The sequence below is a fragment of the Kribbella sandramycini genome (assembly GCF_013131805.1).
Lineage (GTDB): Bacteria > Actinomycetota > Actinomycetes > Propionibacteriales > Kribbellaceae > Kribbella > Kribbella sandramycini.
The window spans coordinates 1-57,671 of record NZ_JABJRC010000005.1 but is presented as its reverse complement, the minus strand read 5'-3'; the positions used below and the strand labels follow the sequence as shown (position 1 = coordinate 57,671).

Genomic DNA, 57,671 nt, shown 5'->3' with positions numbered 1-57,671 from the left:
GCGCCTGGACGCCGTACACCACCCCCGTCGAGGTCGCCACCAACGGCGCCCACGCGGTCACCTACCGAGCCACCGACAACGCCAACAACACCTCCACCCCCGGCACCGCCACCTTCACCGTCGTCCCCGCCGGCAACGACACCACGCCGCCAACCCTCACCGGCTGGCTCACCGGCAACCAGAACGCCCGCTGGGAGTTCATCGACCGAGCAACCCTCACCGCCACCGCCACCGACACCGGCGGCATCCGCTCCATCGAATACACCCTCGACAACGGCCCCTGGACCCCCTACACCGCCCCCGTCCCCTTCACCACCCCCGGCACCCACACCCTCAAACTCCGAGCCACCGACAACGCCGGCAACGTAGCCCCCACCCTCACCGGCACCTTCACCATCACCAAAACCCCCACCAAACGCCCCACCCCCGGAACCCAACCCCTGCACTAACAGCCCGCTGGTTCCAGGTCACTCAGAACTTGATTGACCTGGAACTCGGGTGTGCCGGCTTGTGGAACGATGCCGGCATGGACCAGGAGAGCAGACGCGCGGCCGTCATCGCGTTGGTGCGGCTTGCAGCCAGCGACGACTACCTGGATCGGATTGACGCAGGTCGAGCGCTGGCGACGTTCACCGACCTGCCCGAATCGCGGGCAACACTGCTCCGCCTGCTCCTCGATCGGCACGACACGGCCGTGACACTCGAGACTGCCGAGGCGATGCTCCGGCGGCTCGACCTGGCGGCGTTCTCCGTTGTCGCCGAGGCATTGACGTCCGCGGACTTCGAGCAGCTCACCTACATCCACGAAGCCGTCAGGCGTGTCTTCACGCCGTTCGCCTCCGAGCGCGACGAGGCGATCGGGCTGTGCGACGCGCTCCTCCTCGACGGGAACACGGCAGTAGGCCCAGGCGCCGTACAGCTGCGCGAGCTGCTGGCTGAGATCAGCCCTCTGCTCTTCCCGCGGCCGCCGGTCTGACCTGCCGGCTGTCACAACGGGGGTGGGTGATTGGTCAGTGCTGCAGGTGGCGCTGGGTGGCGCCTGGAGTGGGAGGTTGGTTGTGCGGGTTGTGGTGGTTGGTGGGACTTGGGGAGTTGGGCTGGGGGTTGCGCAGCGGATCAGGGCGGCGGGGCACGAGGCGGTTTCGGCGTCGCCGAACAATGGGGCGAATCCGCTCACGGGGGAGGGGCTGGAGCGGGTGCTGGCGGGGGCCTCGGTGGTGGTGGATCTGACGAACAACCCTTCGGTGGAGGACAACGACGTCGCGGAGCTGGTGCGGGCCTCGACGGACAACCTGCTGCGGGCTGAGCGGGCGGCAGGTGTCGGGCATCATGTCGGCTGGTCGGTGCTCGGTATCGAGCGGTCGCCGCAGGTGCCTTATTTCCAAGCCAAATTGGTCCAGGACGCGCTGATCAAGGGCTCGGGGATCCCGTACTCGTTCGTCTACTCCACGCAGATGTTCGAGTTCCTGCAGTCGGCCGAGAACACCTTCGATGTCGGCAGCGAGCTGCGGGTTCCGCCGATCGACTTCCAGCCGGTCGCCGCGCAGGAGGTGGTCGGCCAACTCGCCGCGACCGCCCTCGGCGAGCCGCTGAACGGCGGCGTCCAGATCGCGGGCCCGGAGCGGTACCGGATGGACGAGTTCTTCCGCGAGGTGCTCGCCGGGCGCGGCGATCCGCGGCCGGTCGTGGTCGACCCGAACTCCCGGTGCTACGGCGGGGTGACCGCGAAGGACGCGCTGGTTCCGACGGACGCCGCCGTACTCGGCACGATCCGGTTCGCCGACTGGGCGAAGAAGTAGTCGGCGACTACGCCGCGAGACAGGAGGAATGGTTATGAAGATTGTCGTGCTCGGCGGTGGCTGGCTGCTCGGCTCCATGGTCCTACGACGCCTGACGGACGCCGGACATCAGGCCGTCGGGGCATCGTCCAACACCGGGGTGAATCCACTGACCGGTGAAGGTCTGGATCGGGTGTTGGAGGGCGCGTCCGTGGTGGTCGACCTGACCAACTCGCCGTCGTTCGAGGACACCCCGCAGGTGGAGCTGTTCCGAACCGCGATCACCAACACGTTGCGCGCCGAGCAGGCGGCCGGCGTCAGCCACCACGTCGCCTTCGCGGTCGTCGGCACCGAGCGCTCACCGCAGGTCCCCCACTTCCGTGCCAAACTTGCCGAGACGGAGCTGATCAAGTCCTCAGGCATCCCGTACTCCCTCGTCCACGCCACCCAGATGTACGAACTCCTCACCCCGGTGGCTGCCTCCTTCGACCTGGACGGCGTCCTCCGGGTCCAACCCGTCGACTTCCAGCCGGTCGCCGCCGACGAGGTCGCCGACCACCTCGCCGAAGTCGCCCTCGGCCACCCCCTGAACGACCGCGTCGACATCGCAGGCCCGGATCGGAGCCGCATGGACGAGTTCTTCCGCACGGCCCTCGCCCTCCGCGGCGACCCACGCGAGGTCGTCGCTGATCCCAACGCCCGCTGCTACGGCACCGTCCTCACCCAAGACGCCCTGGTACCAGCCGGCCCCGCCGTCCTCGGCAAGATCCGCTACGCCAACTGGTCGAACAACTGAAGCTGTTCCGACAACCACCGGCTTGTCCCGGCGGCGGTCGTCAGGACAGGAGGTCGATGAGGGCGTCGCCGCGGGGGGTGCGCCAGACGCGGACCTGGCGGCCGGCTTGGGTGCGGGCGACGAGGCCGGCGTTGACGAGTTGTTTGCAGTGGTAGGTCGCTGTGCTCGGGTCCAGACGGAGCCGATCGGCCAGTACGCCCATGGTGAACGGGTGGGTGAGCACTTGGAGGAGGCGTGCCTTGATCGGGCCTAGAAGTAGCTTCAGTGAGCTGTGTGACGGCGGTGTGGCGTCGCTGTCGTGAAGGTGCTCGACGCCGGGCGCGGGGTAGGCGAACCAGACGAGGTCCGGTTCGTCGAGGCTGAACACCGACATCGAGCTGCCGGACACCTCGGGGACGAGGACGAGCCGTCGGGGGCCCAGCCGGACCTGGTAGGGGTTGGCGTCGGGAAAGTGCAGCGCCCGATCAGCGACGTCGCTCGGCGGATTGACGGACGCCAGCAGCGCGTCGAAGGCGCCGCTCACCACCGCGACGCCGACCCGCTCGGTCTCCCGGATCCGGACGGCTTTCGTTTCCCGCCAGGCGGGTGCGAGTGCCTGCCACGCCACTGCCATCGCGGTCGCGAAGGCCGCCAGCCAACGACGCGGATCGTGCAGCGCCCGTTGCCAGTACTCCGGCAGCGGCTCGTCGTCTCGATACAACCGGAGGACGTCGTGCACCAGATGATCCGGCGAGGTGGCGGCCAGGCTGTCGAGCTGCGTTCGTACGGAGTGGTTCGTACCTGGGCTGCAGACGCAGTTGGGTAATCGCAGCCACGGCCGATCGACGACACCTCTCAACGTCTGCGCGGCGTCCGCCGGAATCATACGTCGGACCCGGTCGACCAACCTGTTCGGGCTGCGACGCCCGGACCTGCCCAGCGCGGCGCACACGAGCGATACGAGGGTCGGCGCCGGCGACACGTCGATGGCGACCCGCAGGTCCTCGAAGGCTCCCAACTGTAGTTCGGTGTACCCGGATTCCAACTCCCCAGCAGCGTTTCCGTGGACACGCACCGGTCTTCCCCCGATCGCGGATGGCGGTGGATCACCTGCTAGGCAAACAGCGCGTACTTTCAGTCCGCTTTCAGCCGACCGGCCGCCCGAAATCGCTGACAGAAATCTCGAAACGTGTGGTCGAGGCAACTATCGGCGGCCGAAGCTGAAGCGCAGATGGCCGCCGGGCCGGCAACATCTCCGGCCGGCGGCGCCGGCAACGACGAAAGGGAATTCGATGCGTACACGATTCTTCGGGCTGAAGAGCGTCGCAGTCATGGCACTGGCCGCGGGCGCGATGGTGAGCGCCGTCCCGGCAGCCAACGCGGCGCCGGTGGACGACGCCGCCCCGGCAGCCAGCTTCTGGCTGTGCAACCTGCGGGTCTGGGACACGGAGGACGTCACCGGCCCGGACGAGGTCTACCTCAAGCGCCCCGGCGTCTTCTGGGGCCCCAAGACCATGAACAACGGCGATCTCCGGGCCGTGAACGTCTCAGTGCCCAGCGGCACCGTCATCTCGGCCTGGGACCAGGACACCGGCTCCGCGGTCGACAAGGACGACTGGATCGGTAGCAACACCATCACCCGCACCGGCATCTACACCTTCCAGGCCGACGACGCCAAGTACGACCTCTCGGTCCGCACCTCCTGCTGATCCACCACCCGCCTGACCCCAACCGACCGAGCCCCCGGCCACCGGCGAACAACCTTCGCCGGTGGCCGCGGTATCGAGTGGACGATCGTTTTGACCAGGTTGATATGGCTGGTTCGCCCGCCGGCGCGGTGCTCTACTGCGGTCTATGCGTATAGATCCGAGGGTGACCGGCGGGTTCGAGCTCGACCGCCGAGGACTGCTGAAGCTTGCTGCCGCGGCGGGTGTACTGCCGTTCGTGCCTGCGCTCGCCACACCTGCACAAGCTGCTGCTGCGGCCGGCTGTACTGCGATGCCGCTGGTGTCCGGGCCGGAGCTTCCGATCGTGGCGTTCTGGCCGCCGTCGATGCAGCCGAGGTTCAACACCTTGGCCCGGTTCCAGGAGATGAAGGACGCCGGGTTCACCGCGACGCTCGTCGGGGAGACGGACGATGACGACATGGCGTACGTCCACAGCACGCTGTCGTTCACCGATCAGACCGGGCTGAAGGCGCTGGTGGTCAATCGGGGCCCTCGGGCGCTGGAGACGTACCAGGAGTACTCCCGGCATCCGTCGGTGGTCGGCTACCGCTTGTACGACGAACCGGGTCAGGACGCATTTCAGCAGGTCGCCAACGATTCTGCCCCGCTGCGCGCCGCGGCGCCGGGCCTGCTGCCGTACGTCAATCTCTTGCCGGATATGGGCGGCGCACCGTGGATGCCGAGCGGCTGGCGCGCCTATCTCCAGGACTTCGTCCGGATCTTCCGCCCACCGCTGCTGTCGTACGACCGCTACCCGTTGTTCCTCGACCGCGACCACCCCGCCTACTTCGCCGAGTGGCAGGAGATGCGCGCGGCCGGCCTGGGCGCCGGGCTGCCGACCTGGATCCACATCCTCTCGGTCAAGCACTTCCACTATCGGATGCCGACGGCCGCGGAGCTTGCCTGGCAGGTGAACGTCAGTCTGGCCTACGGCTGCAAGGGCATCCAGTACTTCTGCTACTGGTCGCCCGGCCAACGCCCGGACGGCCTGTACGAGCAAGCGTTGTTCGACTACGACGGCAACCGGACCCACCTGTACGACGCCGCGAAGACGCTGCACGCCAACTGGCTAGCTCCGGCCGGCGCAGAGCTCAAGCCGCTGGTGTCGGAGTCCGTGACCCACGCGAACGGCTCCCGCCCGTCCGGAACGATTCCCTTCGGCCCGGACAAGTACCTGACCGGTACCTCCGGTAGCCCGGTCATCCTCAGCCGCTTCCGCAGCAAAGACCGCAAGCCACTGACCCGCTGGCTGCTGGTGGCCAACCCAAGCCATTCCGCCGCCACCCAGGCGACCCTCAACGTCGACACCACAAGGGTTACCGCCGTCTCCCGGTTCGACCCAGCGACCAGGACCTACCAGAGCCAGCCGAGCCCGGCGTCCATCACCGTGGCCCTCGCCCCCGGCGCGGCCGCGCTCTACCGGCTCGACGCCCCCGGCGCTGCGCTCGACCCCCAGGTGCAACTCGTTCTGGTCGCGGGCGGTACGACGTACCACGCGATCCAGCAAGCCGACGGAAGCTGGAACGGCCCGAACCTACTCGGCGATCCGGCCCGCCTGGTGGCGGCGTCCGAGTTCAACGGCGCGCTGAACCTGATGGAGATCGACGGCGACGTGATCCACCACCAGCTCCGATCCGTCGACGGCAGCTGGGCCGGCCGCAACCTGTACGGCGGACTCGGCGCCGTCTCGTCGATCACCTCGGCGGTGGTCGTCGGCTGCCTGCAGGTCGCCTTCGCCGCAGGCGGCGTCGTCTACCACACCATGGGCTTCCCCGACGGCCGCTGGGACGGCCCGAACCGAATCGGCAACAACGCGCGCCTGGTAGCCGCCGCCGAACGCAACAGCAGCTTCGAAATGCTTCAGGTCGACGGCTCACACATCTACCACCGCGTCCGCCTCCCCGACGGCAACTGGACCCCACGAAACCTCTTCGCCACCCTGGACGGCATCACGTCGCTAGCCGTTGCCACCGTCAACGAAGACCTGATGGTCGTGATCGCCGCAGCCGGCCAGCTCTACTACGCGATCGGCCGGTCCAACGGCACCTGGCAGTTCCCGACTCCCACCAACGACCCAGCCGACCAAGTCGCCGCATCCGCCGTCAACGGCGAACTCCTGATCACCGCAATCACCGCCGGCCAGCCCTACACCCGCCGCCGCCGATCCGACGGCACCCTCACCCCCCGCAGCAATCTACCGACAACTCTCACCGACATCACCGCCCTGACCACCACCGGCCGCTCCCCAGAACTCTGCCCCTGAGCCGTGTGACGCAGACCCGGTGCGGGCCGGGTCTGCCTCACGCGAGGTGCTACTTCAGGCGGTAGGCCCGGTACGTCGTCTGCACAATTTGGTTGCCTTTAGCATCTGATGCGGCCGATCGCAGAGACACCATGCCTTCGGCCGGGTGCCGGATTGTCGCGGTCCAGCCGGTGGCGCTGTTTCGGAGTACGGCTGGAGTCCAGGTCGCTCCGTCGTCGTAGGAGACTTCGACCTTGCGCGGCTGCCCGCCGGAGACCGTCACCGGGATGGTGACCGATCGGCCGGCCGGGGCATTCCCGAGCAGGTCGACCGGTGGGTTCAGGCGGACGCCGAGCAGCGGCAGCTCGGTCGGCTTGCTGGTTCTGGACGAGGTGAAGGTCCAGTCCGCAGTGACTCGGGTGGCCAAGGGCCAGGACGGGTCGGTACGGCGGACCTCAGCGGTCAGGCGGTATCGGCCAGTGGCTGCCGGAACTGTGAACACGCCGGAGTCCGGGGAGCCGGTCTTCCCGATCAACTTGCCGGCCGCGTCGTAGAGCGCGGTCTGGCCCTTGTCGGTGAAGCCGAGCTCGTCGGGGTCGGCGAGAGCGGTGTGACCGGCGGCGTCCGTCAGCAACGGCACGAGAACGTCAAGCTTGTCTCCGTCGCGATACGCCTGGAGCGGGCGCTCCTCGCCCCGGTCCCGCAACCTGCCGAACCCTGGACCGTGCACGGGCTTGTTCCAGTTGACCGTCAGCTGCTCACCGGGCCGATAAGTGCGGTCCACGCCCCGGAACGACTGCTCGGGCGCCTTCCCGGCGCCCTGCTTGATCCGCACCATCGGGGACCAGACGACGGGCCCTGGCGAGTAGTACTCGGTCCGCTGATAGGGCGCAGGGAGAGCGCCCGACCAGATACCACTCTCCAGATAGAAGTCGCCGACCGTGGTGTCGAAGTCGGTGTAGGCCGTACCGCCCGGCAGCGCCGAGTGGTACGCGGCGTTCACCTTGGCCAGTTGGTGATCGCGCAGCCGGTAGAACGGATTCGCCGGGATCTTCCCGAGCTCCGGGATCGCCAGCTCGTAGCGGTACGGGCTGGTGCCCTTGCCCTCGAACGTCAGCCGCTGCCCGGCGAGCCCAACCGCGGCCGGATAGTCGACGGACATCAACGGAATCTCCGTTTCGTCGACGGACAACGGGAGCGGTTCACTCCAGTAGAACAAGGCGGCCGCGGCCCCGGCGGCCCGCAGCCGCGCGACCGTCTCGTTGATCACGTTGCCGTCCGCGGCCGTCAGGGTGAACAAGGCCAGTTTGCCGGTCAGATCCCGGCCTTCGAGATCCTCCGCGCGACCCCGCCCGGCGTCCGCGGCCTCGAACGTCTGCTTGCCGACGAACTCGGCCGTGTCCGGCGCCCATGCGAGCGCCAGCTCCGGCTTCCCGACCAGACTGATCCCGGTGTGTTCCAGCTGAGCCCTTGTGTAGTAGGCGAAGTCCGCATGGGTTGTGGTCGGGATGGCGTACTGGTCCGGGCCGAGGCCGAGCATCGCTCCGGCAAGGCGTCCTTCCGAACTGACCATCATGCCGAAGGTGCCGCCGGCTCTGGCATCCCCGCGGTCGACCTGGACTCCGGCGGGCCGGCCGTCCCGGGCGTCGACGCGGACCACTTTGTCGGCCCGGACGTCGAGCTCGCCGATCGCGGCCATGGTGACAGCCGGCCGGACCTTGCCGGGAACCGGTGTGTCAACCGCGCCGAACACGGCGTACTTGCCGGCTGGGAGGCGCAGCTTCTCACCCGCCAGGACGAGCTCCATGCGTCGATCCCAGTCGTCGAGGCTCTGCACCACGGCGGTGCCGCCCGAGCTGCCGGTCGGCAGGGTCTTGCCGTTGCGGTCGATCGCCGTGAACGCGAGGTCGTAGCTCTCCGGCTCGATGAAGATGCCCAGCGTGGTCTGGACCACGATCGCCTGGTCAGCGGTCGAGGCGGTGATCCGGCCGCTGTAGGTCCCGGTGGCCAGCCCGTCCGGCGCCGCCGTCACCGTCACGTCGGCCGATCCCTTGGCGGGAACAGTGACCTTGTCCGTAGCCAGTTTCGCGCCTGCGCCGGCTTGGCCGTCCTGGTTGCGGAAGTCGAGGCGAAGTCCCAAGGTGACCGGCTGGTCGCTGTCGTTGCGATAGGTGACCTTCTTGTGCTGCTCCGGCGGATTCGCGCTCGGCCAGCGCACGGCCTGGAAGCTCACGCTCGCCGGTACGACCGACACCGGTTGCGCCACAGCGCGGGCGGCGTCGACCCGGCCGGTGCCCTGGGCGAACACGCCGGCCTGAATCGGCTTGGCGCTGGACATCAAGCTCGCCTTGAGCTGCGCCGCCGTCCAGGTCGGGTACTTGCCGGCCAGGATCGCGGCCGCGCCGGCGACATGTGGAGACGCCATCGAGGTCCCCGACAACTGCGCATGCTGCTCGTCGACCGCGACGTCGTCCAGTGTGCCTGCCGCCCGAGCGGCGACGATGTCCGAGCCAGGCGCGGCCAGATCCGGTTTCAGCGCGTGGTCACCGAGCCGCGGCCCGACCGAGGAGAACTCGCTCAGCTCGTCCTGTTTGGTCACCGAGGCCACCGTCAGCGCCGCATCCGCGCTGGCCGGGCTCGAGACCAGCCCGCGCGGGCCGCTGTTGCCGGCAGCAACGACAAACAGGGTTCCGGTGGACTCGGTCAGCCGGTTCAGCTCGGCCGACAACGGATCCGTACCGTCGGTCTCCGAGCCGCCGAGACTCAGGTTGACCACCTTCGCGCCGCTGGCGGCCGCCCACTGCATCCCGGCGATGATCGCGTCGAACGGACACTCGACGGTGTTGCAGACCTTGCCGATCAGCAGGTCCGCGCCCTTGGCCACCCCGGTGTACTTCCCCTGGGACGCCGTCCCCCGGCCGGCCAGGATCGATGCGACGTGGGTCCCGTGCCCGACCGTGTCCTTGATGCCGTCGCCGATGAAATCCTTGCTGTCCTTGACCGCGCCGACCAGGTCGGGATGGCTCGGGTCGTAACCGCTGTCGAGGACGGCGACCTTCACACCGGCGCCGGTGTGCCCGCCCTGCCAGGCCGTCGGCGCACCGATCTGGGGCACGCTGACGTCCAGCAAAGGCTTCGCTCGCCCGTTCAGCCAGACCTTCGTACCAGCCGGCAGCTTGCCGAGCTCGAGCGGCGCACCAGCTTTCCGTACTACGACCGCATCCAGCCCGCCGGACGGCAACGACCGGGTGACCTTCCCGAACCCGAGCGCCTTCCGCGCCTTGCTTCTGACCAGCAACGGGATCTCGGCGGTGTGCGCGTCGTCCAGCCGCTGCCGGACCAACCCGGTCACGTCGAACAACGAACGATCGAGCACTCCAGACTTGACCAGCGGCAAGGCCTCGATCGGTATCACCGTCACCTTGTCCTTCGTCACCTGCCGGAAGAACCCGCCCGCCGGGCCTCCGACCGGCCGGACCGGATCGATCTTCACCTCCCACGAATCTCCCGCCGGCCTGACGGTCACCTTGTCACCGGTCACCAGCGTGACCGTCGCCGTCCGCCTACCTTCATCTCCGGGCCGCACCGGCGGCCCACTGCTCGGCGGCGCAGCCGCGCTGCCGTACGGAACCGCCAGCGCGGTCGCCAGCACCGCCATCGCGGTGACCAGGATCCGACCATGTCGCCTCATCAAACGTGCCTCCTCGATCTAGCCAACGCGGTTAGTCACACGCGTCAGCCGAACGAGGTTGCAGACGTCCGAAGCTTTCGACCGACGTCGAACCGTCGATCAGCATCGCGCTACGAGGCGGCGATCACGGCATTCGGCAGCTCGCCGGCGATCTTGAACGTCCAGCGATCATGCAGCCGGTCGTACGACGGGTACTCGGCCAGCGTCGCCGTCCGGTAAACGCTCTTCGTGTGATCCGCGTTGTCGTACACCGCCGCGAAACTGACATTCGGCTCGCCGTTCTTGATCAACTCGAGCCCGACCCCGATCCCGTACACGAACACCTTGGTAATGGTCTGCCGCCCGAACGTCAGCACATTCACCCCAGTGACCCGGTTCGCCACCGAGTACTGCGTCATGTAATACGTCGTCCGCCCAGCCGGACTGACCTCGGGCTCCCCGGCCGGAGCAGCCGACGCGCTCAACGGCGCAAGCACCGACATCGAAACGGCCAACAGCAACAACGCAACGCACTTCTTCATACCGAACGACTCCGCACAGACGAAAGCACTGACGTCCTCGAGCCTCGCCGACCGCGCGACCCGAATCCCAGGTCATTCGAGGGCCGGATTCCGTTCACTTCACGCGCGGATTGGGGACCGGTCCCGGAGGTCTGGTTGTACAAATCTTGGGACGCTCATCTCCCGGGGGGACGACGACCATGACCTTCACGACGCTGGCCAGGCGGGCCGGTTCGGAGCAGACGCCTGCGGCGGGCGGGGTTGGCGCCTTGCTGGCTGGAGCGGGTGCGGAGGTGATCGCGATCAGCAGTTTGGCGCCGACGGGGGCGACGTTCGGGCCGAGTGACGTTCGGTCCGGGGTGCGGTACCGCGCGCTCTTTCCCGACAGTGTGCGGACCACGCCGGCTTGGTCGCGTCACATTCGTGCGTTGGCGGAGTACGGGGTTTCGGTTCGTACGACGCCGGTCGTGATGGTGAACGCACTCGTCATCGACGGCAGGACCGTTGTGCTACCTGCCGACGGAGTTGACAGAGGTGTTGCTGTGCTCCGGCTGAACAGCGTGCTTGCGGCAACGATCGGGTACTTCGAACGGGCCTGGTCCGAAGCTGTGCCGGTCGTCGGCGCCGATGTCGTCGTCGCGGCCGAGCTGTCCTGGCGGGAGCAAGAGGTCCTGCGGTTGATGGCGCTCGGGTGCACCGACGGGCATATAGCCGCTCAGGTCGGGGTCTCCGTGCGAACCGTCCGCCGGATGATCGCTCAGTTGATGAGCCGCCTCGGTGCCCGCAGCCGATTTCAGGCCGGGGTGAAAGCCGCCGACCGAGGCTGGTTGCTGGATCGCTGAGGCAGATCAGGACGGCGGCAGCTGGTCGCCGGACAGCTCCAGCCACTCCAGATCCATGGGCACGATCGTGGTGGACTGCACGAGCTCCCAGATCAGATTGACCGTCAAGGTCAGGCCGACCGGTTCGCCGACCTCCTCACGGCGCAGCCCGGCGACGCCGGCGTCGGAGAGCCGTTGCCGCAGGCGCGAAACGATGTGTTCGACACGCTTCGCGGTCCAGACCTCGTTGGGTCGCAGGTCGGCGAGCTCGGCCGCGGCCTGTTGTCTGGTCAATGGAAGGGGCTGCAGATCGTAGGCCAGGTAGCGCTGCGCGAGGACTGTGAGCGTCAGATGTTCTTCAGGAGCCAGCCGCCAGCGCTTCGGCGGCACTGTCAGCTGGCTCGGCCGCGGCTGGGCGGCGCGGCCGTCGCCGTCCGAGACGAGGACCTCCAGAAGATGCTCACGCTGCCGGTTCCCACGCAGGAAGAGCATGGTGTGGCCGACAGCCAGCGGGAGCGGATCGCCGCCGGTGTGGAGCAGTACGGCGTTCGACACCCGGATCGGAAGGCGGCCGTGATTGCGCAGCCACCACCGTCCGTCCTGGTAGCTGAGGGTGCCGTGCACGCGGCTGATCCGTACGTCGTTCTCGCCGATGCACAGGTCGACGGCCGGCCGATTGCGCCCGAAGCTGATCTCCGCGTTGGGCGCGGGCGGCACGACGAGGTTCTCGGTGACGGTGAGGACGCTCAAGGTGCCCGGTTGCGCTTCGCCCGGCGCGTGCTGAAGGCTCCGGAACTGGTTGAACTTCGCTCTGCGCGGGGTCCGCTCCATGGTCAACCCGCGTCCGGGAGTCGTCGTACGACGGCCTCGGCGGCGGCCTCTGTTCGCGCGCAGACCGTCGTCGGATCCGCAGCGGTGGGGTCTTCCAACACGACGGAAACCACCTCTTGGCGCTGTTCCGGTGTGTCCTCCAGAACGGGCAGCTTCGGGGTGTATTGGCGGTGTACCACCATCGCGGTACAGGTGGTCTTGTCGTCGGGATCGGGGATCAGACGCGCGTTCCGGCTGCCGACCTTGATGACTTTGCCGCCATATTCCGCATCAGGTTCGATCGGCCACACGCGAGTGAACTTGATGCTGAGCTCGCTACGCCCGGCCTCCCAGGAACATCCCCAGTTGCCGAAGTCCGCAACCGGCGGCTCGCTGGGCTTGCCGAACGCTTGACCGGCGTCTGCGCCGTCCACCAATCGGCAGGCGTCGACCTTGTCCAGCGAGTTCGCCGGCAGTTCCGGCCGTCGCGCCGGCGGACCGTTCAGCACGACCGTCAGCGCATCCAGGATGAGCGCGTTCGCGATCGGACAGAGCCGAGTCTGCTCCGCCTTGTCGAGGCGGGTCGTCACGAGCGTGACCCGGTTGGTGTCGGGGAGATTGAACGACCGCTCGCACCTGTCCGTCTTCTCATCGGGCCGCTCGATCTCGCCCAGCACACCCGGTCGCACCGGACGCGACGGGTACTCTTCCGGGCCGGTCAACACGAGATGGGACTGAACCTGGCCGATGCCTTCGTCCAGATTGCTCGTGATCACGCAGGTCGCGAAGCCATCGACTTCAGGGTCGACGTAGGCCTTTCCGAACTCGCGGAGGGCCGTCACCGGGATCAGCGCGCAGGGATCGGCCGTCGCTGGATCGGACCCGAGCCCGATCGAGTTCGGCGGCGGCGTCGTCGTTGGCGGTGCGGCTGTTTGCGGTGCCGAGCCGCGGGGGAGCAGCCAGCCGAGGAGGACGGCGCCCACCACGACGATCGCGGCGGCTGCCGTCAGCATCGCGTTACGTCGTACCGTTCGAAGTCGCTGCTGCCAGGACCGGCGCGGCAGATCGTGCCCCTGCAGCAGACCGGCGGCCGCGGCCGCCGAGGGGCGACGCGCCGGGTCCGGTTCCATCAGGGCATCGAGCAGCGGTGCGAGCCGGCGGGCGAGCTGGTGTGGGATGGGCGACCCCTTCGCCGCCCGGTTCATCTGGGCGAACGGCCCGTCGCTGCCATCTCCCCAGGGGGACCGGCCTTCGACGGCCGCGTAGAGAGTGGCGCCGAGCGAGAACACGTCGGAGGCGGCAGTCGCCTGCCCACCGTTCGCGATCTCGGGCGCGACATAGCCCACCGTGCCCGTCAGCTGAGCGCCGCCGGTCTGCGTCACCTCTGCCCAGCGAGCGATCCCGAGGTCGGTGAGCTTGACGACATCGTCGTCGGTGACGAGGACATTGGCCGGTTTGAGATCGCGATGCACGATGCCACGCTCGTGAATCGCGACCAGAGCCGTGGCCAGTTGCACGCCGATCCGCAGGACGCGCGCCTCCGGGAGCGGTCCGTCGACTTCGATGATCCGATCCAGGCTCATGGCCTGCACGTACTCCGTCACGAGCCACTGCGCGTCGCCATCGGCCACCGTGTCGAACACCGTCACCACATTGGGGTGCAGCACCCCCGCGCCGACCTTGGCCTCGCGACGGATCTGCCCGGCGCTCCCCGCGATCGCTCGTTTCAGCGCCACCTCCCGACCCAGCTCCAGGTCCGTGGCGCGCCAGACAGCACCCATACCGCCCTGGCCAAGTTCTTCCTCAAGGCGGTACCGGCCGGCAACGAGAGAGCCAGAGTGCATCAGCCAATCCTAGAAACCCACGCCGCCGCGGGCCACTTCGGCCGGTGCGGCCGGCCAATGGGCTCACCAAGAGCAAGTCTGTGGTGAGCCCCCGCGCGGTCTGCGTCAGCAGTTGTTGATCGTGCCGGTCGTGCTCGTGACGTTACCCGCCCAGATCCAGCCGACGACGCCGGACGACGTGTCGCGGGCCAGGTACCACGGGTTGCCGTCAGCGCTGCGCTTCGTACACCAGATCGCCCCGGTGCCCTCGCGGTTGCTGTAGGCGCAGTAGCTCGCGCCCGGCCCCTTACGGTACGGCGAGCCCGCCTTGGCCTGCAGGAATCCGTTCGAGTTGTTCGGCCCGCCCACCACCGTGTTGTTACAAGCGCTACTCCCGGCAGCGGCAGTCCCAGCTGCAACCGCAGTGGTCCCCGCAGCCATCACAATCATGGCCGACCCGACGGCGAACACCTTGCTGATGCGAAGCGACTTCACAGTTTCTCCCCATGACTTGCCTACCCTCCCCACTCCGGAGAGGCGCCGCAAAATGTGCCACGCCCACCTATCGCATGCAATAGGTGACCACCCCCTGACCCACAGTGCTCATTGTCACGTTTACATCGATGCAGCGTGCGTTGAGGGGTCAGGCGGTTGGGCGGGGGCCGCCGGCGCGACCGAGGCGGTTTGCGATCGCTGCGCCGAGGCCTTCGGTTGCGGGTAGGGATGCGATGACGACGTCGCAGTGCTGACGGTCGAACTCGCGGAGGTAGCCGTACAGGTCGTGGGCGTAGGCGGCCAGCGATTCCGGGACGGTGCGGACGAAGTCCGCGGTGATCGACGTCCTGGCGAGGGTCGGCGGCAGTAGTACGCCGACTCGGTGGCCGAGCTCGCGGGCGTGGTCGGCTTCGAGCGCGATCTTGTCGGGATCGACGAGCAGGACGCGCGCATTCGGCGCGTAGTGCGAGGGGTGCTGGCCCGGGACCCGCACCGGGCTGGTCTCCGGAGCGTCGAGGGGCTGACCGAGAACTGCTTCGAGCTCCTCACGTGTGACCCCGCCCGGCCGCAGCACGCTGAGCTGCGGGCCGGTGGCGTCGACGATGGTCGACTCGATGCCGACGGCCGACGACCCGCCGTCCAGAACGACTGCGACAGCGTCCCCGAGCTCTGCGCGGACGTCGTCCGCGGTCGTCGGGCTCACCGAGCCGAAGCGGTTCGCGGACGGCGCCGCGACCCCGCCGCCGAAGGCCGACAGCAGCTCGAGCGCGACCGGATGGTCGGGGACGCGCAACGCGACCGTCTCCAGCCCGCCGGTCGTTTCCAGCGGGATCCGCCGGCTACGGCGAAGCACCAGCGTGAGCGGCCCCGGCCAGAACCGCTCGGCAAGTACGCGAGCCGCCGCCGGTACGTCGTCCGCCCAGTCGTCCAGCTGCTCAGCGGACGCCAGATGCACGATCAGCGGATGTGACGTCGGCCGGCCCTTGGCCGCGTAGATCCGACCCACCGCAGCCGGATCCTCGGCGTTGGCCCCCAGCCCGTAAACGGTCTCCGTCGGGAAAGCCACCAGCCCACCGGCCCGCAGCACATCAGCCGCGGCCGCAATCTCTGCACGCCCACCTGTCACGAACCGCCATTCTGCCACCAGCAGCTAGAGCGCGATCTAGAGGTCGTACTTCGTATCCGTCAGCCGTTCGCTCTCCTCCCAGAGTCGCCCGGCGTCGTCGGCGTCCTTGGGGAGGGCGACCGGTTTGGGGGTTCCGGCGGTCTGATTGTTCGCGGCCGGGCCGTAGAAGCCGCCGTTCACGACGTCGGGGCTGGTCGCGGCGTACAGCGACGGCCAGGCCGCGCCTTCGGGGGTGCCCATCACTGCGCGCCGGGTCAGCGCGATGACGAGGCGGGATATCGGGCCGGTGCTGTGCCGCTGCAGGTTCGTGAGCGCGGAGCCTGGGTGGACGGCGATCGAGGTGAGCTTCGTTCCGGAGCCGCGGCGGGCGAGTTCCTGAGCGAAGACGATATTGGCGCGTTTCGACTTCGCGTACGCCGCCATCGCGCTGTAGCGCCGGGTGCTCTGCAGGTCGGTCAGCCGCCCGGAGCGCCAGGTGCCGGCGATTGCGCTGACGGTGATCACCCGAGGCGCTTCCGCGCGCAGCAAGGCGGGGAGCAGGCCGGCGGTGAGGGCGAAGTGGCCGAGGTGGTTGGTGCCGAAGGTGAGCTCGAAGCCGTCGGTCGTCGTCCGCCGGTCGGGGACGTTCATGACGCCGGCATTGTTGAAGAGCCAGTCGATGGTTTCGGTCGCGGCGACGTGGGCTGCCGTGGTCCGGATCGAGGCCAGCGAACCGAGGTCCAGGAGCGAGGTCTCGACGGCGGCGTTCCGGACGGCCGCGCGCAGTCCGTGGGCAGCTTCGTCGAGTTTCGCGCGGCTGCGACCGGCGAGGACGACGCGGGCGCCGTGCCGGGCCAGGACGAGGGCGGTCTCCCAGCCGATGCCGCTGTTCCCGCCGGTGATGTACGCCGTCCGCCCGGTCAGGTCGCCGATCCGCTCGGGGCTCCAGGTCTGATTGGTCACGGTTTCTCCTGACTGGGGTGTTCGGGATCGATCCGGTCGTAGGCGCGGCGGAGGTGGTCGCCGATCATGAAGACGGCTTCGCGGGCGACGGCGACGGGTTTGTTGTGGGTGAAGCCGTGATCGACACCGGCGAATTGGCGATGTGTCACGTCGACGCCGAGCCGGGTGAGGTTGCCGGCCAGCTCGTCCATCTCGTGGCGCAACGTGTCGTGTTCGCCGGTCATGATCAGGGTCGGCGGGAAGTCGGCCAGCCGCGGGTGCAGCGCGACCGAGACCTTCGGGTCGTGCGGGTCGGCGCCGAGGAAGTACGTCCGCCGGGCCAGGCCGATCAGCTGTGCCGAGACGATCGGGTTGGGGATCGGACTGGTGCGCGTCTCGTCGGGCCGGGACAGGTCGGCACAGCCGAACTCCGAGGTGAGTGCCAAGGGCAACGGGAGTCCGTCCTCGATCGCCTGGGCGACGACGTCCATCGCGAACTTGCTGCCGGCGCTGGCGCCGCCGATCGTCAGCCGCGAGATGTCCCAGCCTCGGGTTTCTCCGTTGGCCAGGATCCAGCGGTAGACGTCGTAGTTCTGCTCCTCGGCGATCGGCCAGCGGACGTCCGGCGCGGTGTCGTAGTCGGGGACGACGACCACCGCGCCGAGTTCTGATGCCAGGTACCTGGCGATGCTGCCGTCCTGCCAGGGCGCGCGGATGATGAACGCGCCGCCGTGGATGAGGAGATGTACGGGTGCCGGGCCGGCGGTGGGCGGCGAATAGACGAGCGCCCGGATCTCGCCGTGCCGAGTAGGAATGACCGCTCGGGCGGGCCGGCGGATGCGTTGGGTGGCGAACTCCAGTTGCCTGCTGGACCAGAGCAGCCGCATCAGGATCGGGAAGACGAGCTGGAACCTCCGCGCCCGGCGGATGTCGGCCCTACGCATGGCTGGCGGGCTCATCGGCGACCTCGATTCGCTGTGATTGAAGGGCGGCGGCAACCAATCTAGAGTCTAACTAACTGGTTAATCAATTGAGGAGGGTCGGCGATGGGTGCTGGGCAGGAGCCGCACGCGGTTGCGGTCGAGGTCGTCACGCGATTCATCGAGCAAGTCGTGAACGGCGGCCGGGTCGAGCTGATCGACGAGCTGTGGCATCAGGATCTGGTCTGGTCGGGCGGCAGTCTGGGCGAGCAGCACGGCATCGAGGCATTCCGCAAGATGCTGGGCAGTGGCGGTGGCTGGGTCGGCCTCCGGCTGACGGTGCTCGGCGTCTACGGGCGTGCCGACACCGTCGTGGTGCAGTTCACCAACAGTGGGCGCCGGGCCGGCCGGCTGTTGCGCGTCCTCCCTTTCACCAGCCGTGCCGCGACGTGGAACGGTGTCGGCGTGTACGTCGTCCGCGACGGCAAGATCGCCCAAGGCTGGTTCGTCGAGGACGTCGTCGCGATGCTCCGCGGGCTCGGCCTGCGTGGCGCTCTGGACCTGATGACGCGCCGCTGATCCCGGTTGCCACCAGCAACCGATTGACAGGGTGGCCGAAACTTCTCTATAACTAACCGGTCAGTCAATTCATGAGGTGAGGACGCGGATGCGGCAACTCAGCTGGGACCTGATCGGATCGGGCCCGCCCGTGGTGTTGATCGGAGGGACGAACAGCACGACCGCGCAGACCTGGGGAGCGACGGTCGAGTTGCTCGCCAAGGATCACACGCTCGTCATGCCACAACTTCCGGGAACCGGGGCGAGTCCCTTGCCGGACGGCGAACTGGACGCCGCGACCATCGCCGGCCAACTCGTCCGCTGTGCGCTCGATGCCGGATTCGACCGGTTCGCGGTCGCGGGGGCGTCGCTCGGCGGTCCGCTGGCGCTCAAGGTCGCCGCGCTTTTCCCGCAACATGTCGGGCAAGTGGCGACGTTGTGCGGGTACGCCGCGCCGCGGGCCGGTCTGCGGATGCGTCTGGAGCTGTGGGAGCGATTGATCGACAGCGGGCCAGAGGTGATCGGCCGGCTGTTGCTCGTCCTCGGAATGCCGGACGCGACCGCGGAGGCGCTTCCGGCCGAGGCTTTACAGCAGATGATCACGATGTTGGGCGGTGATCAGCAGCCAGGCCTGCTCGCGCAGTTGCGGCTCGCGCGATCGATCGATGTCCGATCCGACTTGACGACGATCGCCGTACCGGCGCTGGTCATCGCCGCGCGGCAGGACAACTTCGTCGATCCGGCGCACTCCCAGCTGATCGCCGAGTCGATCCCCGGGAGCGAGCTGCTGACTCTCGAAGGAAGCCACGGCCTCGCGCACGAGGCCGCGCTCGACGTGGCCGCCGCCATCGCCCGGCTGGTTCGCTCAGCTCCTTGAGGTGGTCAACTGCTCGACGGCCTGGACGACGGCCTTGCGTCGGGCGGTGACCGCGGCGCGGCCGGCGGTGGTGACCGGCTCGGGTGTGCCCTCGGACCAGGCCGTCGCCATCGAGACGACCAGCGTGATCAGCAGGCCAGGCGGTAGCTCTGCCCGCACCGCACCAGCTGCTTGAGCTGCCGCCAACGCCTTCGACTTGGCCGAGTTGGCCTTTGCGATGGCCGCGAGATCCGCGTTGGCGACTCCGCGCTCGAGGCTGTGCCACCGCGCGAGCCGCATCAACTGCGGATGCGAGAAGTGGAAGTCGAACAACCGCCCGGCATAACCGGGCAGATCGTCGGCCGTGAACGGCACGGCGTCGACGATCTCCGCGACTGCAGCCTCGAAGACGATGTCGAACAAGGCGTCCTTGCTGCCGAAGTGCACGTACAGCATGTTCTTGTTGTACCCCGCCGCGGCGGCGATCCGATCCACCCGAGCGCCGGCAATCCCGTGCTGGGCGAACTCGTCCGTCGCCGCCTTCAGCAGCAGAGCGCGCGTGGCGGTGGAGTTTCGGGCCATGACCTGATCCTAGGTGAAGCACGCGTAGTAGCTGACCGGTTAGTCAGCGAAGGGCTCAGCGCGCCGCAGACCGTGGCTCCGGGGGTTCGTCGGTGAAGGCTGCGTGGGCGGCGGACTGTCCGCGGAGTTTGTTGGTTGCGCGCCATTGGAGTTGTTTGATGGCGCCTTCGGTGCGCTCCATCGCTTGGGCGGTCTCGGTGATCGAGAGGCCGGCGTAGAAGCGCAGGAGCAGGCATTCGCGCTGGTCGGCCGGCAGGCGGTCGAGAGCTGCGCGGAGCGCCTCGGCGCCGAGAATGCCGATCGCGGCCTCCTCGGGCCCGGCTGCCTGGTCTACCTGAGGGTCGAAGTCGTCGGTGACGACGGCGAGCCGGCTCCACGCCGAGCGGTGGTGGTCGATGACGACGTTGCGCGCGATGGTGATCAGCCAGGCGATGAAGTCCAGGCTGCGCTCCGGCCTGCGGGTGATCGATCGGAACGCCCGTACGAAGGTCTCGCTGGTCAGATCCTCCGCCAGGGCGCGCGACGACGTCTTGCCGTAGGCGTAGCGGAAGATCGTGGTGACGTGCTGGTCGTAGAGCTGAGCGAAGGCATCGACGTCCCCGCCTTGCGCCTGCTCGACCAGCTGCTCTACTTCACCGGCGTTCACCGCTGTCGCTCGGACGAGCGGTCACCGAGTACTGCCTCACACGTGATGGTCATGCGCTTCCTGGCCCCGTTTCGCAGTCAGCTACATCGAAAGATCACGAAAAGGTTACCGAACCCAGAGCTCTGTGTCACCAAAAATCGCCAAGAGTAATGTTGCATCCGGTACTCAGGTACGGGTTTACCGTCGAGACATGACCTCAGAACCTCCCGCCGATCTCGATTGGGCGCCGCAAGCCTGCACGTTGCCGACGGCGGCGCGACCGCTGCGGCTCGCCGAGTTCGATGAGCTGTTCCGAACCGGCCTGCTCGCGCTCGACAGACTGAGCCCAACCGCGCTCCGCCTACACCTGACCGCCGCGTCGGAACCGACGGCCCGGGATCTGACGGCCCGGGAATCGAGCTGCTGCTCCTTCTTCACCTTCGACCACCTCACGACGCCCTCCGATGGCCTACTCCTCGACGTGACTGTGCCGACCGAGCATGTCGACGTACTCGACGGTCTGGCCGCACGAGCAGCTGCTGCCGCAGAGGTGACAACATGACGGAGAGCGGTCTGCGCAGTGGCCAGCTCGCCGACGCGGCCGGCGTCAATCTCCAGACCCTTCGGTACTACGAACGCCGCGGCCTCCTCGCCGAGCCCGCTCGCACGCTCGGCGGCCATCGCCTCTACCCGCCGGAAACCGTCACCCTCCTCCGCGTCATCAAGGCCGCGCAACGACTCGGCTTCACCCTGGACGAGATCGCCGACCTCCTCGCGGCAGGCCGCCACCACCACGAGGCCACCCTGCAGAGCCGTGCACGAGAGAAACTGGCTGACGTAGAGGCCAAGATCGCCGATCTGACGGTGATCGCCGAGACGCTGCGCTCCACCCTCGCCGCCGGATGCGACGACCTCGTCGCCTGCGTGCACAAGCCACACTGCCCGCTGCCGTTCGCCGACCTGGCCAACGGCCCCGGCGCCACGGCGGCCACGGGCGCGCGGTAGGCGCGGTGCTGGTCCGCTGCGGCGCGGGATGTCTACATCGATGTAGACGATTGGCTCGGCAGGACGGGGTGCTCCCCGCGGTGGGTTAGCCTGCGCCGACGTCGAGTTGGGTGGAGGATTCGTGGGGTTGCTTCCTGGTTGGGCGATGGTGAGCGCGGAGTCCGGCCGACTCCTCGACCGGCCTGACGAGCTGGCCGCCGATCTCGCGTCGGTCCGGCACGAGGGCAATGGCGTGTATGCGATCACTACCCGTGCCAACGACCGCTTCCGGCTGGTCAAGCGCGTCGGCGCCCTCGATCCGGGTGTGACTGCCAGCTATGCGAGCAACGGGGACACGGTTGAGCTCACGCTCTCCGACCAGCTGACGAACGACGAGGTCGCCCCCGCGCTCGCCAGGGCACTGGCCGAGTCGGCGGCCGGCCTCCGCGGCGGCCGGCGGTACCGGGAGGATGCCCGGCTCTTCGGCCCCCACTCCGTCCCCGATCTCGACGCCGAACAGATCCCGGTCGACGCCGGCAACCGCGCCGAGCTGCGGCAGCGCGGCCGGATGGAGCAGCAGCTCGACAGCCGCTCGCGCCGGGCCGCGATGCGCGCCGAGATCCGCAAGCTCGCTCTCACCATGGGCGTCGCCGAAGGGCAGCCCAACGCCGAGCTGCTCCGCACCCTCCTCACCGAGGAAGAGCGCGCCATCCTGGACCGCGGCAAGGGGAGCGGCCGGGAGCCACTCGACGAGCGCGTCCGTCCCGCGGGGTACGTCGCGAAAAGTCTCGTCGGTTCCGGTACCGCAGCGGTGGCGGTCGGTGTCGCCGCGGCGGCGTTCACCGGCAACCCGTTGGTCGGTCTCGGCATCGCGGCTCCGACGATCGCCAACGCGGCCGCCGGCGCCCTCACCGAGCGGAAGCTGGACCGGCAGCGCACCGACGCCCGCCGACCGGCGTACAAGGAGGACGAGAAACAGCGCGCGTTCGACTACCCGGGCCTGCGCGGGAATCTCGACGGCGCCGAACCGGTCCGGCCCGACGTCGTCAAGTTGCCCAGGACGACAACCTGGGGCAACTACTTCCGCCGGCACCTCAAACCCACCCTGGCCGCGGCCGCTGTCGCCGGCGCGCTCACGCCGTTCGGCGTACCGGCCTGGTCGACCGCCATGGTGATTGCCTCCTCGGCGCTGGCCAAGTCGCTCGCCGAGCGACTCGTCGACACCAAGAAGATGGAGTTCCGGCTCAGTCGGGTCGACGCCACCGAACGGCACCGGCTCGCCGACCCGCAGCTGTACGTCAACCAGCTCGCCGCCGAGTTCACCGACCTGCAGGCCCGGCTCGACCGGGTGGTCGCGACCGCGGCAAACGCGCATGTCGCCCCTTCGTCCGAGGACGACCGGCCGCCCGGCCGCCAGGCCCCTGCGATGCCGCCGTCACCGCAGGACCTGCCCAGCGCCCCGCCGTTCACCGTCGCCCTCTCGGCCCAGCTCATCGAGAACGTCTCGGGCTCGGCACGCCGCATCTTCGTCGGCGGTACCCCGACCGCTGTCGACGTGGACCCGACCGCGCTGGCCCGCCATGTCAGCGTTCAGGCGGAGAGCCTGATCAACGCCGCCGGTCCCGGCCTGCTCGGCGCGATCACCGGCGCGATCGGAGACAAACACTTCCTCAGCCGGGACGAGGACGCCCGCTACTCCTCCAGGCAGTGGTACCTCCGGCACAAGCAGGCGACCCAGGCCGAAGCGCTCGCCGAGACCCTGGAGCCACGACTCGAACTGTTCCGGAGCCTCACCGAGAGCCTGGAGGAGCAGGTCGGCCTGCCGGTCGGCGCCGCGAGTCAGCACCTCCCCGTGGTCACCTCGCGACCGACCGGTCCACGGCCGATGGCTCAGGCGCCGAAGACGGCCTACGTCGCTCAGGTGGCCGCCGGCACCCTGGGCGGCACAGCCGGCGCCCTCGGCCTCGATCTCGTACTCGACCTTCCGGACCTCGCTGTCGTGATGACCGTCGCGGGTGGCGCCGGGTCCACGGTCGCCGGCCCGATCGCGCGCCGCGTCTTCCGTAATCATGAGATCGAGACCCACCTGGCGCTCGAGGACAACAAGGGCGTCCATGCCGTCGATCAGGCTGAGCTCAACGAGCAGCGGGCATTCTCGCGGTACCTGAGCACCCAGTTGACGATGCAGGCCGAGGCGTTCGTCCGCCGGACCGAACCGGTCCGGGTGACGTTGTCGCCGCCGGAGAGCTCGCCGTTGTACGCCGACCACGTCCGGGCCGCCGTCCGTCGCGCAGAGCTGGACAACGTCCCTCCGGGGCAGCCGGAGTCCCGCTACGACCAGGACGTCCGGTCCCAGCGGACGCAGGCGCTGCACCGCGTCGAGCACTGGGCAGCCGAGATCGATCGGACCCGCGGGGAGGCTTCCTGGGCGCTCGACCAGGCTCAGCGCAACACCCAGCACGCGATCAAGCTGTACGAATCGATTGCCGACGGCAACGGTCGGCGGCTGCCGTTCCCGGATCTGCGGACCGTGGACCCGGCCGCAGGCCGGCGGGTGGTGGGTGGACCGACCGACCAGGTGCGCGCCGGGGCCGAGCAGGCCGTTCGCCGGCTGGTCGCCGAGCCGGCCGGCAAGCCGCTCCTGCCCGAACGCCTGATCGCCCTGGAGCAGCTGACCCGCGCCGCCGACGCAGTGGATCATCACGCAACCCATGGCACCGACGAGTCCCGAGCGCACGTCCAGCAGCAGTTCGACAAGTCACTGGACGAGGCCCATCGCCTCTGGCGCGAGGCCGGCGTCCGCGACGGACTGTCGCTACCGGTACTCAGCGTGGTGAGCGAACCGGGCGGCGAAGCCGAGCACGCCGAGACGGGCGAGCTGGCTCACCTCCGGCGAATGATCGGCATCCCGCAAGGCGGTCTCGGTCCCACGAATCCGAGCACCGCCCCGCGCCGGGCACCGGCGCCAGGACGGCCGCAGGACCGCTCGCGCTGACAGCCTTCCGATACCCATCAGAACCAACCATCTTGCCTGCTTGTGGAGCCGACGAGGGGACTCGAACCCCTAACCACCGCTTTACCAGCCCGGGTTAGTCACTGAAACCTGGTGGTGCGCGTAAGTTGCCGCTGACCTGCTCGTTCTCGAACTGAGGGTGAGCATCAGTCGTCGCCAGTGGCCATCGGTTGTCGTTCAAAACAGTGAGTAAAACCGTGAGCTGCGGGCGACGAACGGCCCTTGCAGTGTCGACTGGTGGTGACACTTGGCCAGCTTTCTGATGAAACAGCACGCAATGGGGCGGTCCTTGACGCCGTCCGCCAGGATGCCCTGCTCGAGATGGCGAAGAGGATCGTGGTGGCGGGTGCTCGTGAGCGCCGAATCCTGGAGTGGATCGGCCCGGCGCGGCGCCGTTGAGAATGGCGAAACTTAGCTGACGCCGTAGATTGTGGCTGTGGACGACGACGGATGGCAGCGCCTGACCAGAGTCTTGGGGCATGACTGCCTGAGGTACTTGCTTGCCCGAGAGACGGCTACGCCCGACGACGCGTCATTGCCCACCGATCTGACGATCCAGCAGCTTGAAGTACTCAAGACCCTGGACGGAATGTTCTGGACCGACATCCCCGATGGGCTTGACCGCAGCACCTTGTACGAACGTCGCAACTCCGTTGCGGCCTATCTGTCGATGTTCCTTGAGAACGGCCGGCCGGAGCTGCTTCCGACCAGGGGCGGTAGTCGTTCTATCGCTGAGGAGCTGAGGCAAGCGAGCGGTGGACAGAGAGACGCATCAACGACCGACGACCCGGTTCTGAGATCGTTGATCCCGCTACTGGAGCATGCGTATCCGATGCTGCTGCTCCCCGTCGCCGGGCCAGGCATGTGGCCGAGTGTTGGTTCTCTGCATTGGCATCCGGCCGAGTCCGGCTTCCAAGAGTCGGTGATGAGTGACGGCCTGCTGCAGAAGCTCTTCTATGAGGAGCGTGAGCACGAGGGACGTCGTGGGACCTACCTGGGTCCGCTAGCCCGGGGCGGCATCCAGTTATCGATGTTCAGCACGACCTTGATCCTGAAAGCGTGGGATCTGGCCCGGCTGGACTCCATCGTTCCCAACCTCGAAGACGTCGTTACAAAGCTGCACTTCGTGGTCGGCGCGGTTCGTGAAGTCGTAGGTGGACGCAAGGTCGATCTGCCCGTGCGTATCGGATTCGCGGGTGTCCGTTTGCCGGACGAGTTCGCCGGATCGTTTCTTTCCGGCTGGCGTTTGCGGAGTGTGGATCGCCGCGACAGATGGATCATTGACCGTGCCGACATCCCAGGAGAAGCCGCGTCGACCGGACCTGATGGTGTCGATGTCAACATCGACTATGCGGGAAACGTCGTGCTCGAACTTGTGGCTCCCTATCGGGTCAAGTTAGGGAACATCGCCGACGATGTCCTGCCTCTGGACTTGGAGAACCACTTCAAAGACCTACATCAGACGATCGAACTGGTCCGCTTGGGGCTCGCGCTCGCTCCGTCTAGCGATCGAGGACTGGTCGCGCCGGCCTGGATTGCAACCGTCGACCTTCTGGCTCAAGGGTGGAATATCAACGTCTTCGACACGCGGAACTCCTACAAGCTGAAGCCCCAACGGCTCGAAGCAGACCAGGCTGAAGAGTGGATTAAGTGGGTCGATCTCATCCGCAGAGTCGAGGCGCGCAAGCGTATTCAGATTGCGCTGCGCAGATTCCTGCTCGCACTGACGGAGCGGAAGACACCGGAGGATGTTCTCATCGACTCCGTCATAGTCTGGGAGAACCTCTTTGGCGCAAACGGCGAGACCTCGCTTCGCGTCTCCGGAGCGCTGGCTTGGCTCCTGGGTTCCGACGCGGCTGACAGGAAGACGCTCAGATCCGAGTTCAACGCGATCTATGGGCTACGCAGCAAGATCGTCCATGGCTCGGCCGACATGAAGCCAAGCGAGATTGCGATGTCAGAAGCGGCGCTCGATGTAGCAGCGAGGGCTCTGCGGACCGTTTTCGAGCGCCGTCCTGACCTTCTGGATGACGCGGACAGCGCTGCGCGCAGCATTCGACTGCTGCTTGGCGATACGGACTGAGCTACATATCGATCCGGACGGGCCTGGTGTTTCGCAGCCCTCCCGCCATATGGCGCCAGGGCGTCGCGAACTTCTGAGCATTGCCGCAAGTGGTCGGTTGGTAAGAGGCGTCGACTCCCTTCGGCCGAACAGTCGGCACAGTCAGCAGCGATGGCTCCGTTCTGTCGATCGATTCGCTCGAGCTCGCGGTCCGCTGCGGCGTGGCCGCTCGGCGTTGCGAGGCGAAGTGGCGGACGGTGCAGCATAATCGAGCCATGGCCGTCGCGGGGTGCGCTGATGTGGCCGGCTGCGTTCTGCACACCGATCGCGGATCGCAATTTCGGTCCAGGAAGTTCGTGCAAGCACTCGGTCGCCACGGCCTGGTCGGCTCGCTGGGCCGGGTCGGCGCGGCCGGGGACAACGCCGCCATGGAAAGCTTCTTCGCGCTGCTGCAGAACAACGTTCTCGACCGGCGAATCTGGTCGACCCGTGACGAACTCCGGATTGCAATCGTCGCCTGGATCGAGCGCACTACCACCGCCGCAGACGCCAAGCCGCCCTCGGCCGATTGACCCCCATCGAGTACGAAACCATCATGACCACACCAGCCAGTCAGGCTGCGTGATCCAAACTGTCACCTACTCGTGCAGCAGACCATTTTCTCGCGCAGCGCCGTAGGCACGGTACCCTAGCCTTCAACCCAACAAGCCAGAGGTGCCGCCAACGTCCGGACTGCTACGTTCGTTTGCCTCGGACCTCCAAGATGTGTTGCTTCAGATCCTGCAGATACTTTCGTGAGTCCACATGTTGCGCCAATCGCAACGACTTGCCGCACTCGTGTTCCCACGCGTACATGTCGCCTTCTTCGCCCTTCGGGAGCACGGCCTCCTGAGCCAGAGCCAGAGCATCCTCGTCCCGACCGACTAGATGTAGAGCCAGCACGCGGTTCGCCGTTCCGATTAAAGGGAAGTCTCGGGAGTACAGAGACGAGCGTTGTAACGTGGCTAGCGCGGCGGCGGGGTCCATTGGCATCTGGCAGAAACCAAGGTTGTTCAGCACATTGCCGTCGTTCGGTGACAGGTCAGCCAGGCCGGCGAAGATGTCCGCGGCCGCTGCGTAGTTGCCTCCTTGAAGAAACTCGGCCGCCGGTACGACAAAATCGTCGGGGTCCAAGGCCTTGGGACGAGCCTCGGTGCGGATCTGCGCATTTGACTTCTTCAGGGCCAGCAACGCTGCTCGATCGACATCGACTCGTCGTTCGTTCAGCACCGTCCTTTTCAGAACCGTCGTGCCTTGTGTTCGTGCCTCCCACTCTTGCAGAAGGCTGGTCGTGGACCAGTCTTCTGCCCTCGTGATTGTGAATCGTTCCCAGATCCAGAGAGCGACTTCATCGGTCAAGTTGTCGTGAGCATCCAATGCCTTGAAGAGAGGAAAGGACGGAGCCTTCCACTGCAGAAAGCCATCGAGCTTGTTTGAGAGCAGCTGGTCGAGCCATGCGCTTGTCCGGAGCACAAACCCTTTTGACAAGATGTACCGGACCCCACGGTCCTCGGCGAGCCGCTCAAGAGCGGGAAGGTCTTGGCTCTGCTCGTCGTCCTCCGGATCAAGGTTCGGTAATCCTGTGGACTCGTTGCGCAGGGTCGGAGCACTCTCCTCAGCGCTCAGCCGACGATCCATTCCATCTGCCACTACGGCATCGATCAACGCGTCCCAGCCGACGGCGGCCTGCTCAGCCTTCTTGAGGGCGTCCGAGCTCGCTCCGGCGGCATCGTATGCGCCAGCTGCGCGCGCCCGCGGCACAAGCGCGAGAGTCCTAACCTCAAGTGCCACGTCGCGGAGCATCACAGTTCGTACGATGCGCTCAACAGGAAGCTCGCGGCGTTCGAGCTCAGCCCAGTAGTCCATTGCGCCGTACTTCATCGTGGGGCCGAGTATGAACTCGGGCCACTTTAACGCGGCACGGAGCCCCAACAGCAGGCTACTGGTGGTTTGAGCCGACAGCGGTTTGGCTCTGTCCTCAAGATAATGCTTCAGTGCGTCATACGGCGCCGAGCCAGCCGCGACACTTATCGGCAGCTCTCTGCCGCGCATGACGAGGCCCTTACTTTGAACCTCCCGAACAGGTCGCTCGGCTGCACCATACGCCGTGGCGACGTCCCTGCACTCCTCGTTGCACGTCGGTCCATCCGCACCGTCAACGTAGTAAGGGCAGGATGTCGTTAAAGATGGTCGAGTGCACGCGTCGCTGTAGCTAACGAGTGCGTCTAGGAGCAGATGTTGAACATGCAGAGGCAGCTCTGGCGGTAGCAATCGTCTCCCCCTCGATCAGCTGTACCGAAGTGGCTGATCATAGGGTGCCCCGGCGAGCTGGAAAATAGCAGAGAGTTACGGATGTGGTCCGAGGGTCAAGATCGTTATCGTGTCTTCGGAGGGCCCGTAGTGCCAGAAGATCCGCCACGCGCCGGGGGTGTGGTTCTCTACGTATGAGTCCCAAACCTCCTCGCCGGCAGAACCGTGCAGCGAAGAGTACTTGTGCGAGTTCAACGCCGGATAGCGTGGATCGCGCTCCAACTGTCCGAGCGCCTTGCGCACCTTCTTCAGCTTCACGGCGTACTGCGGCGAGGTCAGATCTTCTAGCACCTCACGTGCTTCCCGAGTGAAGACAAGCTTGAACGGTCCGCTCATGGCCGATTGTCCTCGCGTGAATCAGTCGTCGGACTCGTCGTCGGCGTACCGGGCGAAGCTCCCGAGGCTCTCCACCTCGCCGCTTGCGCTCTGTTCGAGTGCCTTCGCGAGGCTCTCCCGTAGTTGCTTGTCCTCCCAGACGAGCAACTCCCGCCGTGGCACCGTCGCCAACGGCGTCAGAAGGATCTCACCGTCATCGCTCACGGCGATCGCGTAGCGGTCGTCACGCCGCACGCCAGCTTTGCCGAAGGCCAGGCGGCCCCGCTCGTCAGCGACCACTTCTCCCATGGGCTTGAAACCTGAGTTCGTGTCCATATGGATTCTCCCCATCGCTCTCAATGACACTATACCCACGTACTCAACCGGGGCAATCCCCATATGTCACGATGTGGCGATGTAACGGTTACGTCTCATCTCGCTACGCAGCGTGGCTGACCGCGAGCGGACCGCATCCATGTGTCGCTCGGACGGAAAGCTCGCTCCGCGGCCACGCACCCCAGTCGCCCGCGTGGTGCCAAGATCCGACTCCTGGCGGAGATGTATGTCGCTGAGGTAAGCGGTCTGACGTTCCCAGGGAACAGAGCCCCGACCCGTACGACATGCCGCTGCCGGCATTCGGGCACAGGATGGACCCGACTGCTTCTCGCAGCTAGTCCGGGGGCTTCACTGCTCGGCCGGGGTGAGGAGATCCGCGAGACGTCTGGCTGATCGCTTTGGCGTTGTTGCATGGATCTCCCACCATGGCGGCTTGCGTGGTTGGCGTGGTCTCCTCGGCCCGTGACTTCGTTCGATCTCGAAGACTGACCGCCCGATGCTGAGGCCAAGCTCGAATGGCATGTCGTAGAAGCGCTCGCGATAGTGCCGCTGACCATGCAATAGGCCGCCGACTCCAAGTGCAATCTGTTCTAGCGAGTAGGCATCCCTTACGCCCGGCGAAACCCATCCATCCAGCAAGACAAAGCCGTGTGGGTTCGCCGCCTGTCTGTGAACCATCAGGCGCCGCCAGAAGCTTCGGGTGCGTCCGAACATGACGTACTGCTGACGAACGCCCTGGAACTCCAGCACATACAGGTGGTCGTCCGACGACGGATCGGCGTACTGCCCCAATTGCCGAACGACGGCAGCTTCCGCCCGTCGAATCTCGTCGTTGAACGGCGGGGCCGTGCTCCGTCGAGCCGAACTCGCTGAGCACAACGCACGTCGTGCTGCAGTGACGAGGTGCGCGTGATCAGGATCCACAGGCGCTAGTACAGGGGACGTCGGTGACATTGAAGGCAACTCTGGCACGGACTCATCCTGCAGGGCAGCGGCGATGGCTACGACGGCGGCCGAGTCCCTGCAGCAAAGGCCAAGGACAACGCGCTACGAGTGATGTGGAAGCTCGAGGCACTCCGGAAGAAGCTCGGCGATCGTCCGCTGACAGTGACGTCGGGTTTCCGGCATACCCAGGATGTGGCGATAACAACAACAGTCAGCATCACTACGGCAACGCAGCCGACCTGGTCTTCAGCACGGTATCACTCTGCACGATCGCGCTGGCGGCCCGCGACGCCGGTTTCAGCGGCATCTTCGGACCCGGCTACCCGGGCCACGACGACCACACTCACGTCGACAGCCGCCTCGAGAACGACGACGACGGCGTCAACCCGGCTGTGGTTTGGCGCGCCCCAAGCTGCGGAATCTAGTCCACTGCCAATCAACACCTGCCAACCATCTGACTGGCCGGCCCCGAGACGTCGAGGCCGGCCAGACTTACCGGCACTTCATGGCTCATCGACCTCGGATTGCCGCATCCGCCATACCGGCGTGACGACCAGACGCAGCAGGAGCCACCAGCAGTAGATGGCCGACGAACTCCAGCTCGCATCGTCGTCGAGGAGACCGTGCGCGATTTCGTTACGGAGGTTGGCACCCTCTTGTTCGGTGAGCAGTGCGCGGAGTTCGAGAGTGAGATCGCGGCCGAAGTGCTCTTCGATGCCGTCCTGCGCCAGGAGCGTGCCGAGTCCTTTCTCCGTCTCGACGCCAGTTGCCTCGTCCGTGAACAAGGTGTTCACACCGACCCGCTTCAGTTGGAAGCGGATCGCCTGCTCGGCCTGGGGGACCAACACTGACACGGCGGACGGAAAGTCGTCATTGACGCCGTGCCACAAGCCCCGAGCCCATAGCCGCTCGTGCCGCGGAGGGATCAGCGGCGCATCTAGACAAATGTCCATCAGGAACCGCAAAGGGTATCGGTGTTCGGCCAGAAGACGTTCCCGTGCGGGAAGGATGAGGCCGCTGGTAGTCAGGCCTACCCGGTGGCGAAAGTCTCGGACTACCTGGGTCCAGAGGTAGTCGTCGTCATCGATACCGCCGCTGGTGGCTATCTTGCGTCCGTCGCTGCTGTAGGTAGCTCGTTGCAGCAGCGCCGAGATGCTTCCGCTCGCCAGTTCTCTGGCCTGATCAAACATCTCGTCCCGGCTAGCGAGCGGTACGAGGTTGGCGAAGCACACGAGGGCCTCCAGCGGCCCACGCCCAGACACCGCAGCCTGAGCTTGTCGCGCGTACCGTGTGAGATCGACGGGCTCGCTCTCAACCGTGACCATGGCCTCCAACGTGGCGTGGCGAAGATCCTCGAGGCGATGCCGCAATTCTTCGAGGCGAGCATCCAACCCGTGGGTCTTCCGATAAGACCTCGGGAGGGTGCGAATCGTGGCGATCGCTCGCTCGATCTCAAATGTCGCTGCGAGTGCGCTTGACTCATCGGCTGCGAGTCGAGCATCCGCAGCTGCGATGTAGGTCTCCGCTACTCGCGCGCTGCAATCCGTCGCACTCGCGTTGGCACCGCACCGCCCGAACCAGGCCGCCGCTTGGCGCTCGAGGTGACGGGACAGACGGGGGTTGTACATCTTGACTTCCGCCGCGAGTCCGACAAGGTGCTCAGCCAACTGGCGGGCGGTGTCGCCAGGAACGCGGACAGCCTTCCCCAGCAGCTGGGAGATCTGGGTGGTGAGGAAACCGTCGTCTGCGTCTGCTCTGAGAATCACGTCGCGCATCGAGTCCCCCAGTGCGGCCATGACTTCGGTCCGCCGTCTGCCGAGCCGTTTAGCCAGCTGCAGCGCTCGCTGCCACGCTTCCTCGCTGCTACGGGCCCAGTGCTGGCGATCCAGCGGGAAGCTCCGGTACGTATCGACGGCGATGTCGAGGAGGTCCGATGCACCGCGATCGCCGTAGAACCAGGCGACATCTGCAACTCGCGCCCGCAGGCTGGCGTGCTCGATTGTCGGCGCGATCCGGCGAAGCAATGCGACCTGCTCTGGAGTGAGGTCCGCCGGCAGCGGCGACCGGTGGCCGTCCCAGACGATCGCCGGCCTAAACGGCTCCTGCCAGCTCTCAGGTGCCAGCATGGCCGAGGTGACTACCGCGAGTGCCTCTACGACCTGCCGCTCCCGGTCACCGAGGCCATCCTGCTTGAGGCGGCCTTCGAACTCGAGGGACAGCAGTTCCGGCTTTTCGAAAGGGTCAATCCCATCGAGTACCTGAGACCACCAGGCCGGATCGATCTCGTCGCCATCTGTCGCCGTGCTCTCATCCACTAGGCGCTCCCTTCCTCGCTGCAGCATCTCAGCTCACAGGCGACATCACGAGCTGATTAGTTCGCCAGCGCGCTCGCCTGGCTGCAACCCGATACGGCCCGCTTAAGTTGACGTGCCGCGGATTCGTCGCCGAACGCGCTACCTTCTAAGTCATGCGGTTGTCCGCCTCGGGCGTGGACGTCATCGGTTTGGCGTTGTCCGGCATCGCGTTGGTGGTCGCGGTCTTTGCTGCGGCGTTCGCGAAGAAGCAGGCAGATCACGCGAAGCGTCAGGGCGGCGGTCTCGCTCGATGGCGAGACTGACGCTCGCGGCGATCATTGCTGTCCGGTATGCCGATCCTTGAATCGGCGAGCTGCGACGATTCCCAGCCCCAACGTTGCGATCAGGACTGATCCGCCGATTGCGAGCAGAGTCGAGGCGGACGATCTGCGGTCAGTGGTCAGGTGGTTGTCGATGATCAGCAGGGCGGCGAAGGCGAGGCTGCTCAGGAAGGCCAGTACGAGGGCAGTTGCGGGTTGCCTGTTCGTCAGCTGAGAGTCGGCCCATCGCCGAAGGGTGACGGCCCAAAGCCCTGCGAATGTTGCGGCAGAGGCGGTGAGGAACACCGCGTGGTAGATGCCGGCAGCGTTGAAGGTGTGCGGAGCCGGCAGTGTCCAGTTCAGCTGCGGGTCGTCGTCGAGCAGCCACTGTAGTTGGGTGAGTGCCGCAGCGATGGCGCCGCCGGTCGCCGTGATGAGGAACCACCGACCGTCGTGAGGTGTGGATGGGAGCGTTCGATACGCGAAAGTCAGGCTCGCCAGCGAGATCGGTAGGAGGACTGCGTCGCCCCAGGTGGCGCTGAGGTAGTCCTTGAGTTCGAGTGCGCCGGCCGCGGCTGGGAAGTGCTGGGAGAGCGTCTTCATGACACCGAATCCGGCGGCGCTGATTAGGCCGCCAGCTGCGAGTGCCGCTCGGAGCGGAGTCATGCTTGAGGTTACGTGGTTCGGGATTGTTTGAGGAGCTTCAGCAGCTTGTCGAAGGCGCCAAGGACGACGACGGACAACGGGACGACGGTCAAGGTTGCGATCGCGTACGTCGTCAATCGCTGGAACAGCATGTGCCGGCGCAGGGTCGTCAGCCAAGAGTCCGGATGGCTGGGGCGTGAAGTTCGGCTGTGCAGTTCGATGATCCGTGCCCTTTGGCGGTCGAGGTGAGTGCGGTTGTTCTCCAGGGCGAAGGCGTAAAAGAAGAAGAACGGCGTGCCGAGGAAGATCGACGGCGTCTGGATCGCTTCTCGGAGATTGCCATCCGCCTGGGCCAGCGAGATCGCCGGGAGGGCGAGCGCGAAGCCCGAGAAGACCAGGTAGAGCAGTTGATCCTGCAACACAACGAAGGGGACCGGGTCTTGTGTCAGCTGTCTGTCGGCCATCGACTGGCCGGCGATGACTGCGCAGCTGATAGCGAGCACACTTGCTGCGCCGATCGCGGCTATCGTCACGACCAAGGTTGAGTTCAGTGACGCGCCGCGAGATCCGTGCCAGATGGCGTCGGTCAAGAGCCAGATCCAGGTCGAGGCGACTCCTGCCCCGGCGATGACTGCTAGGGCGGTAGTGGCGGCTGTTGGGCGGACGTCTTGGAGGCGGTCCACGTTGACGATGGTCGATTCGCTGAGCAGTGCGCCTGTGAGCAGGGCCGCCAGGATGAAGGCGGCGGTGTACCACTGCGGCATTTTCCCGGAGCCGGTTAGGTTGAATGCCAGGTAGGCGAGCCAGGAGAATAGCCCGGCGAGTGCGATCGCGACGGCCATGAGCTTGTTTCTGGTCCGCCTGTAGAGAAGCAGGTTGACGACCGCGACGCAGGCCAAGGCTGAGGCGCCGATCCAGACCTCAGACGCGCCGGCGGGCTCTCTGGCGGCGCCCGGCGTGTTGTCGCTCTGGAAGCGCAGTAGCAGGTAAACGAACGAGGTGCAGGCTCCCAGCGCCATGATGGACAGCCCCGGAGTGACTGTGTGGGGCTGAGAGGGTCCGGCGCTCGGGAAGGCGGCTTCGCGATAGCTGTCGTGCACCACAAGGTAGTAGAAGACGACCAGCATCACGCCGGGTACTCCACGGGCCCAATCGTATCCCTTCAAAGGCTCTTGTAGCGCGAAGATTCCTGGTATCAGGCCCAGTGCCACCGCGTACGCGAGAGACGCCGCCATGGACGGCCGGACTCTTGTGAGGGTCACCAAGAACGGGATGACGGTGGCCGCGATCGGCAAGAAGAATGCCAACGCCGGCTGGCCTACCAATGCCGTCATCGGTAGTGCGATCAGGACCAGCGTTGCGCACGACTGCCATCGAGGCGGCCTCACCGCGCGAAGCAGCAGTAGGTTTCCGACCCCGACGAGCGCAGCGCAGAGCAAGTAGACAAACGTTTCGGATGATGACATGACCATCCCCCCTTGCCACGCTCATCGCGGAATCGGCCACCGCGTTACACGGTTCGGGACGACAGGGCGCCATCGCAGATCCAAGTGGTCAGGCTGTGCGAACCTGAGGGGCTGGGGGCAAAGGTGATCGCCTCCGACCCTGTGGCAGTGCGATCAGGCCCAAGATCTCGACTGGCTCGATTTGATCAGCACACGCTCGGCCACGAATCTCACCAACGCGATGTCATGTTGCAGTAGTTCTTGGCTGTTCTGGTCAAATATGCGCAGCGGTTCGACGTACTGTCCGTCTTCTTTCGCGTGGACGATTCGGCATCTCAGGTTGTAGATACGATTTGCTGCTTCCGTCACCAATGCGGCATTCTTCTCCCGTCGGTGCAGGGGATGGATTCCTGATATGCGGGTTTTGTCGGCCAAGGCCTTCGCGGCGATCGGTCGCGAGTCCAGCCAGGCGGCCAACTCTTCCTCCTCGACGCAGGCGCCTACTGTCGTCGTTACCTGTTGGCGGTCGCCCAGGATGTTGCGGCCGGCGGTGAGCATGCCCACGACGCGCCCTAGTGCCGAGTCGTCTGCCAGATCGAACGCAGGGTCCTTGATCGCATTGCGAAGGCGAGTTACCGCGTCGCGGCGGGCGTATACCGGCGCGAAGTACTCAATGACTTGGTAGTACGCGAGGTACTGCAGACTCGCGGACTGCTGCGCTGTGAAGGTCCTGGCGTAAAGGTAGAGAGATGCGGCATCGGCGTTGTAGTCGTTAATCGGGAAGCGAGGGGTTGCGTCGACGGCGGGCTCGTCGCGGCTCTCGGCCGGCTGTGCTCGATGGGTCTTCAGTTGGCAAGCTACGTCGAAACAGATCGCGAGATCAACGAAGAAGGAGTTTGCCAATTCGTTCAACGTCTTCGCTACCCCACGATGGGGTTGACCTTGAAATCCAGAGATCACGAGGGCGGCACCCGTCTCGGAATGGCCGAGCAATTGAAGCGCCGTCGGTGAAGGTTGCGTAAGGCTTATCGAGAGGTTCTCGCTGCTCGAGCTCACCTTGAGTGTGTAGCCAAGTGAGGGTCGACCTGCCTGTTTCATCTCAATGCCGGGGACGTTCCGCAGTCCGTAAGATCGGCTGAGTTCGACGGCCGCAATGATCGATCCCTGAGTCGGATCCCAAATTGCGTCATATCCGTCAATGAGTAGCCACTGTTCGAAGGCGTGACCCTCCCAGGTCTCCATGTTCCTCTCATCGACGATCAAAGAACGCGTGTCTGCGCCGCTGGGCAGTTGAATGAAGCCGCTGACCGGCCCGGTGATCGTCCCGTCGAAGTCGCGCAATCGTTGCCAGCCACACTTGAGCCCTACGGCGGCTGCCCGGACCACGGTGCTGTGAATCGAGGGATGAACCGGCTCTTCGCCCCCCTGATACGTCGCGGTCGGCCAGGTCGAGGGGTCTTCGTCGGGCATGGCGGAAATCGTCCCACAGGCGAATCGCGTCGGTTAGATCACTCTGCACTCGGCCCGGCTCCGATCGCATCAGCGGGATCTGTCGCTCTGGGCGGTGTTCTGCTGGCGGGTGTTCTACCGCAGTGGAGTGACGCGATGCAGCCGCGGTGGGCGGTGGTTACGTTGGCCGAGGAGACGCCTGTCTTGAGTTGGCTGTGGCTTGGGATGTGTTTGGGCGTCCGCGGCCGAGGGTTGCCGGGTCGCGTTATGAGCTGCGTTGTGTGTTCCCACGGGAGATGTTGTGCAGTCGGCTGAGGGGTTTCGGATCGAAGGGGGCGAGGGCACGACGCCTTGGCCGCCGAAAGTGGTCACTAGAGAGACCTCGAATGGGCGAGGACGGCTCGGGTGTGTCATCGCTGTTGGCTGACAGGCGGTTTCAGCCGGAACGCACGATGCTAACAAGAAGGATCACTGCGCCAGTCAACGTGGTGCAAGCAACGATGAGCTTGGCGCACGAGCCGATGAGCTTTGTCGCAGCATCGATGCGTGTTGCTGCGCGGAGTAGGCGGCTGCTGGCGGAACCTTTCGTCATGCCAGCCATCCTGATGCCTACATGACTTCGGATCCACCCTCACATACATTGTGATGGTGAAGCTCGTTGAGGACCACTTGCGCGGCCCACGCCAGGGTGATGGCGCGATCTTCCCCGCCTACTGCTCCGATCCTCCAGGAGCGTCGCTCAGCTCAGTGACGTTCCGAAATCCGTCACGCGGGACTGCTTCGGGGCGTCAAGCGCCCGATCGTTTCGGGCTCTGGCTTTATCAACACGATAGCTTCGCGCCAGAGTGGCCGCTGCCGGTCGATGTGCCCACCGCCTTGCGGGGGTTTAGGACGGTGCTCGGCCTTAGCCAGGTAAAGTTCGCCGACGCCCTCAAAGTGACCAGAGTGAACGTCGAACGCTGGGAGACCGGGCGGGCGAAGCCGTTCCGCGGTCACGTGCACGCGCTGATCAGTTTGGTTCGTCCACTTGTTTCGGATGCCGCGTCAGCGGGTCAGCTGCTGAATCTGGCTGCTGCAGCTGTGTGCCCCAAGCTCACCAGGCCGGCCGCGACATACTCAGGCGACGAGATTCGGCGGCACCTCATCGATGGACGATACGACCACGGCGATCTTGCGCCAGCGCTGTTACATGCGCTCGTCTCTAGTCGCGTCCTGGTGCCGCTCAATGAATCTGACCCCGAGGTCGAGGCAGATTACATTCCATTCGTTGGAATTCGAAGCTTGGATCAGGTTAGCGATCCGTGGGATCTCGAGTTGCAAAAGATTGCCCGTAGCCTCTCGCCGGAAGATCGAGTGATGTGGTTCGCGCTCGGTGCACGACTGCGCAGATGACGTGATGCTCGCCCACCTGCCCAATTCTGCGTCCGCACACTCCTTGATGTTTGTCCGACACGGTGGTGCCAGCCGAGCACCCCGGGTGGTTCAGGGGACTGTCCCGGTTCGGTTGACTCCTGACCTGTGAGGACTTGGTCCTTGCTGGAAGGATGCCCGTTATACCGAAGCTTTCCCCTGAGGAGCTCTGTTGTGACGTGGTTGCGGTCGCCCGCAAAGGCGAGGCCCCGATCACGCAGATCGCGAGGGACTTCGGGATCCCAGTCGTGTATGACTCGTCCGGCATGCTCCTCAGTGCCTCGTCCCGCCGGCCGAACGGGAGTGGGCGGCTGTCTGACGTGCCTGACTTGGTGGTTGAGATGTGACGATCCAGATGCGTGTCGTCGCGAACCACTCCAGAGCGAACCCGAACGTGTGCGGATCGCGGACGTGGGCGACCAGGGCGGCCTTGCCTCCGCCGTTTGCTGGGCGCCAGTCCAGGATCACGCCGGGGCGCCAGCGGTCGCGGTCGTCGACTCGTACGTACACCCAGCAAAGCCTTTGACGGGGGTCTGGCTCGATAGGGGGCGTGTAGATGCGACTTCGGCTGCCCATGACCCAAGAGTAGAACATGTGTTCGAGCACATGGCTTCCGCCTTAGAAGTGTCCGTGTGATGTCTCAGGACATGGGTGACGGTTCTGTGTCAGGACATCGGTGACAGTTGATGTCTCAGGACTTCGGTGACGGTCGGGTGCTTGGGCCGGGTGGTTTGGCGTTGCCGACGTAGGTGGTGCCGGGTGCGGGTCGGGTGTGTTCGATGAGGATTTCGCCTTCGAGGGTGGTGATGGTGATCTTGTTGTCGTTGGTGATGACGAGGACCTGTTGGAAGCGGTGCTGGGCGCCGATCATGTATTGGACTTTGTTGAGGTAGAGCACGCCGGCGCTGGTCAGTTTCTTGACGATGGTGCCGTCAGGCAGGTGTGCGGGTTTCGGGGCGTGGGCGGGTCGGGGCGGCGCGGGAGGCAGGCGGATCAGGTCGTGGGCGGGGCGGGGTGTCTCGGTCTTCTCGGTGGCCTGCCAGGCGGTCTGTGGGGTGACGCGGCCGGGGAGTGCTTGGTGGGGTCGTTGGGTGTTGTAGATGTGGTCGAAGGTGTCGACCTGGGCCTGCAGTTCGTCGAGGGTTTCGGCGAGTGGTTGTTTGTCGAGGTAGCGGAACAGGGTCTGGTGGAAGCGTTCGTTCTTGCCCTGGGTGGTGGGTTTGTAGGGTTTGCCGGTGATGGGTTCGACGCCGAGTGCCATGAGGTGGACGACGAACTGGCCCAGGAGTCCGCGGCGTGACGGGGTGAGCGCGATGCCGTTGTCGGACAGCAGTCGTTGCGGGACGCCGTGCGCGGTGATGGCTTTGTCGAACACGGTGATGGCGGCTTGTGAGGTCTCACCCCAGGTGACGTGGGAGGCGACTGCGTAGCGGGAGTGGTCGTCGATGAGCTGGAAGATCACGCATCTGCGGCCGCGGGTGAGGACGTATTCGGTGGCGTCGAGTTGCCAGCAGGCGTTCGGAGCCGGATAGACGAACCGGCGCCACGCGGCCCGGGGTTTCTTCCTGAGCTCGCGTCGCGCGACACCGGCTGCGCGGAAGATCCGGGTCAGCGAAGCGACCGAGGGCACAGCTTGCAGGCCGATGGCGTGCATTTTGTCGTGCACGCTGATCGGGCCGTGGTCGAGTCCGGACTGCTCGAGTGCAGCCCGGACCCCGATTGCCTGCTGTGTGGTCTCGTCGGCCAGTTTCGACGGGCTCGTCTTCGGCCGCCGCGATCGTGGTTCGAGTGCCGCTGCGGGCCCGTCGGTCAGGCTCCGGCGGCGGATCTCGTAGAACGTCTTGCGGGAGATGCCGTGTTCGGCACAGAACGTCGTGACCGCCCCGCGAGGCGCATCGGACGGCCACTGCGTGATCGCGAGACGGACACGAGGATCAACAAGTTCGTTCTTCGGCACCGGCGCAGTCGACCCGCTACCGGTGTCACCGCCCCGCCCGAAGTGTCACCACCAACAACCCTCAAACCGTCACCGATGTCTCACCACAGAACTGTCACCTATCTCCTGAGACATGACACCTTAGAAGTGTCCGGCGGAGTTGAGCTGAAAGTCGGCTCGGTGGATCCGTTGAGTCTCTCGAGATGGACTTCGGGAGGCGTGATGAGCAGGTTCCAGGTCAGGAGTGCTGACCTTCGTCGGGTGTTCGAGGCGGAGGTTGGTGGGCGGTCGTCGGTGGGGCGTTGGGTGCGTTGGCTCGATTCTGCGGCGGTGTTGCGCGGTCAGAGTTTCCGGAACGTCTTGTTGATCAGGTTTCAGCTGCCCGAGGCGACGTGGGTGAACGAGCTGGAGTTCTGGCGGCGGAGTGGGCGGAGAATTGCTCGGGGGGAGTCTGGGATTCGAGTTCTGCCTGGCGCGGGGGTGGCGGCGGGTGCTCGTGATGGGTTTCGGCGACACGATGTGGCGACGGTCTGGGACGTCACGCAGACCGCGGGCGGGAGTCCGGCTCTGCCGTCAATCGCGGCGGCTTCGCCGGCGGAGTTGGTGTCTGCCTTGACCAAGGTGGCAGGGGTATCGGGTTTCGGCGTCCGTTGGGCTGAGTCTGAGATCGCGGCGGTTTCCTGGGTCGATCGTCGTCGTCGGCAGATCGTGTTGAGTCCTGAACTTGGTGCTCGTGATGCGGCTGGGCGGATCGCTCATGAGCTTGCGCATCTGCGGATGCACAAGCTGTCGAGCGGGTCGGTCTGCCGGGGCCTGGTCGAGTTCGAGGCGGAGTGTGTCGCGTACGGGGTGCTTGCGCGGTGCGGTGCCGTGGGTGACGGTGTCGTTCCGGAGCGTTTAGTGGCGTCTGCGGCCGCGGTTGGCCTCAGGCCGCCGGCGCGATTGGTCGACGCGGTCGGTACCCGAGTCGTGAACGCCGTCGGTCGGATCGCGGGCGTTGTCGAAACTCATCTTGGCCAGAGCGGGGAGCCGGTGCGCGACCGGTCGCCGCGACTCCATGACGATCTGACAGGTACTTGTCGTGAGCAAGGACCTGACCTGGTGCTCTGAATGTGAAGTCCTGGAATGGTGAATCCAGGTTCCATCGGCATCGGTCTTTGGCGACGTTCCTGGTCATGGACTTTGTGGGTGGTGTTCCTGATGAGCCAGGGGACGACGTTCGTCGGCTGCCGAGTTGGACGATCGCGCGTCTGATCGGGCTGCTGGAGGTAGGGATCGATACGGCGGGCGCTCAGCTGGCCCGTTCGGCGGGCTTGAGCTTCGACTGGACGGACGATGACGCCGTCCTGGTTCGGCGCGTTCGTCGTGTTGATCCGCGGTCCGCTGATCACCTTGCGTACGAGGAGCCGGAGTCGCGTATCGAACTCTTGTAGTTCCTGGAATCAGGAAACCAGGTTACGGGCTTGGTCGCGCGAGCTGACCTTCGTAGCTGTCATGCACGACAGCGATGGAGGAGGACCTGTGAGCGAGCCGGGGTATGTGGTGTCGGATGAGGAGCGGCGGCGGTTGCTTGAGGCAAATGCCGCGGCGGCGCATTTCTTCCGGCGCGAGTTGCTGCGGACGGGAAGTTCTTGGCCGGGGGAGTATCTGAGGGCTCGTGGTGCGGAGGATGTGCTGACCGTCAACGCGGATTGGAAGGTCGGTTACGCGCCGGACACGTGGACGAGTCTGACGGAGCATCTGCACGGTAAGGGGTTCAGTAACTCGACGCTGGTCAAGGCGGGGCTGATCGAGTGGAACGCGCAGGGTGATGCGGTGGATCGGCATCGGGATCGGTTGATGCTGGTGGCGCGTGATCATGGGCTGTCGCCGGTTGGGTTCATCGGTATCGGGCAGGACGGGCAGGCGCGGTCGGTGAGTCCGGTGACGGCGATCTATCGCCCGACGAACGTGCTGACGGGTATCGAGGAGCAGCTGGATCTGCTGGCGCAGGGCGCGGTTCCGGTGATTGTGGACGATCCTGCGGATGCGATCGCGGTGACGAAGCTGAGCCGCGAGTTCGAGGGGCAGTGGGCGGGCATCCCGGTGTGTGAGGGCGGGTTGTCGACGGCGCAGGCGCGGATGGTGCGGCGCTACAGCCTCACCGATAAGGCGATTGTTGTGACGAGGGGGACCGAGCGGTCTCGGCAGGAGGGCATCGGGCATGTGTTTGATCTGAGTTACTTCTTCGACCGGGTCCGGGTTCTCAAGCTGACGATGGGGATCTCGGAGGCCGTGGTTCGTGGCGGCGCGACGGAGCAGCTTGTCGAGCTGCTGTCGGGGCCGCGGCGTTTCATGGATTTCCGGGTTTCCGAGGATGCTCGTGGGGGATTGAGGGCTGAGGATCTCGATCCGCCTGATCGAGGGCCGGGACTGGGATGAGCCGATGGTGCACATCGCGGTCGAGTTGCATCGGCGGGCACAGGTCTTCTACCGGGGGCAGCTGGAGCGGCGGCCGGACGGGTGGGCGGCGGCTCACCTGCGTGAGCGTGGTCTGGGAGCGTTGCTGACGGCGCCTGGCTGGTGTGTCGGCTACGCGCCGGCGGCGTGGTCGGGGCTGACGGACCATCTGCGCGGCGCGGGGTTCTCGGGTGAGAGTCTGGTCGCTGCGGGCTTAGCAGTTCCGACGATGAATGGCTACCTGGTCGACCGATTCCAGGACCGGATCATGTTCGCTGTCGAGAACGCCGACCTCGAGGTGGTCGGATTCAGCGGGCGCTCGCGCGGCGGCCGGATGCGGTATCTGCACGGGCCTACGACCGAGGTGTATCGCAAGTCCGAGGCGACAGTCGGGATGATCGCGCAGCGGGGGAAGCTGCTCAACGGCGCCGTGCCGGTCCTGGTCGAGGGCGTTATGGACGCCGCGGCCGTCGACCAGCTCGGAGCCGGGTGGGCCGGGATATCGACGTGTGGGACGGCGGTCAGTGCGCAGCAGGCGGCGATGATCCGGAGGTGGTCGCCGGCGAACCAGATCGTCGTGGCGTTCGATCCGGATCTGGGCGGGCGCCTCGGGGCTGTGCGGAGTCTGGAGCCGCTGGGCACGGAGTTCGGCGCCGTCCGGGCGGCCGTCGTGCCGCAGGGGCACGATGTCGCGTCGCTGTTCCAGGAGTCGCCGGGTCGGTTGCGTGAGTGTCTTGGCTCGGCGGTGCCGCTGGCTGAATTCGCGATCGATGTCGAGCTGGCGAAGTGGGAGCGGGTCCTGGATCACCTGAGCGGTCAGGTGAACGCGCTGCGGGCCGTGGTCCCGTTCGTTCGGCAGCTGCCGGCCCTGCAGGTCGCACGGGAGATCGCGCGGCTGTCCGAGCGGCTGAACATCGAGCCCGGAGTGGTCACCCGCGAGCTGCTGACACCCGCGCGCGACCGGTCGGCGCGCCGCGGCCGGGGAGCCGGGGCCGAGGAGGAGTCCTGGAATCGAAATCGCGGCAATTCCAGGACTCCTTGAATTAGTGATCCAGGTTCTGGCTCGCGGCGTCCGGCAGCAGATTGGTGGCACGGCAGTACGACGAGAGGAGCCGGAGCGATCCGCTTCTCCTTCCCCGAGATGGAGTGACTCGATGACAGAGGAGTTGGAGGTACTCATCGCCGATGCGGCTGGATCGGGTTGGGCGGAAGGTCCGTCCAGGCGATTGGCCGAGGGGATCGAGGAGCGGATCGTGGCACCGCTGTCGAGCAGGCTGCGGGCAGCGCTCGGGTACGACGAGGCCAGTCAGCTGGCTCGGGTGATCGCCTGGGAGCGGTGCCGCGAGCTGGCGGGCTCGCCGCCGGCACAGGGGGTCTCGTGGGGCTACCTGAACAACCTGGTCCGGTGGCGGCTGACGGATCTGCTGCGTTCGGAGCTGGCCAGGCGGCGCCGGTTGTCGCTGCTGGCCGAATTCCCCGAACAGGAGGTGGTCGCTCCTCGGTTGGGCGACCACCTGGATCGCATCGTCGACGAGTTGGAGCGGGGCGGGTTGTCTGCGGTGACGGCTCGGTCGCTGGTCCGGGCGGCGGCGGACGGTCCGCCGTACTACCGGGCCGCGATCGTGCTGCGGTTGCGGCGGGTCGGTGCGACGGGGGAGCAGGCCGAGGCGTTCAGCTGGCTGCTCCGCGGCGGCGCCGGCAGGCCGTCGGCGCTGGCCCGGCTCGCATCTGGGCAGCCACCGGAGAAAGTCTTCTCAGAACCCGACGTCCGGCGCTGGATCTGGGCTGCTTCTGGCCGTGACCTGCGGTTTTTCGGTCGAAGCGGCGCTCTCGGCCGCCGCCGGCTGGTCGGTCTGGGGCAGCTCGCAGCCGCCTGATCCGAAAAGTCTCCCGGGCTGATCCGTTGATGCCCGGTATGACGCACAACTCCTCACACGTACCCCGCCACAACTGGCTCGTTCGGTACTACCGCGCGCAGCTCAGGTTCAACCTGCACGTTCTGTCCGCGCTCCGCATCCTCCCGCCGCCTCTGGCGTCGCTGGGGTTCGCGTGGCTGCGGCGTACCCAAGTCCCCAAGAGAGGAACCACTGTGAAGCATCCGATCCGGTCCAAGATCGTGATCCCCACCGCCATCGCGCTCGGCGTCACCCTCGTAGTGCTACTGGCCGGCTGCGGCCAGCGGTCACCACAGGCGATCGAGCCCGAGGCGGGCAGCACGGTCGATATCGGCTCGCGGCAGCTCGATGAGTGGAAGCGGCCGGTCACCAAGGACCCGCACGCCTACGCGTTGGCGTTCGCGAAGGTGATCTGGACCTACGACACGGCCAGGCACGACTACTCGGACTGGCGCGACGGCGTGAGTACGTTCGCGGGTAACGCGCCTGGCGGTATCGCGGTGGCGCGGAGTCTGTTGCCGACGTGGGCGGAGTTCGATCAGCTCGCGATCCAGAAGGCCCGCGGGTCGGTGTTCGAGGTCACCGCGTCGACGACGCCGGAGCTGGACAGCCTGCGGTTGCGCCAGGGTCTGCCGGAGGGTTGGCGGGCGTTCATCTTGCGCGGTAAGCAGTCCGTGGTTACGGGCGACAAGTCGACGGTGATCGAGCGGCGAGCGTCGGTCAGCGTGGCCTGCACGTCGATCTGCAGCTTCTGGTCGGGGTCGGGCGAGATCTCGTTGTGATCGTCAAGCTGACGCTGGCGGGCGCGCTGCTCGCCAGCGGGCTCGGCCTGGTCGCGCCCCTGGCGATCGCCGCCCACTCCAGCAGCGGCGACATCTGTATCGCGACACCGACCGAGGAGGTCCCGCCCGACTGCGACACGACGACGCCGCCACCGCCACTGCCGGCTGGGACGGACGCCGGATCGCTGCCCGGTGCTGATGCTGCGGTGGGACGGGCGTTGCGGCTGGTCGGTGGCCACGGCTACTACCAATTGTGCGCGCGGCTGGCGGCCAACATCTGGGGCCGGCCGCGGTCGGGCTATTACTCGGCCGCGGTGCAGTGGCGCCACATGGTCGAGACCGGCCAGGCGCGGCGCGGTGACCGGAGTCCGCCGGTCGGCGCGCTGCTGTTTTGGGACACCGGCGGCGTCTTCGGACATGTCGCGGTCTACATCGGCGGCGGCCAGATCGTGTCCAACGACATCGGCGATTCCGTGGCCGGTGAAGGCGGTGTCTACCAGGTCCCGTTCGAGCGCATCGAGTCGCAGTGGGGCTCGAGGTATCTCGGCTGGTCTCCTCCGATCTACTCCACCCTTGAATGAGCGAAGGAAGTCCCCGTGTTCAGTCTTCTCATCACTGCCGATCCCGGCATCAAACCGAACACCGACGGGCTGCCCGGCCTGCCGGCGCTTCGGCACATGATCGGCGCGCTGCTGCCGTTCGGTCTCGCGGTCTGCGTCGCGGTGTTCGTCATCTCTGCCGCGGCGTGGGGGCTGGGCAGTATCAACGGCAACGCCGGCTACGCGAGCAAAGGCAAGTTCGGGTGCCTGGTCGCGGTCGGCGCGGCGATCTTGATCAGCTCGGCCAACGGGATCATCCGCTTCTTCAGCGGCATCCAGATCGCCTGACCCGCGATGGACTGGATTCAGTGCTTGATCAACCCGACCGCGTGTGTCGCCGCGGGTGCTGCGGAGTCGGCGTCGGAGTCGATGTGGCAGTCGTTCGTTGAGTGGATGGCGAAAGGGATGTCCGATCTGACGACGTACGTGTTCACGTCGTTCAGCGAAAGTACTTCGCCGCAGTTCGACCAGGCGTGGTGGAACGAGAACCTCGGCCTGATGGTCGCGATCTCGCTCCCGATCCTGGTGGCGATGTTCATCTTCCAGTGCCTGTCCGCCCTCGTCCGCCGTGAGCCCGGACGCCTGGGCCACGCCGTCGTCGGCGCGCTGGTCGGGACGGCGGGCGTCCCGCTCGCGGTCGCCGTGGTTGCCGGGCTGGGCCGGGTGGTGGATCAGATCTCGGGCGGGATCCTGCAGGGGACTCCGTCGGCGGTCGAGTCGTTGAAGAGCATGGTGACGCTGACGGCTGAGCTTTCGCTGCCGACGCTCGGCGGCAGCATGATGACCGCCATCACGCTCGGCCTGCTCGCGGTGTTATCGCTGTATTTCGTGATGCTGATCCGCGAGGTCGCGATCGTCGCGTTTGTGGTGTTCGCGCCGATCGCGATGACCAGCTGGACCTGGTCGGCGACCCGGCACTGGCTGCGCCGCTGGATCGAGATCGTCGCCGCTCTGCTGTTCTCGAAGATCGCGATGGCGATGATCTTCACCCTCGGCCTGTCGGCCACCGGCAACGCGACCGTGAACGGCGACACCAGCATCGGCACGTTCCTGACCGGGATTCTGCTGTTCGCGATGGCAGCGTTCGCGCCGCTGGCGACGTTCTCCTTCGTCCACTGGGCCGGTGACCACGCCGGCGCCGCAGCGCAGCTGTTCCAGCAAGGCGCGGTCGGAGCTTCCGCGCTGAAGCAGCGGGCGGAACAGGGCTACGGCTGGGCCGCGCACCACTTCGGCGGTTCCAGCGGCGGTGGCGATTCGTCGCCGGTCGTCGGAGACCAGACGCCGGGCGATGGCAAGTCGTCCGACGAGCAGACCGGCCTGTCTCTGACGCCGGGTGCGGAGGTGGTCGTTGTTGACCACAGCACATCCGCCCCGCCATCGGCAGGCAGCGATCACGACTCCGGAGGGAGCTCGGCCACTGCCGTCGCCACCAGTCAGGTCGCGGTGAGCGGCCAGGAGCCGACACAACAGTCCGACACCGCAGGCAGTTCCGACACCCAGGGAGGAGACCAGCGATGACCAGCCCAAGCACCTTGACTACTCGATTCCCACGACCCGAACGCAACGCGGTACTGCTCGGACTCCGGCCGGTCCAGGTCGCCCTGACCTTGGCCGCGGTCATCATCGCGACGCTGGCCTTCGTCAATCAGTTGCCCATGGCCCCGATGATCGGCGCGCTCTCGGTCGCCACGGGGTGCTTGGCGGTCGCGTTCCTGCGTGCCGAGGAGGTCCCGCTGTGTCGGTGGCTGGTACTGCGATTGATGCATCTCGTACGGCGGCGCTCGCACCGGGCCGACGTGGTCGAGCCGCGCCAGCACGGCCGGCTGCAGCTGCCGGGAGGCGGCGGCGTCCTGCGGATGCTCACGACGTCCGCCGGGATAGGCGTCGTTCACGATCCGCGGCGGCGCCGGCTGATCGCGGTCGCGAAGATCGAAGGCCCAGCGCACCTGCTGCAGAACACCGACGAGCAGGACCGCCGCGTCACTGCATACGGGCAGCTGATCGCCGGCCTGTGCCAGAGCAACCGGATCGCCCGCGCCCAGGTGCTTGAGCGGACGCTGCCTGATCCCGGCGACGAACTCGGCGCATGGGCCCAACAGAGGGACGTCGACCCAGCCACGGCGGCCGGTGCGATCTACACCGACCTGCTGCGGCAAGCAGCGCCCGCGGCCGCGCGGCACGAGACGCTGTTCAGCCTCGCGATCGATCTGGACGCAGTCGGGCGGGAAGTCCGCAAGCACGGCGGCGGGATCCTCGGCGCGACCGCCGTCCTGGAGTCCGAGGCCCGCGCGTTCCAGACCTCGCTGGCTGCCGCCGGCGTCGCGGGCTGCTGGCTCAACGCCCAGGAGCTCGCGATGAGCCTGCGGGTCGCGTTCGACCCGGCCGCAACCCGCACCATCCCCTCACCCCAGGCCCTGGATGCGTCGGAGGCCGGGCCACTGGCGGTCGACGAGGACTGGGACCAACTCCGCACGGACTCATCGTTCCACCGCGTCTACGTAGTCACCGAATGGCCCCGCGTCCGCGCGAGCCCGTCGTTCCTCAGCCCACTGCTCCTGAAACCCGGCATCCGCCGGACGTTCAGCCTCGTGCTCCAGCCGATCCCGATGTCGAAAGCACTCCGGGACGCGCGCCGACACCAGGTCGAACGCGTCACCGACCGCGCGACCCGCGCCAAAATCGGCCAACTGGAAACCGAAGAAGACCGCCAGCTCGACGCCGACGTCGCCCAACGCGAACGCGACCTGGCCGCCGGACACGGCGACGTCCGCTGGCTCGGCCTGATCGTCGTGTCCGGCGACACCCAAGAAGCCCTCGACGACGCCTGCATGGAAATCGAGATCGCCGCCACCCAAGCACTCCTCGACGTCCGCCGCCTCGTCGGGCAGCAGCTCGAAGGCTTCATGGCCGCCGCCCTTCCGTTCGGGATTGGACTCTGAATGAAGCAGCAATCTGCCTACTACGAACTCGACGGCGTCGACCGCGCCACCCGCAAAGCCAACCGCGCCCGGCGCGCAACCAGCCCGGTCGGCCGCGGTGCGGCGGCGCAGTCGCTGGAGACGGCGTCCGGGAGCAGTCCCAAGCTGATGGTCGATAAGCACCGGGCGACGACGCGGATCTTGCAGACCGCGTATCCGTTCCTGGCCGAAGGCGGACTTGGCGCCGACGGCACCTACATCGGCTCGGACGTGTTCAGTGGCGGCTCGTTCGTCTACGACCCGTGGGTCCTCTACCAAGACCGCGTCATCACCAACCCCAACGTCCTGCTCGCCGGCGTCATCGGCAGCGGAAAATCATCCACCGCCAAAGCGCTCATCACCCGCTCACTCGCGCTCGGCCACAAGGCCTACGTCCCGTGCGACCCGAAAGGCGAGTGGACCGCGGTCGCCGAGGCCATGGGCGGCTCGACCATCAAACTCGGCCCCGGCCTCCCCACCCGACTCAACCCCCTCGACGCCGGCCGCCAACCAGCGACTGTCGACGACGACGAATGGGACCGCATCGTCTGGTCTCGCCGCCGGGCACTGCTCGGAACGCTCGCGGAATCGACCCTAGGCCGCCCGCTGGCCGCGATCGAACACACCGCCCTCGACCTGGCCCTCGAGACCGCCTGCGCCCAGACCGGCGAGCCGACCATCCCGGACGTCGTCGTCGCACTGTTCACCCCGGACTCCGCCCGCGCCGACCGCGCCGGACTACGCAGCGTCGCGCTGGTGGCCGACGGGCGCGAAGTCGCCCACGCGATCCGGCGCCTGGTCCACGGCGACCTGTCCGGGATGTTCGACGGGCCGTCGACCACCGAGTTCGACCCGGCCCTGCCGATGGTCACCCTCGACTCGTCCTGGCTGAGCAGCGGCGGCAACGACCAGGCCCTGCGCCTCACCCTCGCCTGCGCCTCGTCCTGGCTCGAGGCGGCCGTCGCCGACCCGGCCGGCGGCAACCGGTTCATCCTCTACGACGAGGGCTGGCGCGTCATGCGAGACCCCGCGCTCCTGCGCCGCATGCAGGAACAGTGGAAGCTGTCGCGCGCCTGGGGCGTCTCCAACATCCTCATCGTCCACCGACTCTCCGACCTCGCGGCCGTCGGCGACATCGGCTCCGAAGCGCGAGCGTTGGCCGAAGGGCTGCTCGCTGACTGCTCGACCCGGATCATGCTCCGCCAAGAATCCGACCAGCTCGCCCGTACAGCCAGCCTCCTCGGGCTGACCGACGTCGAGATCGCCACCATCGCCAAGCTCCCGAAAGGCCGGGCGCTGTGGCGGCTCCCGGCCCGGTCGTTCGTCGTGCAGCTGGTCCGGCATGCTCGCGAGGTCGCCCTCTTCGACACCGACGCCCGGATGTGACCGCGATGAACCAGCGCTCCGGGCACGACCTCACCGACACCCTCCTCATCGCAGGCGCCGTCCTGTTCGCCTTCACCGGCGTCCTCTACGCCGCCGGCGGGATCGCCAGCTTGCTGACTACCGGCGAATGGGTTACCACTCCCTGGATCGATGCACTTCGAGCGCCGCTGAATCCTGGGAATCCGGGGGCGGCGTTTGGCATGACCCCGGCGCAGCTGCCGCCGACCGTCTACTGGGTGACTGTCGCTGTCGTCCTCGGCGTGCCGCTCGGCGCCGTCTACGCCGGCCTGCAGGTCTGGCAGCACCGCAAAGCCGGCACCGCCAGCCGCGCCCGCGTTGTCGCCGCACGACCGGGTCTCGCCACGCGCGGCGAGATCGAAGTCGCCGTCGGACGCCGCCAAGTCATCCGCCGGGGGAGAAGCGCCCGCCCCCAAGCGCCAACCGCATCGCCGTCCGAGGTCGGAACCCTGCTCGGCCACGCTCGTGGCCGCGAATGCTGGGCCTCGGTCGAAGACTCCCGCATCGACGTCGGACCACCCCGCTCCGGCAAAGGACTCCACCAAATCATCGCCGCCATCATCGACGCCCCCGGTGCCGTCGTGACCACCTCCACCCGCCCCGACAACCTCGCCGCCACCCTCGAACGCCGCCGAACCATCGGCCCCGTCGCCGTCTTCGACCCCCAAGCCCTCGGCCGCACCGAAGGCATCCGCTGGTCACCCGTGCGAGGCTGCGAAAACCCCACCACCGCCATCGTCCGCGCCTCCGGCCTTGCCGCCGGCGCGGGGTTCGCCAAAGGCAACGTCAGCGACGCCGCCTTCTGGCACGGCCAAACCGAAATGGCACTGCGCGGCCTCCTCCACGCCGCCGCCCTCGACGACACCGGCATCGCCCAGCTCTACCGCTGGAGCCTCGAACCAGCCTCCGCCATCGAAGCCGTCACCATCCTCAACCGCGACACCGACGCCGCCGAAGGCTGGGGCGACACCCTCGACGGCATCGTCCGCATGGACAGCCGCACCCGCGACGCCATCTGGGCCGGCGTCCGCTCCGCCCTCTCCGCCCTCGCCGACCCCGCCGTCCGCACCGCCTTCGACCCACCACCCGACCAAGGCCTCGACCCCGCGAGCTTCATCCAGCAACGCGGAACCATCTACCTCCTCGGCACCGGCGCCGGCGCATCCGCCACCTCCGCCTTCATCGCCGCACTCCTCGAAGACATCACCGAATCCGCCCGCCAGATCGCCGCCCACAACCCCGGCGGCCGACTCGAACCACCCCTCGCCCTAGTCCTCGACGAGATCGCGAACCTCTGCGCCGTGCCTTCCCTGCCGGGCCTGATGGCCGACGGCGGCGGCACCGGCATCTCCACCCACGTCGTCATTCAGTCCCTCGCGCAAGCCCGCGAGCGGTGGGGCGAACAAGCCGCAGCCGCCATGTGGGACGCCGCTACGCTGCGCCTGATCCTCGGCGGCTCCGCCCAACCGCGAGACCTCCAAGACCTCGCCGCCGTCTGCGGCGAACGCGACGAAGAAATCCGCAACTGGAGCCGCGACCCCAACGGCGGCCGCACCACCACAACCAGCACCCGCCGCCTCCCCATCCTCCCGCCCGACGTCATCCGCACCCTCCCCTTCGGCACTGGCATCCTCCTCGCCCGCACCGCACCACCCATCCTCCTCAACATGACCCCCTGGCCCGACCGCCCGGACGCCGACGCCATCCGCCTCAGCATCGCCCGAGCCACCATCCACCCATGACCTACAACCACTCTTACGGTCTAGCGCCGACAGATCCGCTGGTCGTCTGCTGGCGCGACTTGGACAGCGCAAGCGCAGCAGAAGAAGTAGGTCGTCTGACGGAGTGGGTCGTTTGGGTCGCTGGACGCTATAACCTCGACCACAAAGTAGTACCGCCATGCTGGCCCGAACACGGCGCCGTCATCGAAGAGCTGTCTGCCCTTCGCACCTTCTGGGAATCCTGCTACCAGGACGATGCCGGTCCATCGGAGCCGCTCGCGTTTCACCGAGACCTGACCCTGGCGCTGCGCCGTCTACGGGACTGGACATCGTTGCTCGGCTGCTCACGAACGAACCACCGATCTGAGGTGTCACCATTAGGCGCCGGGCCGTAAGGAGCGGTGCTGGCCGAGCCAGGCACCCGGACAGTTCACGGAGCTCGGAGCGAGTACAGCGGCGGGTCGGTCGGGCCGCTGGGCACACCGAGAGATCTGTCGAGAGCTGACCCATCCGCGTCGCCGACCGTTCCGAAGTCATGCTGGGAGCAGTATTGCTCGCGGGGCGCCACCTCCATAGCCCGGATCCCGTCCGCCCGAACGGATCCGGACAGCGTCCCGCTTCCCGACCTCTTGTACAGGAGAACGCCGTGGACTATCACTCGGGCCTCAGTATCGTGATCGGGTCTGTTCAGCTGACTTCCGGAGCCGGTGCACACCTGACCGGCCCTCGATCCTGATCGGTCAATAGCCTCACGGCCGATCAGCCGTCTGGCTGTCGCCGACGCAGTGTTCTGAGTGCGCTGCCACAGTCGACATCCAGACAACCTCCAGAGGTTTCCCCGGTGCCGGACCCGAAAGGATCCCCTGTCTCGCTTTCTTGCGGACGGCGGGATTCGGACCGGTGAACTGCGCGGATGACCACCGGCCACCGGCACCGGGGAAACCTCCCTCGTCTACCTGCGTGCACCGATCTGGCTGTGGAGTGGCTCCGAACGATTCAGGTCCTGTGTCGTCGAGCGAGAGGCTGGAGCATGTATGCACCGGCTCCACTGAAACGCCAGCTGAACCGGTCTGGTCTACTACTGCTCGGTCCGGCCTTCGTTGCTGCGGTCGCGTATGTGGACCCGGGCAACTTTGCCACCAACATCGCCGCTGGTACGACGTACGGGTACCTGCTCTGCTGGGTGGTAGTGGGGGCCAACTTGATGGCCGTGCTAGTCCAGTACCTGGCTGCCAAGGCCAGTATCGCAACCGGGCGCACCCTGCCGCAGTTGTGCCGCGACCAGTTCAAGCGATTCACCTCGACCGGGTTGTGGGCGCAGGCAGAACTGGTAGCGATCGCAACAGACCTGGCCGAGGTCGTCGGTGGTGCGATCGCACTGAATCTTCTGTTCGGGGTACCGCTGCTCGTCGGCGGCGTGATCACCGGTCTGGTTTCGTTCGCGTTGCTGATCTACCAGTCGAAACGAGGCCAGCGGCCGTTCGAAGCGGCGATTGGGGGGCTGCTCGCGGTGGTACTGATCGGATTCGTAGTCTCGACAGTGCAGTCACACCCTTCGGGTGCGGCGGTGATCGGCGGTCTGGTACCGCGCCTGGACGGCACCGACTCGCTGGTCTTGGCCGCGGGCATGCTGGGTGCGACGGTGATGCCGCACGCGATCTGGTTGCACGGTGCACTCGTCACCGACCGCCACGGTAGGACGCTGCGATCAGCGGCCGGCAGGCTGCAGGTGCTCAAGGCAACGAGGTTGGACGTCGGGATCGCGATGGCGCTGGCCGGAGCGGTCAATCTGGCCATGGTCGTGGTCGCTGCCGCCGCACTCCAGGGATCCGGCGCAGACACCTTGGAGGCGGCGTACCAGGCATTCGGGGACAACCTCGGCCGAATGCCCGCACTCCTGTTCACCCTGGCCCTGCTCGCGTCCGGTTTCGCCTCGTCCTCGGTTGGCACCTACGCCGGTTCGGTGATCCTGGAGGGCTTCTGGAAGCGCCACGTTCCGCTGGCCGTTCGCCGGTTGATCACCTTGCTGCCGGCGCTGGTGATCCTCGCTATCGGGATCGATCCGAGCCGGGCTTTGGTGGTTTCACAGGTGGTGTTGAGCTTCGGGATCCCGTGCGCACTGTGGCCTTTGGTTCGCATCACGGCGTCGAAGTCGGTGATGGGGGAGCTGGTCAACCGCTGGCAGACCACTTTGGTGGCCTGTGTGGTCGCCGCGGCGATCACCTCTTTGAACGTCGTACTGATCGTTCTCACCGTGCGCGGCTGAAGAACGTCACCAGTTGGTGGACGCACGATCCTTCGAGGCGGTCGACGAGACTCGCGGGTCGTGCGCACAGGTCAGACTTCAGAACGGGCCGGCCTCCCCAGGGGAGACCGGCCCGTTCTGTGCGCGGATCAGTAGGTGATCGCGGCAACCACTTTGTCCGGGTCGACCAGGAACGGTGCGACCGCCTGCAGGACGTCGCCCTTGGCGATGCCCTTCTCGTACGCTCCCTGATACACACCGCCTTCGGCCTTCAGGCCGAGCAGGTTGCCCACTACCGCGGCGTGCCGGGCCTCGACGCCGAAGATACCGGCGGCCGCCTGCAGGATCATCTTGTCCTTGACGAACCCGGCCGCGCCCAGGTAGGCGCCGACGCCCTTGTTCTCGAAGACGTGGGCGGTGGTCAGGTAACTCTTGCGGCTCTCGAACGCCCCGCCGAAGTCGACCGCCGGCGCGCCGATCGGCGTACCGCCGAGCTTCTGGATCGTCGCCGTCAGGGTCGCCACGTGCGATGCCTCGTCGGCCCCGATCTGCATCAGGTACTGCTTCTCCTTGCCCTTGACCAGATCCGCGGCGTTACCTTGCCGGTAGAACTCCGCCTCCAGGTACTCGAGCGCGAGCGCGTAGTTCAGCACCTCGATGTCGTTCCTGAAGTCCTTGGCGCTCGCCAACGCGAACCCGTTGTTCAAGGCGCCGAGGGCGACGCCGGCCGGTACCGCGGAGGCGTTGCCGTGGATCAGGTCTGCAGTGGTGTCTGTCATCAGCTGTTCCTCCTACTTCGCAAGGAAGGGCATGGCGGCCTTGAGGACCGGACCCATCGCCAGGTTGGCTTCGATCGGCGCCGGGAACGGATTTCCACCGGTGATCTGGGCAATGATCGCGGCGTGCCGGGACTCGACTCCCGCGATCGAAGCAGCAGCGCCCAGTAGTTCGGGGTTCTTCACCAAGGTCACCTGGCCGTGGTACGCCTTCACACCGAGTTCCTCGAAGGTTCCCGCCAGTTTCAGGAAGTTGGCCCGGTTGGAGAAGGTGCCGTCCGGGAACTTCACCTTGGGCTGGGCCACCGGTTTGCCGCCCAGGTCGGTGATCGTGGTGCGAACGACCTTGACGTGGTCGGCCTCGTGCTGCTGGATCGGGTCGACCAGTTCGAGCTCGCGCCCCTTCAACAGGTTCGCCTTCAGACCTGCGGTGTAGAAGGCGGCCTCGAGGTACTCCAGCGTGAGCGCGTAGTTGAGAATGTCCAGGTCGCTCGCGTTCGCGTCGCTCGCGCCGTAGCCACGATCGGCGGTGCCGAACGCCACCGGGTCACCGGCTCGGCTCGCGACGTACGTGAGGCCCACACCGATCAGAGCTGCGTTCCGCAGGAAGCTTCGCCGATCCTGCTCGGCTGCGAACTCGAGGACCGGGCAGCCCCCGAAGATTGCCTTGATACCCATGACTCTCCTAGCTGCGTTGAGACGGTATGCATCAGGTTCGTACTGGGTTCAGGGGAACTATCGACCTCCTCAGCCGGCGCGCGCCTGCACGACGATGCGCTGGTAGTGGGCGGTGATCGGATTGCAGGCGAACAAGGTGAGCAGCTTGTCGCTGGACCGCGTGGGCTGCTTGAGCACGAACTTCACGTAGTCGGCCTGCGGCACGATCGTGGTCTTGAACACCTTGTACGTCGTGGTCCTCGCCCCGACCGTGACCTTGATCGGGTCACCCGGACGGAGCTTGTCCAGGTGCAGGAACGGCTTCTCGTTGGTACTGCGGTGCCCGCTGATCACAGCATTACCCACAACACCTGGCAGCGGCGTACCGGGCCAGTGCCCAACCCCCTGCACGAGGGCGGCCTCGTCAACGCCGTTGTTGAGCTCGTCATCGAGTCCCAGCCGAGGGATCGCGAGCCGGCCGAGCTGCAACTGCTCACCCGGCCTGGCCTTGATCGCCTCGATCGGGACCCCGGACGCCGGATTCTCCTCGCCCGGCGCGAACTGCGACTCAACCGGCTCGCCATTGCGCAACTGCTCAAGCATCCTGTTCACCAGCGCATCCGGCTCCGAAGCGCCGCTTGCACCTGTGGACGGCTTGGCCGCGGGGGCGGTCTGTGCCTCACCTGTCGAACGTGGTTGCTCACCGTCCGGGCCCACGATCACCACACCGACGGTGACAAGAGCCGCGAAGCCGACACTCGCCGCCAACCATCGATAGATCGGTTTCCAGGTCTTCATGCCGCTGACCATCTCCTCACGAGGCGGTATCACTTGAGCTTCGTAGGCAACCGGACTGCGGATAGGTGACGTGGCAGGGAATCTCCGGGTGAGGTGCTCCCGGGACAGAGCGCGGGTCCCGAATTCGGTGCAGAACAAGCTCAACTCACAGCAACACGGAGTCCTGATATCGCCTCGAAGTCGAGGGCGGCCAGGTAACGCTCGGCGTCCAGCGCGGCCGAGCAGCCGGTGCCGGCGGCGGTGATCGCTTGGCGGTAGGTGTGGTCGACGAGATCTCCGGCGGCGAAGACTCCGGACTGGTTGGTGTTCGTGGAGCCGTCGCGGACCAGGACGTAGCCTTCGTCGTCCAGCTCGATCTGGCCTTCGAGGAGCTCGGAGCGGGGGTCGTGACCGATGGCGATGAACAGGCCGGTGACGGGCAGTTCGCGGGTGTCGCCGGTGACGGTGTCGCGCAGGGTGATCCCGGTCAGTTTGTCCGCGCCCTGGATCGAGGCGACTTCGGAGTTCCAGGCGAACTGGATCTTGTCGTTACCGAAGGCCCGTTCGGCCATGATCTTGGAGGCGCGGAGTTCGTCGCGGCGGTGCACGATGGTGACCTTGTCGGCGAAACGGGTGAGGAAAGTTGCCTCCTCGATCGCGGTGTCCCCGCCACCGATGACGGCGATCTCGTGGTTGCGGAAGAAGAATCCGTCGCACGTCGCACACCATGACACGCCGTGCCCGGACAGACGTTCCTCGTCGGGCAGGCCGAGTTTCCGGTAGCCGGAGCCCATCGCGAGGATCACGGTTCTTGCCTGGTGGACGGCGCCGGTCGAGTCGGTGACCGACTTGATGTCACCGGTCAGGTCGACAGCGACAATGTCGTCGGCGACCAGTTCGGCGCCGAACCGGTCGGCTTGGGTGCGCATCTGCTCCATCAGTGCCGGGCCCATGATGCCGTCGGAGAATCCGGGGTAGTTCTCGACCTCGGTGGTAGTCATCAGGGCACCTCCGGCGGTGACCGAGCCTTCGAAGACGAGCGGCTGCAGTTGTGCCCGGGCCGCGTACACCGCGGCTGTGTATCCGGCCGGGCCGGAGCCGATGATGATGACGTTACGGATGGTCGACTCGGTCATTTCGGGTTCTTTCTGCGGGGTTGCAGTTCAGAGGTGCCCGGGGGTGGGTAGACCGGCTCAGCCGAAGCTGTAGGTGAAGGCCGAGAGGCCGGGGCTGTAGGTCACGGTCATGGTCTTGCGTTGCTGCGACGGGAGATCCACGAGCTGGTAGGCGTTCGGCGTACCGGAGACCTTGATGGTCTTGTCGGGCAGGCCGGGAACGGAGACCGTGACGGTTCCTTCGCCGGACAGGACGTGGAACACCTTGGCGGCGTTGAAATTCAACCGGCTCTGCGAGGACTTGGTCGAGGTCACTGACTGCGTGCCGACGACCCAGTCACCGCCGAGGCTGAAGGTATCGTCCGGCTGCTCGGGGTTGAGGCCGAAGGCAACGGTCTTGTTCGGGGTGAGCTTGCCGCTGCCCTGCAGGTTGGTCGAGCGCGAGTAGCCCAGGTAGGTCTCCGGGGTGGTGCCCTTGGCGCCGATCGTGTCGGCCTGCACGGTGCCGTCCACGCGTGCGGGGAGCTGGACCGCCGGGTTCGCCTCCTTGA

General features: G+C 66.6%; 51 protein-coding genes and 3 pseudogenes (1 of these 54 running past the window's edge). 29 read left to right on the top strand and 25 right to left on the bottom strand.

Annotated features, from left to right (window positions below):
• The 4 genes from HPO96_RS21005 to HPO96_RS20990 all read left to right on the top strand — a co-directional run.
• A protein-coding gene (locus HPO96_RS21005; RefSeq protein WP_171675228.1) for an OmpL47-type beta-barrel domain-containing protein crosses the window boundary here: on the top strand, positions 1-449 show its 3' portion. The gene continues 1,114 nt to the left of window position 1, outside the view; only the last 449 of its 1,563 coding nucleotides appear in the window; the start codon falls outside the window, past its left edge; the stop codon is at positions 447-449.
• Between the two features lie 77 nt (positions 450-526).
• Positions 527-976 (top strand): hypothetical protein, encoded by a 450-nt coding sequence (locus HPO96_RS21000; protein ID WP_171675227.1) that lies wholly within the window; start codon positions 527-529, stop codon positions 974-976.
• A gap of 82 nt (positions 977-1,058) precedes the next feature.
• Positions 1,059-1,799, top strand: a complete 741-nt coding sequence (locus HPO96_RS20995) for an SDR family oxidoreductase (protein WP_171675226.1) — start codon at positions 1,059-1,061, stop codon at positions 1,797-1,799.
• Between the two features lie 34 nt (positions 1,800-1,833).
• Positions 1,834-2,574: an SDR family oxidoreductase gene (locus tag HPO96_RS20990; RefSeq protein ID WP_171675225.1), complete on the top strand. Its 741-nt coding sequence runs from the start codon at positions 1,834-1,836 to the stop codon at positions 2,572-2,574.
• 40 nt (positions 2,575-2,614) lie between these two features.
• On the opposite strand, the gene HPO96_RS20985 is transcribed toward HPO96_RS20990, so the two are convergent.
• Complete coding sequence (locus HPO96_RS20985; RefSeq protein ID WP_171675224.1) at positions 2,615-3,439, bottom strand: winged helix-turn-helix domain-containing protein; 825 nt, start codon at positions 3,437-3,439, stop codon at positions 2,615-2,617.
• A gap of 406 nt (positions 3,440-3,845) precedes the next feature.
• Between HPO96_RS20985 and HPO96_RS20980 the strand changes: the two genes are divergently transcribed.
• Positions 3,846-4,262 (top strand): hypothetical protein, encoded by a 417-nt coding sequence (locus HPO96_RS20980; RefSeq protein WP_171675223.1) that lies wholly within the window; start codon positions 3,846-3,848, stop codon positions 4,260-4,262.
• Between the two features lie 163 nt (positions 4,263-4,425).
• Positions 4,426-6,543: a hypothetical protein gene (locus HPO96_RS20975; RefSeq protein ID WP_171675222.1), complete on the top strand. Its 2,118-nt coding sequence runs from the start codon at positions 4,426-4,428 to the stop codon at positions 6,541-6,543.
• 49 nt (positions 6,544-6,592) lie between these two features.
• On the opposite strand, the gene HPO96_RS20970 is transcribed toward HPO96_RS20975, so the two are convergent.
• Together HPO96_RS20970 and HPO96_RS20965 are read right to left on the bottom strand one after the other, a co-directional pair.
• Positions 6,593-10,213, bottom strand: a complete 3,621-nt coding sequence (locus HPO96_RS20970; protein WP_171675221.1) for a S8 family serine peptidase — start codon at positions 10,211-10,213, stop codon at positions 6,593-6,595.
• A gap of 110 nt (positions 10,214-10,323) precedes the next feature.
• Positions 10,324-10,734: a hypothetical protein gene (locus tag HPO96_RS20965; protein ID WP_171675220.1), complete on the bottom strand. Its 411-nt coding sequence runs from the start codon at positions 10,732-10,734 to the stop codon at positions 10,324-10,326.
• Positions 10,735-10,913: 179 nt separating this feature from the next.
• On the opposite strand from HPO96_RS20965, the gene HPO96_RS20960 reads away from it, so the two are divergent.
• The gene (locus HPO96_RS20960) at positions 10,914-11,555 is read left to right on the top strand and encodes a helix-turn-helix transcriptional regulator (RefSeq protein ID WP_171675219.1); all 642 of its coding nucleotides are present in this window, start codon (positions 10,914-10,916) and stop codon (positions 11,553-11,555) included.
• 6 nt (positions 11,556-11,561) lie between these two features.
• Here HPO96_RS20960 and HPO96_RS20955 read toward each other — a convergent pair whose 3' ends face one another.
• The 6 genes from HPO96_RS20955 to HPO96_RS20930 form a co-directional block, all read right to left on the bottom strand.
• Entirely contained in the window at positions 11,562-12,365 is an 804-nt protein-coding gene (locus tag HPO96_RS20955; protein WP_202886251.1) for an FHA domain-containing protein, read from the bottom strand.
• Positions 12,366-12,367: 2 nt separating this feature from the next.
• Positions 12,368-14,188: a serine/threonine-protein kinase gene (locus HPO96_RS20950; RefSeq protein ID WP_171675218.1), complete on the bottom strand. Its 1,821-nt coding sequence runs from the start codon at positions 14,186-14,188 to the stop codon at positions 12,368-12,370.
• Between the two features lie 105 nt (positions 14,189-14,293).
• Positions 14,294-14,662: a hypothetical protein gene (locus tag HPO96_RS20945; RefSeq protein WP_171675217.1), complete on the bottom strand. Its 369-nt coding sequence runs from the start codon at positions 14,660-14,662 to the stop codon at positions 14,294-14,296.
• 148 nt (positions 14,663-14,810) lie between these two features.
• Entirely contained in the window at positions 14,811-15,788 is a 978-nt protein-coding gene (locus HPO96_RS20940; protein ID WP_171675216.1) for an L-threonylcarbamoyladenylate synthase, read from the bottom strand.
• Positions 15,789-15,824: 36 nt separating this feature from the next.
• Positions 15,825-16,730 carry an oxidoreductase gene (locus HPO96_RS20935; protein WP_171675215.1) on the bottom strand — a complete coding sequence of 302 codons (906 nt, stop codon included), beginning with the start codon at positions 16,728-16,730 and terminating at the stop codon, positions 15,825-15,827.
• Positions 16,727-17,653, bottom strand: coding sequence for an alpha/beta hydrolase fold domain-containing protein (locus HPO96_RS20930; RefSeq protein WP_171675214.1), 927 nt, complete (start codon positions 17,651-17,653; stop codon positions 16,727-16,729). Before HPO96_RS20930 ends, HPO96_RS20935 begins: the two co-directional genes overlap by 4 nt.
• Positions 17,654-17,755: 102 nt before the next feature.
• On the opposite strand from HPO96_RS20930, the gene HPO96_RS20925 reads away from it, so the two are divergent.
• Positions 17,756-18,208, top strand: coding sequence for an ester cyclase (locus tag HPO96_RS20925; RefSeq protein WP_171675213.1), 453 nt, complete (start codon positions 17,756-17,758; stop codon positions 18,206-18,208).
• An 88-nt stretch (positions 18,209-18,296) separates the two neighbouring features.
• Positions 18,297-19,064 (top strand): alpha/beta fold hydrolase, encoded by a 768-nt coding sequence (locus HPO96_RS20920; RefSeq protein ID WP_171675212.1) that lies wholly within the window; start codon positions 18,297-18,299, stop codon positions 19,062-19,064.
• Here the strand turns inward: HPO96_RS20920 and HPO96_RS20915 are convergent.
• Positions 19,053-19,625, bottom strand: a complete 573-nt coding sequence (locus HPO96_RS20915; RefSeq protein ID WP_171675211.1) for a TetR/AcrR family transcriptional regulator — start codon at positions 19,623-19,625, stop codon at positions 19,053-19,055. The genes HPO96_RS20920 and HPO96_RS20915 overlap by 12 nt on opposite strands.
• A 55-nt stretch (positions 19,626-19,680) precedes the next feature.
• The gene (locus HPO96_RS20910; RefSeq protein WP_171675210.1) at positions 19,681-20,271 is read right to left on the bottom strand and encodes a sigma-70 family RNA polymerase sigma factor; all 591 of its coding nucleotides are present in this window, start codon (positions 20,269-20,271) and stop codon (positions 19,681-19,683) included.
• Positions 20,272-20,461: 190 nt separating this feature from the next.
• Between HPO96_RS20910 and HPO96_RS20905 the strand changes: the two genes are divergently transcribed.
• The 5 genes and pseudogenes from HPO96_RS20905 to HPO96_RS20885 form a co-directional block, all read left to right on the top strand.
• The gene (locus HPO96_RS20905) at positions 20,462-20,812 is read left to right on the top strand and encodes a hypothetical protein (protein WP_171675209.1); all 351 of its coding nucleotides are present in this window, start codon (positions 20,462-20,464) and stop codon (positions 20,810-20,812) included.
• Positions 20,809-21,255, top strand: coding sequence for a MerR family transcriptional regulator (locus tag HPO96_RS20900; RefSeq protein WP_171675208.1), 447 nt, complete (start codon positions 20,809-20,811; stop codon positions 21,253-21,255). Before HPO96_RS20905 ends, HPO96_RS20900 begins: the two co-directional genes overlap by 4 nt.
• 121 nt (positions 21,256-21,376) lie before the next feature.
• Positions 21,377-24,229 carry a hypothetical protein gene (locus HPO96_RS20895; protein ID WP_171675207.1) on the top strand — a complete coding sequence of 951 codons (2,853 nt, stop codon included), beginning with the start codon at positions 21,377-21,379 and terminating at the stop codon, positions 24,227-24,229.
• 454 nt (positions 24,230-24,683) lie between these two features.
• On the top strand, positions 24,684-26,330 hold the full coding sequence (locus tag HPO96_RS39680; RefSeq protein WP_171675206.1) for a HEPN domain-containing protein: 1,647 nt from the start codon (positions 24,684-24,686) through the stop codon (positions 26,328-26,330).
• A 290-nt stretch (positions 26,331-26,620) separates the two neighbouring features.
• Positions 26,621-26,934 (top strand): annotated as a pseudogene (locus tag HPO96_RS20885) (transposase); the annotation flags it as partial.
• 110 nt (positions 26,935-27,044) lie between these two features.
• Here HPO96_RS20885 and HPO96_RS20880 read toward each other — a convergent pair.
• The 4 genes from HPO96_RS20880 to HPO96_RS20865 all read right to left on the bottom strand — a co-directional run bounded on the left by HPO96_RS20880 (position 27,045) and on the right by HPO96_RS20865 (position 30,233).
• A complete protein-coding gene (locus tag HPO96_RS20880) occupies positions 27,045-28,400 on the bottom strand; it encodes a hypothetical protein (RefSeq protein WP_171675205.1) in 1,356 nt (451 codons plus the stop codon).
• Positions 28,401-28,694: 294 nt separating this feature from the next.
• On the bottom strand, positions 28,695-28,994 hold the full coding sequence (locus HPO96_RS20875) for a hypothetical protein (RefSeq protein ID WP_171675204.1): 300 nt from the start codon (positions 28,992-28,994) through the stop codon (positions 28,695-28,697).
• A gap of 21 nt (positions 28,995-29,015) precedes the next feature.
• On the bottom strand, positions 29,016-29,309 hold the full coding sequence (locus HPO96_RS20870; protein WP_171675203.1) for a hypothetical protein: 294 nt from the start codon (positions 29,307-29,309) through the stop codon (positions 29,016-29,018).
• A gap of 348 nt (positions 29,310-29,657) precedes the next feature.
• Positions 29,658-30,233, bottom strand: coding sequence for a hypothetical protein (locus HPO96_RS20865; RefSeq protein ID WP_171675202.1), 576 nt, complete (start codon positions 30,231-30,233; stop codon positions 29,658-29,660).
• Positions 30,234-30,367: 134 nt separating this feature from the next.
• Between HPO96_RS20865 and HPO96_RS20860 the strand changes: the two genes are divergently transcribed.
• Entirely contained in the window at positions 30,368-30,679 is a 312-nt protein-coding gene (locus tag HPO96_RS20860; protein WP_238355375.1) for a D-Ala-D-Ala carboxypeptidase family metallohydrolase, read from the top strand.
• 78 nt (positions 30,680-30,757) lie between these two features.
• On the opposite strand, the gene HPO96_RS39675 is transcribed toward HPO96_RS20860, so the two are convergent.
• Positions 30,758-32,569: a DUF4209 domain-containing protein gene (locus tag HPO96_RS39675; protein WP_171675201.1), complete on the bottom strand. Its 1,812-nt coding sequence runs from the start codon at positions 32,567-32,569 to the stop codon at positions 30,758-30,760.
• A gap of 152 nt (positions 32,570-32,721) precedes the next feature.
• On the opposite strand from HPO96_RS39675, the gene HPO96_RS20850 reads away from it, so the two are divergent.
• Positions 32,722-32,871 carry a hypothetical protein gene (locus tag HPO96_RS20850; protein WP_171675200.1) on the top strand — a complete coding sequence of 50 codons (150 nt, stop codon included), beginning with the start codon at positions 32,722-32,724 and terminating at the stop codon, positions 32,869-32,871.
• Positions 32,872-32,883: 12 nt separating this feature from the next.
• Here the strand turns inward: HPO96_RS20850 and HPO96_RS20845 are convergent, their stop codons facing one another.
• The 3 genes from HPO96_RS20845 to HPO96_RS20835 form a co-directional block, all read right to left on the bottom strand.
• Positions 32,884-33,471 carry a hypothetical protein gene (locus HPO96_RS20845; RefSeq protein ID WP_171675199.1) on the bottom strand — a complete coding sequence of 196 codons (588 nt, stop codon included), beginning with the start codon at positions 33,469-33,471 and terminating at the stop codon, positions 32,884-32,886.
• Positions 33,472-33,542: 71 nt separating this feature from the next.
• On the bottom strand, positions 33,543-34,847 hold the full coding sequence (locus HPO96_RS20840; protein WP_171675198.1) for a hypothetical protein: 1,305 nt from the start codon (positions 34,845-34,847) through the stop codon (positions 33,543-33,545).
• Positions 34,848-35,132: 285 nt separating this feature from the next.
• Complete coding sequence (locus HPO96_RS20835; protein WP_171675197.1) at positions 35,133-36,428, bottom strand: hypothetical protein; 1,296 nt, start codon at positions 36,426-36,428, stop codon at positions 35,133-35,135.
• 627 nt (positions 36,429-37,055) lie between these two features.
• Between HPO96_RS20835 and HPO96_RS20830 the strand changes: the two genes are divergently transcribed.
• Positions 37,056-37,799: a helix-turn-helix domain-containing protein gene (locus HPO96_RS20830; protein WP_171675196.1), complete on the top strand. Its 744-nt coding sequence runs from the start codon at positions 37,056-37,058 to the stop codon at positions 37,797-37,799.
• 1,036 nt (positions 37,800-38,835) lie between these two features.
• Here the strand turns inward: HPO96_RS20830 and HPO96_RS20825 are convergent.
• Positions 38,836-39,774, bottom strand: a pseudogene (locus HPO96_RS20825) (integrase core domain-containing protein); the annotation flags it as partial.
• Between the two features lie 591 nt (positions 39,775-40,365).
• Between HPO96_RS20825 and HPO96_RS20820 the strand changes: the two are divergent.
• The 12 genes from HPO96_RS20820 to HPO96_RS20765 all read left to right on the top strand — a co-directional run bounded on the left by HPO96_RS20820 (position 40,366) and on the right by HPO96_RS20765 (position 53,816).
• Positions 40,366-40,863, top strand: a complete 498-nt coding sequence (locus tag HPO96_RS20820; protein WP_171675194.1) for an ImmA/IrrE family metallo-endopeptidase — start codon at positions 40,366-40,368, stop codon at positions 40,861-40,863.
• A gap of 411 nt (positions 40,864-41,274) precedes the next feature.
• Positions 41,275-42,174 carry a hypothetical protein gene (locus HPO96_RS20815; RefSeq protein WP_171675193.1) on the top strand — a complete coding sequence of 300 codons (900 nt, stop codon included), beginning with the start codon at positions 41,275-41,277 and terminating at the stop codon, positions 42,172-42,174.
• Positions 42,175-42,178: 4 nt separating this feature from the next.
• A complete protein-coding gene (locus HPO96_RS20810; protein WP_171675192.1) occupies positions 42,179-43,234 on the top strand; it encodes a toprim domain-containing protein in 1,056 nt (351 codons plus the stop codon).
• A 112-nt stretch (positions 43,235-43,346) separates the two neighbouring features.
• Positions 43,347-44,069 (top strand): hypothetical protein, encoded by a 723-nt coding sequence (locus HPO96_RS20805; protein ID WP_171675191.1) that lies wholly within the window; start codon positions 43,347-43,349, stop codon positions 44,067-44,069.
• Between the two features lie 212 nt (positions 44,070-44,281).
• Positions 44,282-44,869, top strand: a complete 588-nt coding sequence (locus tag HPO96_RS20800) for a hypothetical protein (protein ID WP_171675190.1) — start codon at positions 44,282-44,284, stop codon at positions 44,867-44,869.
• Positions 44,866-45,450 (top strand): CHAP domain-containing protein, encoded by a 585-nt coding sequence (locus tag HPO96_RS20795; RefSeq protein WP_171675189.1) that lies wholly within the window; start codon positions 44,866-44,868, stop codon positions 45,448-45,450. Before HPO96_RS20800 ends, HPO96_RS20795 begins: the two co-directional genes overlap by 4 nt.
• Before the next feature lie 15 nt (positions 45,451-45,465).
• Complete coding sequence (locus HPO96_RS20790) at positions 45,466-45,756, top strand: DUF6112 family protein (RefSeq protein WP_337796740.1); 291 nt, start codon at positions 45,466-45,468, stop codon at positions 45,754-45,756.
• A 6-nt stretch (positions 45,757-45,762) separates the two neighbouring features.
• On the top strand, positions 45,763-46,986 hold the full coding sequence (locus tag HPO96_RS20785) for a TrbL/VirB6 family protein (protein ID WP_171675188.1): 1,224 nt from the start codon (positions 45,763-45,765) through the stop codon (positions 46,984-46,986).
• Positions 46,983-48,407, top strand: a complete 1,425-nt coding sequence (locus HPO96_RS20780; RefSeq protein WP_171675187.1) for an SCO6880 family protein — start codon at positions 46,983-46,985, stop codon at positions 48,405-48,407. Before HPO96_RS20785 ends, HPO96_RS20780 begins: the two co-directional genes overlap by 4 nt.
• Positions 48,408-49,811 carry an ATP-binding protein gene (locus HPO96_RS20775; RefSeq protein ID WP_171675186.1) on the top strand — a complete coding sequence of 468 codons (1,404 nt, stop codon included), beginning with the start codon at positions 48,408-48,410 and terminating at the stop codon, positions 49,809-49,811.
• A 5-nt stretch (positions 49,812-49,816) separates the two neighbouring features.
• Complete coding sequence (locus HPO96_RS20770) at positions 49,817-51,571, top strand: type IV secretory system conjugative DNA transfer family protein (protein ID WP_171675185.1); 1,755 nt, start codon at positions 49,817-49,819, stop codon at positions 51,569-51,571.
• Between the two features lie 1,009 nt (positions 51,572-52,580).
• On the top strand, positions 52,581-53,816 hold the full coding sequence (locus HPO96_RS20765; protein WP_171675184.1) for an Nramp family divalent metal transporter: 1,236 nt from the start codon (positions 52,581-52,583) through the stop codon (positions 53,814-53,816).
• A gap of 128 nt (positions 53,817-53,944) precedes the next feature.
• Here HPO96_RS20765 and HPO96_RS20760 read toward each other — a convergent pair whose 3' ends face one another.
• From HPO96_RS20760 to HPO96_RS20740, 5 genes and pseudogenes are all read right to left on the bottom strand, one after another.
• A complete protein-coding gene (locus HPO96_RS20760; RefSeq protein WP_171675183.1) occupies positions 53,945-54,574 on the bottom strand; it encodes a ferritin-like domain-containing protein in 630 nt (209 codons plus the stop codon).
• Between the two features lie 12 nt (positions 54,575-54,586).
• Entirely contained in the window at positions 54,587-55,249 is a 663-nt protein-coding gene (locus HPO96_RS20755; RefSeq protein WP_171675182.1) for a ferritin-like domain-containing protein, read from the bottom strand.
• Between the two features lie 69 nt (positions 55,250-55,318).
• Positions 55,319-56,026 (bottom strand): class E sortase, encoded by a 708-nt coding sequence (locus tag HPO96_RS20750; RefSeq protein ID WP_202886250.1) that lies wholly within the window; start codon positions 56,024-56,026, stop codon positions 55,319-55,321.
• A gap of 140 nt (positions 56,027-56,166) precedes the next feature.
• The gene (trxB, locus tag HPO96_RS20745; RefSeq protein ID WP_171675181.1) at positions 56,167-57,141 is read right to left on the bottom strand and encodes a thioredoxin-disulfide reductase; all 975 of its coding nucleotides are present in this window, start codon (positions 57,139-57,141) and stop codon (positions 56,167-56,169) included.
• Positions 57,142-57,198: 57 nt separating this feature from the next.
• Positions 57,199-57,671 (bottom strand): annotated as a pseudogene (locus tag HPO96_RS20740) (cytochrome c biogenesis protein DipZ); the annotation flags it as partial.

Coding starts and splice junctions, on each gene's coding strand:
- HPO96_RS21000 (WP_171675227.1), top strand. CDS start 527: ATGGACCAGGAGAGCAGACGCGCGGCCGTCATCGCGTTGGTGCGGCTT.
- HPO96_RS20990 (WP_171675225.1), top strand. CDS start 1,834: ATGAAGATTGTCGTGCTCGGCGGTGGCTGGCTGCTCGGCTCCATGGTC.
- HPO96_RS20985 (WP_171675224.1), bottom strand. CDS start 3,439: ATGATTCCGGCGGACGCCGCGCAGACGTTGAGAGGTGTCGTCGATCGG.
- HPO96_RS20980 (WP_171675223.1), top strand. CDS start 3,846: ATGCGTACACGATTCTTCGGGCTGAAGAGCGTCGCAGTCATGGCACTG.
- HPO96_RS20970 (WP_171675221.1), bottom strand. CDS start 10,213: ATGAGGCGACATGGTCGGATCCTGGTCACCGCGATGGCGGTGCTGGCG.
- HPO96_RS20965 (WP_171675220.1), bottom strand. CDS start 10,734: ATGAAGAAGTGCGTTGCGTTGTTGCTGTTGGCCGTTTCGATGTCGGTG.
- HPO96_RS20960 (WP_171675219.1), top strand. CDS start 10,914: ATGACCTTCACGACGCTGGCCAGGCGGGCCGGTTCGGAGCAGACGCCT.
- HPO96_RS20955 (WP_202886251.1), bottom strand. CDS start 12,365: ATGGAGCGGACCCCGCGCAGAGCGAAGTTCAACCAGTTCCGGAGCCTT.
- HPO96_RS20950 (WP_171675218.1), bottom strand. CDS start 14,188: ATGCACTCTGGCTCTCTCGTTGCCGGCCGGTACCGCCTTGAGGAAGAA.
- HPO96_RS20930 (WP_171675214.1), bottom strand. CDS start 17,653: ATGCGTAGGGCCGACATCCGCCGGGCGCGGAGGTTCCAGCTCGTCTTC.
- HPO96_RS20925 (WP_171675213.1), top strand. CDS start 17,756: ATGGGTGCTGGGCAGGAGCCGCACGCGGTTGCGGTCGAGGTCGTCACG.
- HPO96_RS20920 (WP_171675212.1), top strand. CDS start 18,297: ATGCGGCAACTCAGCTGGGACCTGATCGGATCGGGCCCGCCCGTGGTG.
- HPO96_RS20915 (WP_171675211.1), bottom strand. CDS start 19,625: ATGGCCCGAAACTCCACCGCCACGCGCGCTCTGCTGCTGAAGGCGGCG.
- HPO96_RS20905 (WP_171675209.1), top strand. CDS start 20,462: ATGACCTCAGAACCTCCCGCCGATCTCGATTGGGCGCCGCAAGCCTGC.
- HPO96_RS20900 (WP_171675208.1), top strand. CDS start 20,809: ATGACGGAGAGCGGTCTGCGCAGTGGCCAGCTCGCCGACGCGGCCGGC.
- HPO96_RS20880 (WP_171675205.1), bottom strand. CDS start 28,400: ATGCGCGGCAGAGAGCTGCCGATAAGTGTCGCGGCTGGCTCGGCGCCG.
- HPO96_RS20875 (WP_171675204.1), bottom strand. CDS start 28,994: ATGAGCGGACCGTTCAAGCTTGTCTTCACTCGGGAAGCACGTGAGGTG.
- HPO96_RS20870 (WP_171675203.1), bottom strand. CDS start 29,309: ATGGACACGAACTCAGGTTTCAAGCCCATGGGAGAAGTGGTCGCTGAC.
- HPO96_RS20850 (WP_171675200.1), top strand. CDS start 32,722: ATGCGGTTGTCCGCCTCGGGCGTGGACGTCATCGGTTTGGCGTTGTCC.
- HPO96_RS20845 (WP_171675199.1), bottom strand. CDS start 33,471: ATGAAGACGCTCTCCCAGCACTTCCCAGCCGCGGCCGGCGCACTCGAA.
- HPO96_RS20840 (WP_171675198.1), bottom strand. CDS start 34,847: ATGACGGCATTGGTAGGCCAGCCGGCGTTGGCATTCTTCTTGCCGATC.
- HPO96_RS20835 (WP_171675197.1), bottom strand. CDS start 36,428: ATGCCCGACGAAGACCCCTCGACCTGGCCGACCGCGACGTATCAGGGG.
- HPO96_RS20810 (WP_171675192.1), top strand. CDS start 42,179: ATGGTGCACATCGCGGTCGAGTTGCATCGGCGGGCACAGGTCTTCTAC.
- HPO96_RS20805 (WP_171675191.1), top strand. CDS start 43,347: ATGACAGAGGAGTTGGAGGTACTCATCGCCGATGCGGCTGGATCGGGT.
- HPO96_RS20785 (WP_171675188.1), top strand. CDS start 45,763: ATGGACTGGATTCAGTGCTTGATCAACCCGACCGCGTGTGTCGCCGCG.
- HPO96_RS20780 (WP_171675187.1), top strand. CDS start 46,983: ATGACCAGCCCAAGCACCTTGACTACTCGATTCCCACGACCCGAACGC.
- HPO96_RS20775 (WP_171675186.1), top strand. CDS start 48,408: ATGAAGCAGCAATCTGCCTACTACGAACTCGACGGCGTCGACCGCGCC.
- HPO96_RS20770 (WP_171675185.1), top strand. CDS start 49,817: ATGAACCAGCGCTCCGGGCACGACCTCACCGACACCCTCCTCATCGCA.
- HPO96_RS20765 (WP_171675184.1), top strand. CDS start 52,581: ATGTATGCACCGGCTCCACTGAAACGCCAGCTGAACCGGTCTGGTCTA.
- HPO96_RS20760 (WP_171675183.1), bottom strand. CDS start 54,574: ATGACAGACACCACTGCAGACCTGATCCACGGCAACGCCTCCGCGGTA.
- HPO96_RS20755 (WP_171675182.1), bottom strand. CDS start 55,249: ATGGGTATCAAGGCAATCTTCGGGGGCTGCCCGGTCCTCGAGTTCGCA.
- HPO96_RS20750 (WP_202886250.1), bottom strand. CDS start 56,026: ATGAAGACCTGGAAACCGATCTATCGATGGTTGGCGGCGAGTGTCGGC.
- trxB (WP_171675181.1), bottom strand. CDS start 57,141: ATGACCGAGTCGACCATCCGTAACGTCATCATCATCGGCTCCGGCCCG.